Origin of the sequence: Streptomyces sp. NPDC001868, from assembly GCF_040297125.1 — a bacterium.
Classification (GTDB): domain Bacteria; phylum Actinomycetota; class Actinomycetes; order Streptomycetales; family Streptomycetaceae; genus Streptomyces.
Genome location: NZ_JBEOYO010000062.1, coordinates 1 through 51979 on the forward strand (window position 1 = coordinate 1; position 51979 = coordinate 51979).

A 51979-nucleotide genomic window follows, 5' to 3' on the forward strand; every position below is an offset into this window, starting at 1 on the left:
ACGGCCCCTGCGGGCCGTTGAAAAAGCACGGGGCGCAGCCCCTGCTTTTTCAGGGGCGCGGGGAACTGCGCGACCAGCCCCCACCGGACCCGCACCCGAACTCCGACCTCAGGGGGTCGAAGGGGCGCAGCCCCTGGGGATGGGACGGGTAGGGGCGGCGGGGGCGAAGGAGAACCCCCGTCACCCCCACCGGGGTCACAGCCCGTACCGCTCCCGGGCCTCCTTCACGGCCGTCGCCTTGACCTCACCCCGCCGCGCGAGCTGGGCGAGCGCCGCCACGACGACGGACTGCGCGTCGACCCCGAAGTGCCGACGGGCCGCCTCACGCGTGTCGGAGAGACCGAAGCCGTCCGCACCCAGCGAGGAGTAGTCCTGCTCGACCCACTGCGCGATCTGGTCCGGGACCTGGCGCATGTAGTCGGAGACCGCCAGGACCGGCCCCTCGGCACCCTGCAGCACCTGACGGACGTACGGCATCCGCTCCTCGCCGCGCAGCAGCGCCGCGTCCGCCTCCAGGGCGTCCCGCCGCAGCTCCGTCCAGGACGTCGCCGACCAGACGTCGGCCGCCACACCCCACTCCTCCGCGAGCAGCTTCTGCGCCTCGAGCGTCCAGTGGATCGCCGTACCGGAGCCGAGCAGCTGGATGCGCGGAGCGTTCGCCGCCGGGGACAGCCCCGCCGACTCGGCCGTGTTGAAGCGGTACAGGCCCTTGACGATGCCCTCGTCCACCCCGGCCACGCCGGGCTTCGCGGGCTGCGGCATCGGCTCGTTGTAGACGGTCAGGTAGTAGAAGACGTTCGGGTCCTCACCCGGGGCCGCCTCGCCGTACATCCGCCGCAGACCGTCCTTGACGATCGCCGCGACCTCGTACGCGAACGCCGGGTCGTACGTCAGCGCCGCCGGGTTCGTCGCCGCGATCACCGGCGAGTGGCCGTCGGCGTGCTGGAGGCCCTCGCCCGTCAGCGTCGTACGGCCGGCCGTCGCGCCGACGAGGAAGCCGCGGCCGAGCTGGTCGCCGAGCTGCCACATCTGGTCGGCCGTACGCTGCCAGCCGAACATCGAGTAGAAGATGTAGAACGGGATCATCGCCTCGCCGTGCGTCGAGTACGACGTCGAGGCGGCGATGAAGTCCGCCATGGAACCGGCCTCGGTGATCCCCTCGTTGAGGATCTGGCCGTCCTTGGCCTCCTTGTAGTACATCAGCTGGTCACGGTCGACCGGCTCGTACGTCTGGCCCTTGGGGGAGTAGATCCCGAGGGAGGGGAAGAGGCTCTCCATGCCGAAGGTGCGCGCCTCGTCGGGGACGATCGGCACCCAGCGCCTGCCCGTCTGCTTGTCGCGGACCAGGTCCTTGACCAGGCGGACGAAGGCCATGGTCGTCGCCACGTTCTGCGAGCCGGAGCCCTTGTCGAAGGCGGCGAAGGTCTTGTCGGCGGCGGCCGGGAGGGGGGCGAGGGCGTGCGTACGGCGGGCGGGGGCGGGACCGCCGAGGGCCGCGCGGCGCTCCTGGAGGTAGCGGACCTCGGCGGAGTCGGCGCCCGGGTGACCGTAGGGCACGACCCCGTCGACGAAGTCGCTGTCCTTGATGGGGAGTTCGAGCAGGTCACGCATCTGCTTGAACTCGTCCACCGACAGCTTCTTCATCTGGTGGTTGGCGTTCTTCGACGCGAAGCCCTCGCCGAGGGTGAAGCCCTTGACGGTCTGGGCCAAGACGACGGTCGGCGCGCCCTTGAACTCGACGGCGGCCTTGTAGGCGGCGTACACCTTGCGCGCCTCGTGACCACCGCGCGAGAGGTGGAAACACTCCAGGATCTTGTCGTCGCTCAGCAGCTTCGCCATCTCGACGAGCGCCGGGTCGGAGCCGAAGAAGTCCTGGCGGATGTAGGCGGCGTCGCGGGTCTGGTACGTCTGCACCTGCGCGTCGGGCACCTCACGGAGGCGGCGTACGAGCGCCCCGGTCGTGTCCAGCTGGAACAGCTCGTCCCAGGCCGAACCCCACAGCGACTTGACGACGTTCCAGCCGGCGCCCCGGAACTGGGCCTCCAGCTCCTGCACGATCTTGAAGTTCGCGCGGACCGGGCCGTCGAGGCGCTGCAGGTTGCAGTTGATGACGAAGGTGAGGTTGTCCAGACCCTCACGGGAGGCAAGGGCGAGTGCCGCCGTGGACTCCGGCTCGTCCATCTCGCCGTCGCCGAGGAACGCCCAGACGTGGGAGTTCGAGACGTCCTTGATGCCACGGCTGGTGAGATAGCGGTTGAACCGCGCCTGGTAGATGGCGGAGAGGGGGCCGAGGCCCATGCTCACCGTCGGGAACTCCCACAGCCAGGGCAGGCGGCGGGGGTGCGGGTACGACGGGAGGCCGTCGCCGGCCGCCTCGCGGCGGAAGTTGTCCAGGTGGGACTCGTTCAGGCGGCCGTCGAGGAAGGCGCGGGCGTAGATGCCGGGGGAGGCGTGGCCCTGGATGTAGAGCTGGTCGCCCGAGCCGTCGGCCTCCTTGCCCTTGAAGAAGTGGTTGAAGCCCGTCTCGTAGAGCCAGGCCGCGGAGGCGAAGGTGGCGATGTGGCCGCCGACGCCGTATTTGGAGCCGCGGGTGACCATCGCGGCCGCGTTCCAGCGGTTCCACGCGGTGATACGGCGTTCCAGCGCCTCGTCACCGGGGACGCCCGGCTCGGCGGCGGTGGGGATGGTGTTGACGTAGTCCGTCTCGAGCAGCTTGGGCAGCGCGACGCCGTTGCCCTCCGCACGCTCCAGGGTGCGGCGCATCAAGTACGCCGCGCGGTGCGGCCCGGCCGCCTTGGTGACGGCGTCCAGCGAGGCCTGCCATTCGGCGGTCTCCTCCGGATCCCGGTCGGGGAGCTGGTCGAGCGCGCTCGGCTGGATGGCGTTGGAGTCGGTCATTGCGCCGCCTTCCTCAGTCGAAGGGGGTTCCCTCATCGGTAAGGGTTCGGGGGTTGCCCTTGGTCTTTGGCAGGACAGGGCGGTGGGCTTCGGTGGAAGCCCGTCGGCGACTGTAACCCGCTGATCGATGATCGATCAAAGGGTCGCGGGCAAAATCTCTTGATCCCGAGAAAGTCGGCACGGGGTGCCCTTGGCGGAGACACCGGGTGCCGTTGTGGGGCGGGGTTTGTGCAGGTGGGGCGGCGTTTGAGCGGGGGTGCGCTCAGGGGGTGGGCCGGTTGGGGTGCGTTCTCGGCTGCGGATGCGTGGGGCTTCTCGCGCAGTTCCCCGCGCCCCTGAAAAGCACGGGCTGCGCCCTGCGCTTTTCAGGCCCGCAGCCCCGTCACCTTTCAGGCCCCGAAGCCGTGGTCCCTACAGGCCCCCCAAACCGTGGTCCTTCAGGCCCCCAAACCGTGGTCTCTTCAGGCCCCCCGGGGCCCGAAGCTTCTAGGGGCGCGGGGAACTGCGCGGCTGGCCCCCACCGGACCCGCACCCGCCAACGCACCCCAACCGGCCCCCTGAGTGCACCCCACGCGGCTAGGCCGGCTCGTCGTCCGTGTGCGGGGCGCAGCCCAACACGTGGGCCTTGACCAGGTCGGCGATCCGCGGGTCGCGGCGCCGGAAGGCCGCGACCAGCTCCTCGTGCTCCTCGGCGTAGGACTGCTGGACCGTGCCCAGCCAGCGGATCGAGAGCGCGGTGAAGACCTCGATCCCCAGCCCCTCCCACGTGTGCAGCAGCACCGAGTTGCCGGCCGCCCGCACCAGCTCCCGGTGGAACGCCACCGTGTGCCGTACCTGGGACGTGCCATCGGCGTTCCGGTCCGCCTCGTACAGCGCGGCCACATGCGGCTCCAGCGCCGAGCAGTCCTCGGCCAGCCGCTCCGCCGCCAGCTCCGCCGCGATCGCCTCCAGACCGGCCCGTACGGGGTAGCTCTCCTCCAGGTCGGCGGCGGTCAGATTCCGTACCCGTACGCCCTTGTTCGGCGCGGATTCGATCAACCGCAGCGACTCCAGCTCACGCAACGCCTCCCGCACGGGAGTCTGGCTGACCTCCAGCTCCGTCGCGATCCGCCGCTCCACGATCCGCTCACCCGGCTTCCACCGCCCGCTCACGATCCCCTCCACGATGTGCTCGCGGATCTGTTCGCGCAGCGAGTGGACGACGGGCGGCGCGGTGGTCATGCGGGCTCCTTCGGCGGGGGACCGGCGGGGGACGAGCCCCAAGGCGTTGACCTCTAGACAATAGAGCCGCGGCCCTCCGGGGGAGAGGTGCACGGGGGCGCTTTCGCGCAGGTGAGACGAGACTTACACGCTCCCACGGAGAGCCGGTTTGTAAAGACCCGTACCGGCCGGGCCGCCGAGCGGCCGACGGTCGTCGGCGAACGCACCGGTGCCCCGCCCGGAAGTCTCCGGACGGGGCACCGTCGTGCTGTGGCCGGCCCGAGGGCGGACCTGGGCGTACTACAGGCCGAGTTCGACCTCGAACTCGCCCGCCTCCAGGATCGCCTTGACGGCCGTCAGGTAACGGGCCGCGTCGGCGCCGTCCACCAGACGGTGGTCGTAGGAGAGGGTCAGGTAGGTCATGTCGCGGACGGCGATGACCGTGCCCTCCTCCGTCTCCAGGACGGCCGGGCGCTTGACCGTGGCGCCGATGCCGAGGATCGCGACCTGGTTCGGCGGCACGATGATCGTGTCGAAGAGCGCGCCGCGCGAACCGGTGTTGGAGATGGTGAAGGTCGCGCCGGACAGCTCGTCCGGGGTGATCTTGTTGGCCCGGACCTTGCCCGCCAGATCGGCGGTGGCCTTGGCGATACCGGCGATGTTGAGGTCGCCCGCGCCCTTGATGACCGGGGTCATCAGGCCCTTCTCGGAGTCCACCGCGATACCGATGTTCTCGGCGTCGAAGTAGGTGATCGTGCCCTCGCCCTCGTTGATCCGGGCGTTGATGGGCGCGTGCGCCTTCAGCGCCTGGGCCGCGGCCTTGACGAAGAACGGCATCGGGGAGAGCTTGACGCCCTCACGGGCCGCGAACGAGTCCTTGGCCCGGGCGCGCAGCCGCATCAGACGCGTGACGTCGACCTCGACGACCGACGACAGCTGCGCCTGCTCGTGCAGCGCCTTGACCATGTTGTCGCCGATGACCTTGCGGATGCGCGGCATCTTGACGGTCTGGCCACGCAGGGGCGAGGCCTCCAGGGCCGGCGCCTTCTTCGCGGCGGGAGCCGGAGCGGCGGCGGCCGGAGCCGGGGCAGCGGCGGCGGCCTTCGCGGCCTCGGCGGCGGCGATGACGTCCTGCTTGCGGATACGACCGCCGACGCCGGTGCCCTTGACGGCGCCCAGGTCGACACCGTTCTCGGCGGCGAGCTTGCGCACCAGCGGGGTGACGTACGCGCCCTCGTCGGTCGCCTTGGTGGCGGCGGACGCGACCGGGGCGGCGGCCGGAGCCGGGGTGACCGGGGCGGGCGCGGGAGCCGGCGCGGCGGCGACGGGCGCCGGAGCCGGGGCGGCGGGGGCCGCCGGCGCGGGGGCCGGAGCCGGAGCCGCGGGGGCGGCCGGAGCGGGCGCGGGGGCCGGCGGGGCCGGGGCAGCGGCGGCGGGCGCCGGAGCCGGGGCGGCCGGGGCGGCCGCCGGAGCGGCACCCGGGGCGCCGATGACGGCCAGCTTGGCGCCGACCTCGGCGGTCTCGTCCTCGGCGACCGTGATCTCCAGGAGCACACCGGAGGTGGGCGCCGGGATCTCGGTGTCGACCTTGTCCGTGGAGACCTCCAGCAGCGGCTCGTCGGCCTCGACGGAGTCGCCGACCTCCTTGAGCCAGCGGGTGACGGTGCCCTCGGTGACGGACTCGCCGAGCGCCGGGAGGACCACGTCGGTGCCCTCGGCGGAGCCACCGCCGGTGGCCGCCTCGGCGGTCGGGGCGGGCGCGGGGGCGGCCTGCTCGGTGGAGGGCGCGGCCGCGGCGGGCTCGGGGGCCGGAGCCGGAGCCTCCTCGGCGGCGGCGGCGGCGGGGGCCGGGGCGGCGGCGGGCGCGCCCGAGCCGTCGTCGATCAGCGCCAGCTCGGCGCCGACCTCGACGGTCTCGTCCTCGGCGACCTTGATGGAGGCCAGGATGCCGGCTGCGGGGGAGGGGATCTCGGTGTCGACCTTGTCGGTCGACACCTCGAGCAGCGGCTCGTCGGCCTCTACGCGCTCACCCTCGGCCTTCAGCCAGCGGGTGACAGTGCCCTCGGTGACGCTCTCGCCGAGCGCCGGAAGGGTTACGGAAACCGCCATGGTTTCTGTTGCTCCTTAACGATTGCGGAAGTCTGGATCGTCGCTTCGTCGACCGAGGGGTCAGTCGTGCGAGTGCAGCGGCTTGCCCGCGAGGGCCAGGTGGGCCTCGCCGAGCGCCTCGTTCTGCGTCGGGTGGGCGTGGATGAGCTGGGCGACCTCGGCGGGGAGCGCTTCCCAGTTGTAGATCAGCTGGGCCTCGCCCACCTGCTCGCCCATGCGGTCGCCGACCATGTGGACGCCGACCACGGCACCGTCCTTGACCTGGACGAGCTTGATCTCGCCCGAGGTGTTGAGGATCTTGCTCTTGCCGTTGCCCGCGAGGTTGTACTTCAGAGCGACGACCTTGTCCGCGCCGTAGATCTCCTTGGCCTTGGCCTCGGTGATGCCCACGGAGGCGACCTCGGGGTGGCAGTACGTCACCCGCGGGACACCGTCGTAGTCGATCGGGACGGCCTTGAGACCGGCCAGACGCTCCGCCACCAGGATGCCCTCGGCGAAGCCGACGTGCGCGAGCTGGAGCGTCGGGACCAGGTCACCGACGGCGGAGATGGTCGGGACGTTCGTCCGCATGTACTCGTCGACCAGGACGTAGCCGCGGTCCATCGCGACGCCCTGCTCCTCGTAGCCGAGACCGGCGGAGACCGGCCCGCGGCCGACGGCCACCAGCAGCAGCTCGGCCTCGAACTCCTTGCCGTCGGCGAGGGTGACCTTGACACCGTCCTGGGTGTACTCGGCCTTCGAGAAGAAGGTGCCCAGGTTGAACTTGATGCCGCGCTTGCGGAAGGCGCGCTCAAGAAGCTTGGAGGAGTTCTCGTCCTCGAGGGGGGCCAGGTGCTTCAGGCCCTCGATGATCGTGATGTCGGTGCCGAAGGACTTCCAGGCGGAGGCGAACTCGACGCCGATGACACCGCCGCCGAGGACGATCGCGGACTTCGGGACACGGTCCAGGACGAGGGCGTGGTCCGAGGAGATGATGCGGTTGCCGTCGATCTCCAGGCCCGGCAGCGACTTCGGCACGGAGCCGGTCGCCAGCAGGACGTGACGGCCCTGGACGCGCTGGCCGTTGACGTCGACGGAGGTGGGGGAGGACAGTCGGCCCTCACCCTCGATGTAGGTGACCTTGCGGGAGGCGATGAGCCCCTGCAGACCCTTGTACAGGCCGGAGATCACGCCGTCCTTGTACTTGTGCACGGCGGGCACGTCGATGCCCTCGAAGGTGGCCTTCACACCGAACTGCTCGCTCTCGCGGGCCTGGTCGGCGATCTCGCCCGCGTGCAGCAGGGCCTTCGTGGGAATGCATCCCCGGTGCAGGCAGGTGCCGCCGACCTTGTCCTTCTCGATCAGGGCGACGTCCAGGCCCAGCTGAGCCCCGCGCAGGGCCGCGGCGTAACCACCGCTACCACCGCCGAGGATCACTAGGTCGAAAACGGTGCTGGCGTCGTTCGCCACGTCACGTCCTCCATGCATGTGCGCCGTACGCCGGTCGTCCTCGACCGCGCGGCGGCTGGTGTCCGGCCGCTCTTCTTCGGCCCTGTGGTGGGGGCCCTGTCCTGCCGAGCCCCATCTTCGCACTTGTCGAGAGGGAACGAGACGCCGGGCCGGGGTGTGAGACACCACACGCTCACTTGTGACGGGGCAGGGCGGCAGCGCGCCCTTCAGGGGCGCGGGGAACCGCGCGACCGGCCACAGCCGGCCCGCAGTCGCCCGCGTCCCTCAGGTGTCGAGCCAGGGGGCGGACATCACCCCAGGTCGCCGGAGGCAGCCCGCTCGGCCAGCCGCACCAGAGTCCGCACCGCGGTCCCGGTCCCACCCTTGGGCGTGTACCCGAAGGGCCCGCCCTCGTTGAACGCCGGCCCCGCGATGTCCAGGTGCGCCCAGGTGATCCCCTCGCCCACGAACTCCTTCAGGAACAGCCCGGCGACGAGCCCGCCGCCGTACCGCTCCCCCATGTTCGCGATGTCGGCGGTCGGGGAGTCCATCCCCTTGCGCAGGTGGTCCGGCAGCGGCATCGGCCACGCAGGCTCCCCGGCCTCCTCCGCCGCCTCGTGCACCGCGGAGCGGAACGCGTCGTCGTTGGCCATGATCCCGAACGTCCGGTTGCCCAGCGCCAGCATCATCGCGCCGGTCAGCGTCGCCACGTCGACGATCGCGTCCGGCTTGTCCTCGGAGGCCTTGGCGAGCGCGTCGGCCAGGACGAGCCGGCCCTCGGCGTCGGTGTTCAGCACCTCGACCGTCTTGCCGCTGTACATGCGCAGCACATCACCCGGGCGGGTGGCGGAGCCGGACGGCATGTTCTCGGCGAGGGCGAGCCAGCCGGTGACGTTGACTTCGAGACCGAGGCGCGCGGCGGCGACGACGGCGGCGAACACGGCGGCGGCACCGCTCATGTCGCACTTCATCGTCTCGTTGTGCCCGGCGGGCTTGAGCGAGATGCCGCCCGAGTCGTAGGTGATGCCCTTGCCGACGAACGCCAGGTGCTTCTTCGCCTTGGAGTGGGTGTACGACAGCTGCACCAGCCGGGGCGTTGCCGCGGAGCCCGCGCCGACGCCGAGGATGCCGCCGTAGCCGCCCTTGGCGAGCGCCTTCTCGTCGAGCACGGTCACCTTGATGCCGTGTTCCTTGGCCGCGGTCTGCGCGACGGCGGCGAAGGCCTCCGGGTCGAGGTCGTTCGGCGGCGTGTTGATCAGGTCGCGGGCGCGGTTCAGCTCCTCGGTCACCGCGATCGCGCGCTCGGCGGCCGCCTTGTGGGCCTTGTCGCGGGGCTTCGCGCCGAGCAGGGCGATCTCGGCGAGCGGCGCCTTGCCGTTCTTCGCCTTCGCGTCCTTGTTCTGCTCCTTGTAGGCGTCGAAGGAGTACGCGCCGAGCAGCGCGCCCTCGGAGACGGCGGCCACGGCGTCGGCGTCCTCGACGGGCAGCGCGAAAGCGGCCTTCTTCGTACCGGACAGGGCGCGGGCCGCGGCACCGGCCGCGCGGCGCAGCGCCTCCGCGCCGAACGAGCCGTCCTTCTCGGGCACCGCGCCGAGGCCCACCGCCACCACGAGCGGCGCCTTGAAGCCGGACGGCGCGGGCAGCTTCGTCACCTCGCCCTCGGCGCCCGAGGCGCCGAGGGTCTCCAGGAGGCCCGCCAGCTTGCCGTCGTAAGCCTTGTCCACAGCCTCGGCGCCCGGCGCTACGACCAGGCCCCCAGGCCGAGATGCAGGGCCCTTCGCGACACCGACCACGATGGCGTCGGCACGGAGGCCCGGCGCGGCGGCGGTGCTGAGAGTGAGAGCAGTCACGGTGGTGAAATCTCGCTTCCGATTGAGTTTCGGTGGCCGAACGGATGGGTCGACGTGCCGAGAACGAGCCTAGGCCCTTGTTCGGCCCATCGGACCTGGGGCGTGGGCCGGTTGCGCTCCCGCCGTCCGCAGGGCGTCCGCTGCGACCAGCCTCCCCGACTTTCGGCTCCGGCCGTGCAGGGAGATCCCCATGAATTCGGCATAGGGGGATCCCTTATCGCCGGGCCGGTGCCACGCGTTCCATGGTCCGGGGCGCGGCGCCGACCGTTCTTCGCGCGTAGCGCGGCCCACCGGATTTCGATCACTCCTGCGGGCATTCACCCCTATGTGGCTTCATGGTCATTTTCGTGCCTGATGTGCCCTGACCTGGGCCACACTCGTCCCGCCGGTGAGTGATCACCTCATCGGTCCGCATCATTTCCACAGATTCCCCTCGGCATGCGCTTCGGTTCGGTCGCAGGGAATCTTTTTCGGGGAGGGGCGAACATGACGCACAGCGTGCCCGGATGGAGAAACGCCGCCGCGGTCGTGGCGAGCGCGAGCCTGCTGGCGGCGGGCCTGGGCATACCGGAAGCGTCGGCCGCCGCCGCACCGCGCGTCGATCTGCGGGTCCTGGTGCTGGACAACGGCGACAGCCCCGTCCAGGCCATCGCCGCGGAGCTGAAGAGCACCGGCATCCCGTACACCCGCGTGGACCTCAACGACGCGAACCGCCCTACCGTGAACGCCGCTTTCCTCAGCGACACGGTCGGCGGCACCCCGCGTGCCAAGTACCAGGGCGTGGTGCTGCCCAACGAGGCCCCGTTCGGCGCGGGTTCGGCCGAGCAGACCGCGCTGGAGACGTACGAGCGGACGTACGGCATCCCGCAGGTCGACGCCTACACCTGGGCGCACCCCGGGGTCGGCCTCGACTACACGAGCGAGGGCGGCTGGGCCGGCTCCCTCGACGGCCGCGAGGCCACGGTGACCGCCGCCGGGAAGGCGAGCCGCTTCGGCTATCTGGACGGACAGTTCGCCTTCGAGGACAACTCCCCGTCCACACAGGAGAGTTACGGCTTCGTGGCCCGGCCCCGCGCGGGCTACACCAGCTATGTCGACCTCCCCGTGCCCGGCGGCAGCGGCCGGGGCAGCCTGGTCGGCGAGTACGCCCACGACGGGCGCCGCGAACTGGTCGTCACCTTCGCCTACAACCAGTACCAGCGGCAGTTCCGGGTGCTGGCCCGGGGCATCGTCGAATGGCTGACGGACGGGGTGCACCTCGGCCGGAACCGGAACTACTTCGCCGTCCACGTCGACGACGTCTTCGCACCCGACAGCCGCTGGGACACCGAGCACAACTGCACCCCCGGCAGCTTCAACTGCGGCGGCGGGGAGGGCGCGGGCACCGAGCCGATCCGGATGACCGCCGCCGACGCCGAGTACACCAAGCAGTGGCAGCAGTCCAGCGGCTTCACCCTCGACATGGTCTACAACGGGGGCAGCGGCGAGGAGTGGAAGGCGGCGAACGGCAACGCCGACGCCCTCGCCGACCGGCTGCTCGCCGACCGGAGCGCGTACCGCTGGATCAACCACACCTACACCCACCAGTACCTCGGCTGCGTCCAGGACACCTCGACCGTCCCGTGGAGCTGCGCGAAGGACGCGAACGGCACCACCCGCTATCTGAGCCGCGCCGAGATCGCCCAGCAGATCCGCGACAACCACGACTGGGCCGTCGCGCGCGGCCTTCCGGTGCGGCACGACGAACTGGTGACGGGCGAGCACTCGGGTCTGCGGACGCTGCCGCAGCAGCCGGACGACAACCCGAACCTCGCGGGCGCGCTCGCCGACAACGGTGTCAAATGGATCGCCTCCGACAATTCCCGTGAACCGGCCCAGCGTCCGGTGGGCGCCGCGCTGACCGTGCCCCGCCACCCGATGAACGTCTTCTACAACGTGGGCACGGCCGCCGAGATGGTCGACGAGTACAACTGGGTCTACACCTCGGCGGCCGACGGCGGCAGCGGCGTCTGCGAGAACAACGCGACCTCCACCTGCCTGGCCGCCCCGCTGGACCCGGCCACGGGGTACGCGTCGCACATCGTCCCGCAGGAGGCCCGTACCGCCCTGCTGCACGTCATCGGCAACGACCCGCGACCGCACTACGCCCACCAGTCCAACCTGGCCGAGGAGCGCCTCCTCTACCCGGTCCTGGACCGGGTGCTCGCCGACTACCGGGCCCTCTTCGCCGCCGACACCCCGCTGGAGAGCCCCCGGCAGAACGCGGTCGGCACCGAGCTGAAGCGCCGGGCCGCCTGGCAGACCGCCGTCGCCAACGGCACGGTCACCGCGTACCGGATCGGTACGTCGGTGACGGTGACGGCACCCAAGGGGCTGGAGATCCCGATGACGGCACCGAAGGGGACCGTCCAGCAACTCCCGCTCGGGACAACCACGTTCGGCACCCCGTACGCGGGAGCCCGCTCGGCCTGGACGACGCCCGCACCACTCCAGTCCGCCGTAAAGCTCAAGTTGCCGTAGAGCGCCCCCAAAGGGGCGCGGGGCTGTATTGGATATGCGGCTCCGCCGCGGGGCGCGACCAGCCCCCACCGACCCGCACCCGGGGTCCGGACCCGCAGTTCCCCGCACATCATCCGCGTAACAGCAACAGGGGGGAGCGGCGCAGCCATGCGCACCGGCAGTCATGTCACCATGCTCACCGAAGGCACCTACCCGCATGTCCACGGAGGGGTCAGCACCTGGTGCGACCAGCTCGTCCAGGGCATGCCCGACGTCGAGTTCCACCTCGTGTCGCTCACCGGAACCGGCCGCGAACCCGTGACCTGGGAACTGCCGCCGAACGTGTACCGGCACACCTCCGTACCGACCTGGGGCCCGCGCCCCGGCCGCGCCCGCGCCCCGTACGGCGCGGCCCGCCGCCGCTTCACCGACTCCTACGAGCGGCTCCTGCTCTCCGTCCTCGACCCCGACGCGCCCCGCGACTTCGGCACGGCCCTGTACGAGCTGGCCGAACTCGCCCGCGCCGGACAGCTGTCGGCGGCCCTGCGCACCGAGTCGGCGCTGCGCTCGCTGATGTGGATCTGGACGATGCCACACCTGCCGACGGCCGCCGCGCACCCCACGGTCCACGACGCGCTCACCGCGACCGACCTGCTGGAACACGCCCTGCGGCCGCTCGGCGCCCGGCTCCCCGAGGACTGTGTGGCCCACGCGGTCAGCGGCGGCCTGGCCACCCTGCCCGCGCTCGCCGCCCGTGAGCTGGACGGCGTACCGTTCCTGCTCACCGAGCACGGCATCTACCTCCGTGAGCGCTACCTCGGTCACCGGGGCGGCGACCAGCGCTGGCCCGTGAAGGCCTTCATGCTCGGCTTCCACCGCGAGCTGACCGGGCTCGGCTACCGCGCCGCCGACCTCATCACCCCCTGCAACCAGTACAACCGCCGCTGGGAGGAGCGCGGCGGCGCCGACACCGACCGGATCCGCACGGTCTACAACGGCGTCGACCCGGCCGCCTTCCCGCACGCCGGCCCCGAACCCGAGGTGCCCACCCTCACCTGGTGCGGACGCGTCGACCCCATCAAGGACCTGGAGACCCTGCTGCACGCGTACGCCATGGTCCGCGCCGAGATCCCGGAGACCAGACTCCGGCTGTTCGGGCCCGTGCCGCCCGGCGGCGAGGCGTACCGCACCGAGCTGGAGAAACTCGCCGCCGAGCTGGGTGTCACGGACGGGCTCACCTTCGAGGGCCGTATCACCGAGGTGTGGCGGGCCTACGCCGCCGGGCACGTCGTGATGCTGTCCTCCATCTCCGAGGGCTTCCCCTTCTCCCTCATCGAGGCCATGTCCTGCGGCCGTACGACCGTGTCCACCGATGTCGGCGGGGTCCGCGAGGCGGTCGGCGACACCGGCATCGTCGTGCCCCCGCGCGAGCCGGAGATGATGGCCGCCGCCGCGCTCACCCTCCTCCGCGACGACGAACGCCGCCTCGGCTTGGGTGAGTTGGCGCGGCAGCGGGTGATCGACCGGTTCACCCTGCGCCGGTCGGTGGACGCCTTTCGCACGATCTACCGGGAGCTCGCGGGCCGGGACGAGGTCGTGTACGAGCCCGCGCCGGAGACGGTCGACGACTGGACCGTCGAACTGCGCGACCCCTGGTACCGGACCGTGGCGACGGACGGAACCGACTGGTGAGCGGCGACCCCTCCACGCCCCCGGGAGCCTCCCCGGGAGCACGGCCGGGCACCCTCCCCGCCGTCCCGCGCCAGCGCAGGCCGCGCTGGGCCGAGCCCGACCCCATCGACCAACTGGCCGAGCGGCACCGGGAGTTCATAGCGGCGGCCGTCCACCCGGACGAGATAGCCGCCCTGCTGGAGTCCGACGGCATGTCCGACGACCGGACCCGTGAACGCTACGGCTGCCGCAACTCCTTCGCCCTGGCCGAGGAGTTGTACGAACGCGTCGAGCGGGCCTACCCCGAACCGGCCGGCCCCGCGCACGATCCCTGGCGGATCGGCCTGCTGGGCTGCCTCCTGCGCGGCGTGGTCTTCGCCCTCCCCGGCCTCGCCTACGTCCTGGGCGCGCCCCTCCTCGCCGGCCCCGGGGACGGCTCCGGCCTCCCCGCCGGTACGGTCCCGTTGCTGGCCGGCGCCCTGTGCGGCTGGATGTGGAACCAGGGGCTCGCCCACCGGGCGTACTCCTGGCTCGGGTTGGGCGACCGTGACGCGTGCCGCCGTTCCCTGGCCGTCGGCGCCCCCGTGGGCGTGCTCCTCTGTACGACGGTGGCCTGCCTGGCGGCGGGCCGCGGGGATCTGGGTGCGGTGGCCTTCGCCGCCGGGGAGTCCTGCTATCTGGGCGCCGCGACCGTCCTGCTCGTCCTGGGCCGCGAACGGGCCCTGCTGCACAGCCTGTTGCCCATGGCGGGGGGCGCGCTGTTCGCCCTGGTGCAGCAGGTGCCCGACTGGGCGCGGCTGACCCTGCTGGCCGGCTCCCTGTCGGCGGTCGTGGTCCTCGCCGCACACGAAGTGGCGCCCGTCGTAAGGGAGTTGGGCACGAGAGGCCGGTCGGCCGGACGCGCCGCCGTCCTCGGCACCGGTGGCGGCACGACGGGGAAGGGCCCGGCCTCGCCCCGGCTGGCCGCCTCCCTCCCGTACGCCCTCTTCGGCCTCGGCATCGGGGTGCTCGTGCTGTACGCGGCCGTCGGGGACGTGATCGCCCACGAGGGGCGCGGTTCGGTCGCGACCCCCGCCGCCGTGGCGCTCACGCTCAGCATGGGCCCCGCCGAATGGCTGCTGTACCGCTTCCGCAGCGGAGGCCTCGCCGGACTGCGCTCCACCAGCACCTCGGGCGCCTTCTGGCGGGCCACCACGGTGACCCTGGTCCAGTGCCTGGCCGGCTACCTCGCCTCCCTGCTGATCCTGGCCCACGCCACGGCCGCGCTGTGGCCCGGGGCCCCGCGCCTCGACGCCGTCCACTTCGCGGGCCTGCTCCTGCTGGGCGCGGTGCTCTGGACCGGCCTGCTGCTCCAGTCCTTCGGCGCGGTCCTGGGCGCCGCCGCCGTCTGCTGCGCCACCGCCCTCGCCCAGACCCTCGCCCTGGTGGCGTACCCGGGCGACCCGCACGGGAGTGGTCTGCTCGTGTACGGCGTCGCGGCCGTGATCCAGGCGGGCCTGGTCTGCGGACTGCTGGGGAGGGCGACGGCGCACCGATGAACACACGACCCCCTTCCCGTCCCTCTCTCCTGGTTCCCTACTACGAGCACCCCTCCGCCCGCCCCGCCGAATGGGACGCCCTCGTCGCGGCGGCGCCCCGCCTCTACGGTGTCGTCCTCAACCCGGCCAGCGGGCCGGGCGACGCCCCCGACCCGGCGTTCATCCGGGTCGCGGGCCGGCTGCGGGCGGCGGGCGTACGGCTCCTCGGCTACGCCGACACCGCCTACGGCCGCCGCCCCGTCACCGATGTCGTACGGGACCTGACCCGGTACCACGCCTGGTACGGCACCGACGGCACGTTCCTCGACCAAGTGGCCGCGGAACCGGGCGGGTTCGACTACTACCGGCGGCTCGCGGCGGCCGTCTGGGGCGCGGGCCCCGCCACCCTCGCCCTCAACCACGGCACCCCGCCGCACCCCGCGTACGCCCGGATCGCCGATCTCGTCGTCACCTTCGAGGGCAGTTGGGAGACGTACCGCCAGCTGCCGCCCGAGCCCTGGCCCGGCGGCAGCGGCGGCCTCGGCGCGCGGGTGTGCCATCTGGTGCACGGGGTGCCGCCGGGCACCGACGTGGCCGCTCTCGCCCGCAGCCGGGGCGCCTCCGTGCACTGTGCGGTGCCCGGCGTGGGGGATCATCCCTGGGGTACGTTGCCGCACGCCCTGGAGCCCACCCGATGAGCCGCCTCACCGCCCGCAGCGCCCTGCTGTCCCTGCTCCTGCTGATCGCGGGGTGCACGGCCGCCCCCGACGACAAGCCGGGCACCGGAGGCGAGACGGATGAGGGTGCCCGCTGGCGGCCCGAGCCCGGCACGCAGTGGCAGTGGCAGCTCAGCGGGCGCCTGGACACCTCCGTCGACGTCCCCGTGTACGACATCGACGGCTTCGACCACTCCGCCGACACGGTCGCCGGTCTGCACGACGACGGCCGCAAGGTCATCTGCTATCTGTCGACCGGCGCCTGGGAGGACTGGCGTCCGGACGCCGACGAGTTCCCGAAGTCGGTCATAGGGAAGGGCAACGGCTGGGAGGGCGAACGCTGGCTCGACATCCGCGCGACCGACGTCCTCGAACCCCTGATGGCCGCCCGGATCGACATGTGCGCGGAGAAGGGCTTCGACGCGGTCGAGCCCGACAACATGGACGGCTACCGCAACAGGACCGGCTTCCCCCTCAAGGCCGCCGACCAGCTCCGCTACAACCGCCTCATCGCCCGCCTCGCCCACGAACGCGGCCTCGCGGTCGGCCTGAAGAACGACCTCGACCAGATCCCCGAACTCGTCGACGACTTCGACTTCGCGGTCAACGAACAGTGCGCGGAGTTCGAGGAGTGCGACGACCTGACGCCGTTCATCGAGGCCGGCAAAGCCGTCTTCCACGTCGAGTACGAGATACCGACGGGCGACTTCTGCCCCGAGGCCCGGCGCCTGGAACTCAGCTCGCTGCTGAAGAAGTGGGAGCTGGGGGTGTGGCGGAAGGCCTGCTGATCACGGCCGGGACCACACCGGGGATCACCCCAGGGCGAACACCAGGAGCGCCGCCGTCGCCGCGGTCTCCGCGAGGCCGCCGAACACATCACCGGTGACGCCGCCGAACCGCCGTACGCAGTGGCGGAGGAGGAGTTCGGCGGCGGCGCAGGCGAGGACGACCGCGAGGACCGTACGGGCGAGGTCGTACGGCCCGAAGAGCGCGCCCGCGCCCGCCGCCGCGCAGCCGACCAGGGCCGCGACGAGCAGGGCGCCCCGTACCGGCACCACGCCCGCCACCGCCGCCCCGAGCCCCTCGGGCCGGGCGGCGGGTACGCCGGCGCGCGCCGCCAGGGTCAGGGCCAGCCTGGCGGCGGTCGCCGAGACGGCCGCCGCGAGCGCGCCCAGTGCCCAGGACTCCCCGTACGCCTCGGTGAGCGCGGCGACCTGGGCCAGCAGCACCAGGACGAGGGTGATGACCCCGAACGGCCCGATGTCCGACTGTTTCATGACGCGCAGGGCGTCCTCGGCCGGCCTGGCGCTGCCGAGCCCGTCGGCGGTGTCGGCGAGCCCGTCCAGGTGCAGGCCCCGGGTGAGCGCGGCCGGTACGGCGACGGAGGCCACGGCGGCGAGCAGGGGACCGGAACCCAGGAGCAGCAGAAGACCGCCGAGCGCGGCCGAGGCCAGGCCGACGACCAGCCCGGCGACGGGCGCGCACAGCATCCCGGCGCGCGCGGCCTCACGGTCCCAGCGGCGCACGGTCACCGGCAGCACGGTCAGGGTGCCGAAGGCGAAACGCGGGCCGTCGGCGAGCGTGGGACCGGGTGCGGGGGCCGGGGGTTCGCCGGCCGGGGGCTCGGGCTCGGGGGTCGTGGACACCGGCGCAGGCTACCCGGCGGCGCCGGCGGGCTCGGCGGCGCCCAGGGGCGGTGATGGATAAAGTTCGCATATGGGTCACTGGTGGGAGCGGAACATCATCGAGCCGGGCAAACTCCCGCTGCTGCTCGCGCTTCTCGCGTTCGTACTGACGTTCTTGATCACCCGGGTCATCACCCGTCTGATCCGCGCGGGCAAGGGCCCCTTCCGCAACATCAGCGGCAGCGGCGGCGTACACATCCACCATGTCGTCCCCGGCGTCGTCCTCACCGTCGTCGGCGGCTTCGGCTCGGTGGCGGGCGACGGGCACGGCTTCGGCGCGCTGATCTCCGCCGTGCTGTTCGGCATGGGCGTGGGCCTGGTGCTGGACGAGTTCGCGCTGATCCTGCACCTCGACGACGTGTACTGGAGCGAGGCGGGCCGCCAGAGCGTCGAGGTGGTCGTGGTGACGGCCGCCCTGGTGGGCCTGATGCTGGTCGGCTTCCTCCCCTTCGGCGTCAACGACCTCGACGACGAGGAACTCCAGGACCGGGGCGCCGTCATGGCCACCATGGGGACGAACTTCCTCATCGCCCTGATCGCCCTCGCCAAGGGCAAGGCCCGCACGGCGATCTTCGGCGTGGTCATCCCGTTCATCGCCGTCGTCGGCGCCGTCCGCCTGGCCCGCCCCACCTCCGCCTGGGCCCGCCGCTTCTACCGCCGCCGCCCGCGCGCCCGCGCCCGGTCCTGGAAGCGCGCCTACCGCCACGACCGCCGCTGGACGGGCCCCAGCCGCCGCCTTCAGAACTGGATCGGCGGCACCCCGGACGCGCCACCCGCACTGGAGCCGGCGGCCCGCCCCTCGCTTCCCCCCGGCCCGTCACGCCCGTCCGACCCGCCGGAGCGCCGCTGACGTACGGCGTCGATCCCGCACACCACCAGCACCGCCGCGATGGCCGCCAGATGCTCCTTGCCCGCGAGGTTCTCCTTCACCAGCACCTCGACGACCATCGCCACGACGACCGCACCCGCGGTGAAGTACGCCCGGTAGCGCCACCCCACGAACACGGCGAGCCCGACCACGGCCGCCGACGGCCCGGTGTCCACGACCCGCGCGTCCGACGCGGGCAGCCCCACGAAGTGGACGTCCGGACCGAGCGCGATGCCCACGCGCGCGTACAGCGTGCCGGCCAGCGTGGCGACGTACGCGATCGCCAGGGTCCGCCACCGGCCCAGACAGATCTCCGCGATCCCGAACACGATCAGGATCTGCGCCAGCGCGCCCCACACGGGCAGATCCAGCGCCGGTACGAACAGCGAGAGGGGCGTCCGCAGCAGCGCGAGCCAGAGCGGCTCCTCGGCCCGCACCGCACCGGCGTTCTCGATGAACCGGTAGCCCCAGGACTGGTGGTGCACGAGGTGGACGACGGCCGCGAGGCAGACGGCGGCGAGCGTCATGGGGATCGCCCGCAGGCGCCGGCGCGCGAGGGCCGGGCGCACGGTGTCGTACAGAAGCCCCCATTCGGCGCGGGCCGGGCGGACGACCCTGTTCATCCTTCTCATGCCCTCATCTGTGCGAGTCCAGGTGTCTGCGGTGGGTACTTGGCGACCTCCACAGCCGCAGCACCGGCCTGGCGCCGAGGCGCCCGCCACGTTCGAAGACCGAACGGAACATCGCGAAGTTGAGCGAGACCTGCGTGATCCCGATCTCTCCGGCCCGCTGGAGGAGTTCGATCACCATGAACTCCATCAGCCCGTCCTCGGCCTCACGGTCCCGCCAGTCGTCGGCCCGCCTGAGGTGAAGAAGTCGTCCGTGTTGTGCCGCCGCAGGTCCTGTCCCAGCGACACCCACCCGGCCCCACAGGGAGGGGTTCGTTTTCGGCTGCGGGTGAGTGGGAACTGCGCGAGAAGCCCCACCGGGCCCGCACCCGAAGAACGCACCCCGGGGCCGGAGGCCTACGTCGCGTCGTACTCCTCGGCGAGATTCTTCTCCTCGGCCTTGCCCACCTCCGGCCCCGCCGACGAGGGCTCCCGCTCAGGCAACTCCGCAGCCAACGCCGCCGCGGCCCGCACCAGCGGCAACGCCAACAGCGCCCCCGCCCCTTCCCCGACCTTCACCCCATGGTCGAGCAACGGCTCGACGGCCATCCGGTCCAGCGCCTTGGCCTGGGCCGGCTCCCCGCTGCTCTGCCCCGCGAGCCACCAGTCCGGCGCCCGGAACGCGACCCGCTGGGCGACCAGCGCACACGCCGCGGACACCACACCGTCCAGGATCACCGGCATCTTCCGCACGGCGCTCTGCAGCAGGAACCCGGTCATGGCCGCGAGGTCCGCCCCACCCACGGTCGCCAGCAGCTGCAACTGGTCCCCGAGCACCGGCCGGGCCCGCCGCAGCGCGTCCCGTACGGCCGCGCACTTGCGCATCCACGCCAGATCGTCGATCGCCCGGCCGCCCCGCCCGGTGACGACGGACGCGTCCGTGCCGCACAGCCCGGCGATGAGGACGGCCGCCGCCGTGGTCCCGCCGACGCTCACATCGCCGAGGACGACGAGATCCGTCCCGGAGTCCGCCTCCTCGTCCGCGAGGGCGACGCCCACCTTGAACGCGGCCTCGGCCTCCTCCGCCGTCAGCGCGTCCTCGACGTCGATCCGCCCGGACCCGCGCCGCACCCGGTGCCGTACGACATCGGCGGGCAGCGCGTCCGGGTCGCAGTCGAGCGCGAGATCCACCACGCGTACGGGTACGTCGAGCTGCCGGGCCAGCACCGCCACCGGGCTGCTGCCGTCCAGGACGGCCCGCACCAGCTGGTCCGCGGTGCCCGCGGCCCGCGCGGAGACGCCGAGTTCGGCGATCCCGTGGTCGCCGGCGAACAGCACCACCCGGGCCCGGCCGATCGGTCGCACCGGCACGGCCGACTGCGCCGCCGCCAGCCACTCACCCAGTTCGTCGAGGCGGCCCAGCGCCCCGGGCGGCACGATCTGCCGCTCCCGCCGCGCCTCGGCGTCGCGGCGCACCCCGCCGTCGGGGCGCTCGATCAGATCGGTGAAGTCGTCGAGATTAAGCGAGCTCATTCGCCGAACAGTACCGGCAGCGATCGAACACGACCGCGCCAACCGTGACCCCGCGACGTACGAACGCCTCACCGAGCCACCGGCACGTCATTGCACCCGGGACCCCGCTCACGTACGTACCTTTTTGGGGCGAATGTCCGTGCGTCGTCGCCCTGTCGCGTACGCGTTCCCCTCGTCCCCAGGAGCCGCCATGCCCCCCACCCCGCGGCCGGACCCAGGCCGACTCGCCCAGGGTGCCGATCCCTTCCACGAACCGCGCCGGGACGACTGCCCGTGGTGTGGCTCGCGGCAGTTGCGTACGCGGGTGCGCGCGCCGGAGGGGATGCGGCGCACGCCGGGCACATTCGTGGTGGACGAGTGCCGGGAGTGCGCGCACGCCTTCCAGAACCCCCGGCCCACGACGGACGGGATGCTGCTGCGGCACCACCAGCATCCCGTCGAGGACGACATCTGTTCGAACCGTGCCGACCGTCGGCGCCGCCGGCACCACCGGGGCGCCGCCCGCGCGCTGCTGCCGTACCCCGAACCGGAGAGCTGGCTCGACGTCGGCACCGGCCACGGACACTTCCCGGAGACCGCGCGCGAGATCCACCCGTACACCTCCTTCGACGGCCTCGACCCGACCCCGCGCATCCAACGGGCCTGGGAGGCCGGGCGCGTGGAGGAGGCCCACCAGGGCCTGCTCACCGACCCGGAGATCACCGCCCGACTGCGCGCCCGCTACGACGTGGTCAGCATGTTCCACCACCTCGAACACACCGCCGACCCCCGCGAGGAACTCCGCGCCGCCCGTACCGTCCTGCGCCCCGGCGGCCATCTCCTCCTCGAAGTCCCGGACCCGGTCCGCCCGTTCGGCACGCCCCTCGGCAACCGGCGCTTCTGGAAGCCCCCGCACGACCGCCCACGCCCCCTCCACCTCATGCCTCTGCGCAATCTGCTCACCGAACTGCGGTCCCTGGGCTACGAGGTCCTCACCACCCGCCCCTGCACCCCGCTCCCGGCCCGCGCGCACCGCATCCTCGCGCGGCGCCACACGACACCACCGGCAGCCCCGCCGCAGTCCTCGCCCTCAACCCCGTAGGGACAGGGCCTGCCCCGCCACCACCAGCAGCACGTGCTCGCACTGAGCCGCGAAGGCCGCGTTGAGCCGCCCGAGTTCGTCGCGGTAGCGGCGGCCGGAGGCGGTGGCGGGCACGATCCCGGAGCCCACCTCATTGGACACGGCGACCACCGTGCGGCGCGTGCGCCGTACGGCCTCGGTCAGCTCGGTGACACGCGCCCGGAGCGCGCGCTCCCCGCCCCCGGCCCACTCCGCGTCGTCCCACGCCCCCACGGAGTCCATCGCGTCCGTCAGCCACAGCGAGAGACAGTCGACGAGCAGCGGCGGCCCCTCGTCGTCCTTCAGCAGCGGGACGAGGTCACAGGTCTCGACCGTGCGCCACGAGCCGGGCCGCCGCTCACGGTGGACGGCGACCCGCTCGGCCCACTCCCCGTCACCGCCGCGCATCCCGCCGGTCGCCACGTACAGCACGTCCGGGAACGCCTCCAGCCGCCGCTCGGCCTCCACCGACTTCCCGGACCGCGCCCCGCCGAGCACCAGCGTGCGACGCGGCACATCGGGCACGTTCTCGTAGGCGCCCACCGTCAGCGTCGTCCCGTCCGGCACGGCGCGCGCGCCCGCCGCCGCGAGCCGGCGCGGCAACTCGCCGTCCGGCGGCACATCGTGGTCGAGGTGCACGGCGACGACATCCGTCGTCGGCCCCACGGCCCCCGCCCCCCGCAGCCGCGCCAGCGCGTCGGGCCGCCCCAGCACATCCAGGAGCACCGTGTCGTACGGCGCCCCCGCCCCCTCCTCCAGGCCCGCGAGCGCGCCCCCAGGAGGCAGATACAGCAGCCGCTGCCCGTCAGGCCCGGTCACGGCGTACCCCGTCCCCGGCGCGTCCAGCGCCAGCGCCCGCACCCGGTGCCCCGTCAGCAGCGCCAGCTCCCGCCCGTCCGGCACCCGCCCCGGCTGCGGCAGCCCCGCCGGCACCTCCACGGCGGGCCCGTCGTGCGGATGCGACAGCAGCACCTGCCGTACGCCGGTCAGCGACCGCCCGGCGCGCGCGGCCGCCAGGGCGGCGCCCGGCGTGAGATCGAGCAGAAGCGCGCCGTCCACAAGCAGCGCGGTCGCCCCGCGCACGGCCTCACCGAGCGCGGTCGCACACACCGCGCACGGACAGTCGGGGCGGGGAAGCCCCGCGGGGGCGCCGGTGCCGAGAAGTGTCAGTTCCACGCCCCGATCTTCCCGTGTCCGGATGAACACCCGCAGGTCTTGTGCGTCCGACTAGGCTCAGAGGGAACCGGATCTTGCCCGGTGCCGCGTGTGCGGTGCCGGGCTGGTACTTACGGAGGCTCACATGGCGGCATGGACGTGGCGGTTCGAGAAGGCCGACGGGGCGGAGGTCCAGCCCGCGGTCCAGCCCGAGGAGTTCACGACCCAGGGGGATGCCGAGTCGTGGATCGGCGAACAGTGGAAAGCGCTCCTGGAGGGCGGCGCCGACCAGGTCCGCCTCTTCGAGGACACGACGGAGATCTACGGGCCGATGAGCCTGCACGCGTAGCGCTCCGCGACGGGGCGGGGCTCCTGAACGGGGCTCCGCCCCGATCCCGCCTGACAGCTCGGGGGGTGCGGGTGCGTCGGCGGGTGCGGGTCCGGTGGGGCTTCTCGCGCAGTTCCCCGCGCCCCTAAAAGACCAGGCCCCTGCGGGCCTGAAAGACCACGGCCCTGCGGGCCTGAAGGGCGACGAGGCTGCGGGCCTGCAAGGCGACGGGGCCGCGGGCTTGAAAGGCGACGGGGCCGCGGGCTGAAAAGCACGGGGCGCAGCCCCGGCTTTTCAGGGGCGCGGGGAACTGCGCGACCAGCCCCCACCGGACCCGCACCCGCCGAAGAACCCGCACCCGCCGAAGAACCCGCACCCGCCGAAGAACCCGCACCCCCGACCCACTGGGCGCCCTCAGCGACGCCCTCAGCCGCGCACGCCGCACAGGTGCAGCAGCGCCGCCACCTGCCGATAGGGATCCGTCCGCCCCGCCCGCTCCTCCGCCGCGAGCAACACCTCCAGATCCCCCGGCCCGTCGGGCACCCCCGCATCGTCCGCCGCCAGATCCGTGAACACCCGCACCCCGTACCAGGTGTGCAGCGGCGCCCCGATCCCCCCGAGCGCATCCGTCAGCACCCCCAGCCGATCCGCCCGCACATCCAGCCCGAGCCGATTCCGGTACGCGGTGGTGTCGAACGCGGCCAACGCCCCCGCCCAGTCCCCGGCCAGCCCCGCCCGCATCGCGAGCGCGTCGCCGTTCCGCACGAGCAGCGACAGCAGCCCCCCGGGCGCCAGCATCCGCGCCAGCCCGGCCAGCAGCGCGTCCGGCTCCTCGATGTACATCAGGACCCCATGACAGAGCACCACGTCGAAACTGCCCGGCAGGAAGTGCACACCGGTGTCCCGCCCGTCGCCCTCGACGATCCGCATCCGCCCCCGGATGCCCTCGGGCTCGGCGGCGACCGCCTCCCGGGCCACGGCGATCAGCTTGGCGTCCCGCTCGATCCCGGTCACCGCGTGCCCGGCCCGGGCCAGCCGCAGCGCCTGCGTGCCCTGCCCCATGCCGACGTCGAGCACCCGCAGCCGCTGCCCGACCGGGAAGCGTCCCGCTATCTGCTCGTCGAGCTGGCGGGAGACCAGCTCCTGTCGTACGACCTCACGCAGCGTGCCCAGCCGGTTCAGCCAGGCTTCCGCCGCACCTCCGGAGAAAGCGGTCGTGCTCAGGGCCGCTCTCCGCGCTTGACCTGCGGCTTCGGCAGCCGGAGGCGACGCATCTGGAGCGTGCGCATCAGGGCGTAGGCCACGGCGCCCTTCTTGTTCGCGTCGGGGAAGCGCGCGGCCAGCTGCTTCTTCAGACGGAACCCGAGGCTGATCGAGTCGACCACGATCAGGACGATCACGAAGAGCCACAGCAGCAGCGCGATGTTCTGCAGCGACGCCACCTGCACCATGCTCAGCACGAGGATGATCACGGCCAGCGGCAGGAAGAACTCCGCGATGTGGAACCGCGAGTCCACGTAGTCACGGGCGAACCTGCGCACCGGACCCTTGTCCCGGGCGGGCAGATACCGCTCGTCGCCGGTAGCCAGCGCCTGGCGCTGCTTCTCCATCGCGGAGCGGCGCTCGTCGCGGGAGCGCTTGGCGGCCTCCTTGCGCGTCGTGGGCGTGTTGGCCACGCTGCGGCGCTGGGTCTGGGCCTCACTCCGCTTGGGAGTGGGCCGCCCCTTGGGGGCCTGCGGGTCACGGGTCTGCTTGGAGTCGGTCACCGGCGCCTTGTCGGCCACCGGCCCCTTCTCGCTCTTGTCGCGGCTTCGGAACACAAAACCCAAGGGTACGGGGTGCCGGGGCATGGACCCCAGCCCAGTGGGGAACGATCCGGCAACACCCGGCGTCCGTACTGATGACAGAGACGGGGCGACGAGACCGGGGAAACCCGAAAGGCCGGAAAAGGGGGAGTGTGGTGACGGTCCACCCGTAGGGGGCCTGAGGTTTTCCGGGGAGCGGCCCGTACGTAACCCCGGGAGACACCTACTCCCTACGCCGGAGCGGTGCCGTCCACAGTCGTCCTTGGGGATGAGCGCATCGGTCCCCGAACAGTGCGGTAATAGAAGCAGGGCCCGTACTGTGGGTTCTGTCGCAGACCTGTGAGCTGGAGTCCGTCAGAAGGGGGCGCGCGAAGCCCATGAGCGGTGTCATGAAGCGTATGGGGATGATCTTCCGCGCGAAGGCGAACAAGGCCCTTGACCGGGCCGAGGACCCGCGCGAGACCCTCGATTACTCGTACCAGAAGCAGCTGGAGCTGCTCCAGAAGGTGCGCCGGGGCGTGGCCGACGTCGCCACCTCCCGTAAGCGCCTGGAGCTCCAGCTCAACCAGCTCCAGTCCCAGTCCTCGAAGCTGGAGGACCAGGGCCGCAAGGCGCTCGCGCTCGGCCGCGAGGACCTGGCCCGCGAGGCGCTCTCGCGCCGCGCCGCGCTCCAGCAGCAGGTGACGGACCTGGAGACCCAGCACTCCACCCTCCAGGGCGAGGAGGAGAAGCTCACCCTCGCCGCGCAGCGCCTGCAGGCCAAGGTCGACGCCTTCCGTACGAAGAAGGAGACGATCAAGGCCACGTACACCGCCGCCCAGGCCCAGACCCGGATCGGCGAGGCGTTCTCCGGCATCTCCGAGGAGATGGGCGACGTCGGCCTCGCCATACAGCGTGCCGAGGACAAGACGGCCCAGCTCCAGGCCCGCGCCGGCGCCATCGACGAGCTGCTCGCCTCCGGTGCCCTCGACGACCCGTCCGGGATGCACAAGGACGACATCCAGGCCGAGCTGGACCGCCTCTCCGGCGGTACGGACGTCGAGCTGGAGCTCCAGCGCATGAAGGCCGAGCTGGCGGGCGGCCCGTCCGCCCAGCAGCAGGCCCTGGAGGGCGGCACGGGCCAGTCGGCCCCGCAGCAGCAGTCCCAGCAGCAGGACACCCCGCGCTTCGACAAGTAGGTGTCTCTCGTCCCGAGGAGGGCGACATGATCGTACGGATCATGGGGGAGGGGCAGGTGAGGCTGGACGACGTCCACTTCACCGAGCTGAACAAGCTGGACGACGTACTCCTGGCGGAAATGGAGGTCGGCGACGGTCCGGGCTTCCGCCACACCCTCCACGCCCTCCTGGCCAAAGTCCGAGAACTGGGCATCCCCCTCCCCGACGACTCCCTGGAACCCTCGGAACTGATCCTCCCGTCCCCGGACGCGACCCTGGAGGAAGTCAGAGAAATGCTGAGCGACGACGGCCTGATCCCGGGTTGACCGCCGGCGCTCGCCTTCGCTTCTCAGGGGCGCGGGGAACTGCGCGGCCAGCCCCCACCGGACCCGCACTCACCCACCCACCCCGCGCGGAGCGCGAAGGGGGGCCGAAGGGGGTCGAAGGGGCGCAGCCCCTGGTGATGGGACGGGTAGGGGCGGTGGGGGCGAAAACTCCTGCCCAGCCCCCACACATACCGCCACCACCAGTTCCGCCCTCGCCCACCGCCCCGTACCGTAAACCCCCGTGAGCACCCTCCACCGAGCCAGGACCTGGCTGACGGCGCACCCCCTCGCGCTGGACGCGGCCCTCGCCCTCGGCGTCCTCATCGCCATGGTGGCCGGCTCCTTCATCGACCCGCACGCCGAGCACGGCGACAAATGGGGCGCCCGCACCCCCAGCGCGCTCAGCATCGCGCTCATGGTCCCGGCCGCCGCCGTCCTGATCGCCCGCCGCCGCGCCCCCATGGCCGTGCTGGCCGCCACCTCCGCCCTCACCCTCGCCGAGCTGCTGACCGGCGACCCCCGTGCCCCCGTCGCGATGTCCGCCGTCGTCGCCCTGTACACGGTCGCCTCCACCACCGACCGTCCCACCACCTGGCGCGTCGGCCTGCTCACGATGACCGCGCTGACCGCCACGGCGATGCTCGCGGGTCCCCTGCCCTGGTACGACCAGGAGAACATCGGCGTCTTCGCCTGGACCGGCATGGCCGCCTGCGCCGGGGACGCGGTGCGCAGCCGCCGCGCCTTCGTGCACGCCATCAGGGAGCGCGCCGAACGCGCGGAGCGCACCCGCGAGGAGGAGGCGCGCCGCCGGGTCGCCGAGGAGCGCCTGCGGATCGCCCGTGATCTGCACGATGTCGTCGCCCACCACATCGCCCTGGTCAACGTCCAGGCCGGAGTCGCCGCGCACGTCATGGACAAACGGCCCGACCAGGCCAAGGAGGCCCTCGCCCACGTCCGTGAGGCCAGCCGCTCCGCGCTCAACGAACTCCGCGCCACGGTCGGTCTGCTGCGCCAGTCCGGCGACCCCGAGGCCCCCACCGAACCCGCCCCCGGTCTGGTGCGGCTCGACGAACTCGTCGGCACCTTCCACAGCGCGGGTCTCGCCGTCGAGGTGGCCCGCGCCGACGAGGGCGTGACCCTCCCCGCCGCCGTCGACCTCGCCGCGTACCGGGTCATCCAGGAAGCCCTCACCAATGTGCACAAGCACGCGGGCGAGGCGGCGAAAGCCGAGGTCAGCGTCGTACGCGTCGGCCCGAACGTGGAGGTCACCGTCCTCGACAACGGCACCGGGCACACGGGAACCGGCGGCGAGGAGGCCGACGGCGGCGGGCACGGACTCCTCGGCATGCGCGAACGCGTCGCCGCGCTCGGCGGCGCCCTCACCACCGGCCCCCGCTACGGCGGCGGCTTCCGCGTCCATGCGATCCTGCCGCTCAAGACCCGAACGGCCGCCACAGAGGAAGCCGTACGACCGTGACCAGCGCCAGCGCCCCGGGGGACCCCGTATGACGATCCGTGTCCTGCTCGCCGACGACCAGGCCCTGCTGCGCAGCGCCTTCCGGGTGCTCGTCGACTCGGAGCCGGACATGGAGGTCGTGGGGGAGGCGTCGGACGGGGCGGAGGCGGTGCGGCTCGCGAAGGAGGAGCGGGCGGACGTCGTGCTGATGGACATCCGGATGCCGGGCACGGACGGCCTGGCCGCCACCCGTCTGATCAGCGCCGACCCGACGCTCGCCCAGGTCCGCGTCGTCATCCTCACCACCTTCGAGGTCGACGACTACGTCGTGCAGTCGCTGCGCGCCGGCGCCTCCGGCTTCCTCGGCAAGGGCTCCGAGCCGGACGAACTGCTGAACGCGATCCGGGTGGCCGCCGGCGGCGAGGCACTGCTGTCGCCCGCCGCGACCAAGGGCCTGATCGCCCGTTTCCTCGCCCAGCCGGACGACTCGGCCGACGGCGACGGCGCCGCCGCCCGCTCGGAGCGGCTCGCCACCCTGACCAGCCGGGAGCGCGAGGTGCTCGTCCAGGTCGCGGGCGGGCTCTCCAACGACGAGATCGCCGAGCGGCTGGAGGTCAGTCCGCTGACCGTGAAGACCCACGTCAACCGGGCCATGGCGAAGCTCGGCGCCCGCGACCGGGCCCAGCTGGTCGTCTTCGCGTACGAATCGGGGCTGGTACGCCCAAGGGTGGACTGAGAGGCACCGGGGACTACTCCACTCGGAGTATGCGCGGCATAAGGAAATGGCCCTGGGGAGCGAGGGAACAGGGGTCTCCCATGGCTCAGGGTATGAGGTGAGCGCTCACATCTGTGGCACACCGGCTTCACATGAGACATACAAGCCGTAGGTGGCACATGGGCGTTCGTCCTCCGCTCACGCCACAGAAGAGAGACCCTGACCCATGTCCTGGCTGTCTCGGTTCAGCCTCGCACAGCGGGCCCTCGTCGGTCTGATGTCGATCATCGCGCTCGTCTTCGGGGCGATCGCGATACCCCAGCTCAAGCAGCAGTTGCTGCCCACCATCGAACTGCCCATGGTGTCCGTGCTCGCGCCCTACCAGGGCGCGTCCCCGGACGTGGTCGAGAAGCAGGTCGTCGAGCCCATCGAGGACAGCCTCGAAGCCGTCGACGGCATCACCGGCGTCACCTCCACCGCCAGCGAGGGCAACGCCCTGATCATGGCGTCCTTCGACTACGGGCCCGGCACCGACCAGCTCGTCGCCGACGTCCAGCAGGCCGTGAACCGGGTCCGGGCGCAGCTCCCGGACGACGTGGACCCGCAGGTCATCGCGGGCTCGACGGACGACATGCCGACCGTCGTCCTCGCCGTCTCCTCCGACCAGGACCAGCAGGCCCTCGCGGACCAGCTCGACCGGACCGTGGTGCCGACCATCGAGGGCATCGACGGCGTCGGCCAGGTCACCGTCGACGGCGTGCGCGACGTCCAGGTCACCGTCACCCCCGACGACGCGAAGCTGGCGAAGGCGGGCCTGACCACGATGGCCCTCTCCCAGGCCCTCCAGGCGGGCGGCGTCACCGTCCCCGCGGGCTCCTTCGACGAGGACGGCGCCAACCGCACCGTCCAGGTCGGCGGCGGTTACACCTCGCTGGAGCAGATCGAGAACCTGAGGGTGCGCGGCGAGGGCGCGAAGAAGCCCGTACGCCTCGCCGATGTCGCCGCCGTGAAGGAGGAGCAGGCCAAGGCCGACTCCCTGACCCGGACGAACGGTGAGCCGAGCCTCGCGGTCATGGTCACCATGGACCGCAACGGCAGCGCGGTCGCCATCTCCGAGGCCGTCGAGGACAAGCTGTCGGACATGCGCCGCGACCTGGGCTCCGGCGCCACCGTCACCGTGGTCAGCGACCAGGGCCCGGCGGTCTCCAAGTCCATCGACGGTCTGACCACCGAGGGCGCCCTCGGCCTGCTCTTCGCGGTCCTGGTCATCCTGGTCTTCCTGGCGTCGATCCGCTCGACCCTCGTCACCGCGGTCTCCATCCCGCTGTCGGTGGTCCTGGCGCTGATCGTGCTGTGGACCCGCGACCTCTCCCTGAACATGCTCACCCTCGGCGCGCTGACCATCGCGATCGGCCGGGTCGTCGACGACTCGATCGTCGTCCTGGAGAACATCAAGCGGCACCTCGGCTACGGCGAGGAGCGCGAGGAGGCCATCCTCAAGGCGGTCCGCGAGGTCGCCGGCGCGGTCACCTCCTCCACCCTGACGACCGTCGCGGTCTTCCTCCCGATCGGCCTCACCGGAGGCATGGTCGGCGAGCTGTTCGGCAGCTTCTCGCTCACCGTCACGGCGGCCCTGCTCGCCTCCCTCGTGGTCTCGCTGACCGTGGTCCCGGTGCTGTCGTACTGGTTCCTGCGCGCCCCGAAGGGCACGCCCGAGGACGCCGAGGAGGCGCGCCGCAAGGCCGAGGAGAAGGAGGCGAAGAGCCGCCTCCAGCGCTTCTACGTGCCTGTCCTGCGCTTCGCCACCCGCCGCCAGCTGACCAGTCTGGTCATCGCGGCCGTCGTCCTGGTCGGTACGTTCGGCATGGCCCCGCTGCTGAAGACGAACTTCTTCGACCCGGGCGACCAGGAAGTCCTCAGCCTCAAGCAGGAGTTGAAGCCCGGCACCAGCCTCACGGCGACCGACGAGCAGACCAAGAAGGTCGAGAAGCTGCTCGCCGGCACCGAGGGCGTCAAGGACTACCAGGTCACCATCGGCTCCTCCGGCTTCATGGCCGCGTTCGGCGGGGGCACCGACTCCAACCAGGCCTCGTACAGCGTCATGCTGGACGACTCGGCCGACGCCGCCGGTGTCCAGGACACCATCGAGAAGGGCCTCGCCGGGCTCTCCGGCATCGGTACGACGACCGTCGCGGTCGGCGACGCCTTCGGCAGCCAGGACCTCAGCGTGGTCGTGAAGGCCGCCGACGCCGATGTCCTGCGCAAGGCCGCCGAGCAGGTCCGTGACGCGGTCTCGACCATGGACAACGTCACCGACGTCACCAGCGACCTCGCCCAGAGCGTGCCCCGTATCTCGGTGAAGGCCACCGACAAGGCGGCCGCGGCCGGCTTCGACGAGCAGACCCTCGGCGCGGCCGTCTCCCAGGCCGTGCGGGGTACGACCAGCGGCCGGGCGATCCTCGACGACACCGAGCGGGACGTCGTCATCAAGTCGGCGAAGCCCGCCGAGACGCTCCAGGAGCTGCGGGACCTGCGGCTGGGCGCGGTGAAGCTGAGCGACATCGCGGACGTCCGGCTGGTGGACGGCCCGGTCTCCATGACCCGGATCGACGGCCAGCGGGCCGCGACGATCACGGCGAAGCCCAAGGGCGACAACACCGGCGCGGTGAGCACCGACCTCACCGCCAAGCTGGACGCCCTCGAGCTCCCCGAGGGCGCCACCGCCGCCATCGGCGGTGTCTCCGAGGACCAGGACGAGGCCTTCGCCTCCCTCGGTCTCGCGATGCTCGCGGCGATCGCGATCGTCTTCATGCTGCTGGTCGCGACCTTCCGGTCCCTGGTCCAGCCGCTGATCCTGCTGGTCTCGATCCCGTTCGCGGCCACCGGCGCGATCGGCCTGCTGATCATCACCGGCACCCCGATGGGCGTCCCCGCGATGATCGGCATGCTGATGCTCATCGGCATCGTCGTCACCAACGCGATCGTGCTGATCGACCTGATCAACCAGTACCGCCGCCAGGGCTACGGCACGGTCGAGGCGGTCATCGAGGGCGGCCGCCACCGGCTCCGTCCCATCCTGATGACGGCACTGGCGACGATCTTCGCGCTGCTGCCCATGGCCCTCGGCATCACGGGCGAGGGCGGCTTCATCGCCCAGCCCCTGGCCGTGGTCGTCATCGGCGGCCTGATCACCTCGACCCTGCTGACCCTCCTGCTGGTCCCGACCCTCTACACGATGGTCGAGATCCGCAAGGAGCGCCGGGCGAAGAAGAAGGCCCTGAAGCGGGCGGGCGGGCCAGCCGCCCCCACCGAGCAGTCGGAGAAGCCGGAGCCCGCCGGGGTGTGACGACCCTGAGCCCCGAGGCGGCCGGGTCCCGAACCACGAGAGTTCGGGACCCGGCCGTCTGTGCGCCCGCGTTACGTATCCTGTGCTCGAACCGCTTCACGGGGGAGGGACCCGGGCTTGGCCCTGCACAGCGACGACCCGAGATCTGTCGGCGGGTACAAAGTGGTCGACCGCCTCGGAAACGGCGGTATGGGCGTCGTCTACCGGGCACGGGCCCGCTCCGGCCGCGAGGTCGCCGTGAAGGTGGTCCACTCCCAGTACGCCCAGGACCCCGTCTTCCGCACCCGGTTCCGGCAGGAGATCGAGGCCGTCCGCAAGGTCAGCGGCGCCTTCACCGCCCCTGTCGTGGACGCCGACCCGGAGGCCGTACGCCCCTGGATGGCGACCCAGTACGTGCCCGGCCGCTCGCTCGCCCAGCGCATCCACGACCGCGGCCCCCTCCGCGTCACCGAACTGCGCTCCCTGGCCCTCGGTCTGGTCGAGGCGCTGCGGGAGATCCACCGGGCCGGTGTGGTGCACCGGGACCTGAAGCCGGCCAACGTCCTGATGGCGGACGACGGCCCCCGCGTCATCGACTTCGGCATCTCCCGCGCGGCGGAGAACCTGGCCCTGACCGAGACCGGCCAGATGATCGGCACCCCGCCGTTCATGTCCCCGGAACAGCTCACCGACGCCCGTACGGCGGGCCCGGCCTCGGACGTCTTCTCACTGGGCACCCTCCTGGTGTACGCCCTCACCGGGCGGGGCCCCTTCGACGCGGACAGCCCCTATCTGACGGCCTACCGGGTCATCCACGACGAGCCCTTGCTGGACGGGGTGGACGGGCCGTTGCGCGCCGTACTGGAACGCTGTCTGGCCAAGGAGGCCGCCGACCGCCCCGGACTCGACGAACTGGCCCAGGAGTTCGCGGCCGTCCTGCCGGAACCGGAGCCGGGCGAGCTGCTGCCGCCGACGCCGCGCACGGACACCCAGGACATCGCGACGGAGCCCCGCCCGGGCCCCGCGGCGGACCCCGGACCGGCCCCGTGGCCCGCCCGACGGCGCAGGGTCCGGCCACTGCTCGCCGCGACCGGCACCGTGGGCGCGCTGGTCCTCGGGCTGACCGCCTATCTGCTGGGGCCGGGCGGCGTGGACACGACCGACGCGGCGGCACCGAAGCCGTCCCCGACCTCCCGCTGGGCGGCGCCGCCCAGCGGCTGGAAGCCCTGGCAGACGACGGTGTTCGCGAAGGCGTCGGCCGGTACCCGCGAGCCGCTGCCCGCGAAGAACGGCCCCGACGGCGGCGCCCCCTCCTGCCAGGCGCACGGAGACGCGGTCTACTGCGGGGGCGAGGGAGTCCTCCCCATTCGTGTCGACAGCAGGACCGGGAAGACCGTCTGGCGGGCCGACCTCGCACCGGCCGACCACCAGCGGGACGGGTACTACGCCTCGGTCGTCGGTGTCCGGGACGGCATCGTCCTCGTACGGCAGACCGTCTTCAGCGGCGAACCCGTGGTGGACCCGATCGATCTCGTCGCCCTCGACGCGGACACCGGGAAGCGGCTGTGGACCCACCGGGTGGACACCACCGCGATGGACCCGGCCCTGACCGGCGACCTCGTCCTCACCCCCGAACCCGACGGCGTGACGGTCACGGCCCGTTCACCGCGCACGGGAGCCGAGCGCTGGTCCCTGCCGATGCCCGCCGGCCACCACTGCACGTTCACCACGGCCGGAGCGGGCACCTACGCGCACTGCAGGCCGGTGACCCGGGACGCCAAGGCGGCGAACTCCGAATCCCGGGTCCTGATCGTGGACCGCGCCGACGGCTCCGCCAGGACCGTGAAAGTGCCGCTGTACAGCGACCTCCTCGGCGTGAAGCAGGGAGACCTGGTCCTGGTCGGGGAGGACACCGAGGACACCGACGCGTCCCTCGGCAGCGACCCGACGTACGACACGATCCTGCTCCTGGACCTGGAGACCGGGAACCGGGTGACGACCAAGCCGGGCGAGAACGGGCGGGGCCGGGCGGCCCTGACGGGCGGCGTGCTGGTGTTCACCCGGTCCGGCGGCCAGGTGACCGCCGTGTCCCCGCACACGGGCGAGTTGCTGTGGCGGACCAGGACCAGTCTGGAACGGCCGGGCCCGCCCGGGTACGACGCCGCGGCGGACACCGTCTACCTGGCCAGCGCCACCGGCCGGGTCGCGGCGCTCGACAGGCTCAAGGGCACCCTGCTGTGGGAGACGCTGCCCCGTGCCACGCCGACCTGGTCCGTCCAGGGCGCTCCCTGGGCGCTGCCCCACGAGGGAGCGCTGTTCGTGGCCGTCTCCGACGGCACCCTCTTCTCCCTCGACCCCGCTCACCCCGACCGGGAGCCCGTGTCGGGGTGAGCGCGCGCGGTACGAGGGCCCCGGGCTACGGCAGGGCCAGCATCCGCTCAAGGGCCAGCTTCGCGAACGCCTCCGTCTCCTTGTCGACCTCGATGCGGTTGACGAGGGTGCCCTCGGCCAGGGACTCCAGGGTCCAGACGAGGTGGGGGAGGTCGATGCGGTTCATGGTCGAGCAGAAGCAGACCGTGCGGTCGAGGAACACGACCTCCTTGCCCTCGGGCGCGAAACGGTTCGCCAGCCGCCGGACGAGGTTCAGCTCGGTGCCGATGGCCCACTTGGAACCGGCGGGGGCCGCCTCCAGGGCCTTGATGATGTACTCGGTCGACCCGACGTAGTCCGCCGCCGCCACGACCTCGTTCTTGCACTCGGGGTGCACGAGGACGTTCACGCCCGGGATCCGCTCCCGTACGTCGTTCACGGACTGCACGCTGAAACGGCCGTGCACCGAGCAGTGGCCGCGCCACAGGATCATCTTCGCGGCCCGCAGCTGCTCGACCGTGAGGCCGCCGCCCGGCTTGTGCGGGTTGTAGACGACACAGTCGTCGAGCGACATGCCCATGTCCCGCACGGCCGTGTTGCGCCCCAGGTGCTGGTCGGGGAGGAACAGGACCTTCTCGCCCTGCTCGAAGGCCCAGTCCAGGGCCCGCTTCGCGTTCGACGAGGTGCAGATCGTGCCGCCGTGCTTGCCGGTGAAGGCCTTGATGTCGGCGGAGGAGTTCATGTACGAGACGGGCACGACCTGCTCGGTTATCCCGGCCTCGGTCAGCACGTCCCAGCACTCGGCGACCTGCTCGGCGGTGGCCATGTCGGCCATGGAGCACCCGGCGGCCAGGTCCGGCAGCACGACCTTCTGGTCGTCGCCGGTGAGGATGTCCGCCGACTCGGCCATGAAGTGCACACCGCAGAACACGATGTACTCGGCCTCGGGCCGCGCCGCCGCGTCCCGGGCCAGCTTGAACGAGTCGCCCGTGACGTCCGCGAACTGGATGACCTCGTCGCGCTGGTAGTGGTGGCCCAGCACGAAGACCTTGTCCCCGAGCTTCTCCTTGGCCGCGCGGGCACGCTCCACCAGGTCGGGGTCGGACGGGGAGGGGAGGTCGCCCGGGCACTCGACACCCCGCTCGCTCCTCGGGTCGGCCTCGCGGCCGAGCAGCAGCAGGGCGAGGGGCGTCGGCTGTACGTCGAGCTCCTGGGTTTGGGCGGTGGTCACGGCACGCACCCTTTCTGTTCTGCGGCTCGCCGCCCGGGGGAGGGTCGGCGGGACATTCGGGCGATCCTTTTCGTCGAAATGACGCTATCTATCATAACCGCTTCACGTCACGTTGACGATGCCCATAGCGTCGATGTGACATGAATCCCGGCGGCGACTTGGGCCGGGTTCCACCGGCCATGTGCGAGCATGAAGAGAGACGCGCACGAATTCCGCGCGGCCCGGAATGAATCCGGGACTCCGGCGGTTGCAATCGTCGGCAAGCAGTCTCCGTACAACCCGGGAGAGATGTAGATGTCCGTATCGGACGAGACCGGCACCGTCACCGACGGCATCATCGTGACCGACGCCGCCGCGGCCAAGGTCAAGGCCCTGCTCGACCAGGAAGGCCGTGACGACCTGGCGCTGCGCGTCGCCGTTCAGCCCGGCGGCTGCTCCGGCCTGCGCTACCAGCTCTTCTTCGACGAGCGCTCGCTCGACGGCGATGTCGTGAAGGACTTCGACGGCGTGAAGGTCATCACCGACCGCATGAGCGCCCCGTACCTGGGCGGCGCGACCATCGACTTCGTCGACACCATCGAGAAGCAGGGCTTCACCATCGACAACCCCAACGCGACGGGCTCCTGCGCCTGCGGCGACTCCTTCAGCTGAGTCCCCACGCCCAGGTCGTCCGCGTACGGGCGACACAGAGGTACGACGAAGGCGGCGTCCCCCTCCGACGGGGACGCCGCCTTCGTCTGTTCGCTCGCCGTGCCGCCGGCTACCGGGGCTTCAGCTCCGCGCTCCCGCCCTTCGGGATCGCCTCGCCGTCCGACCCGACCACCTCCCGGTCACCGAGCGGCCCGTCCAGCTGCACCGTCCGCTCCACCGCCTTGGCGATCAGGACGCAGAACTTGCCCTCCCACGGGGTGTCGGTCACGGTGACCGTCACCTTCTTCGACCCCTCGACCACCGAGGCCGAGTAGTCGCTGCACACCCCGCCCCAGAAGGTCACGGTCAATTTGTCGCCGTCGACCTCGTAGCCCTGGATCCGCACATCCCGCGAGGACGGACCGGTGGACGGTGTGTCACCCGGCTCGCTGGGCGTCCCGGTCGGCTCCGAGCGGGGCCCGGGAGCGGCCAGGAACTCCGGGTCGATCGCCGGATGCGTCACCGTGTAGGTGTCCTCGGCCCCCGCCGGCCGCACCTCGAACATCCAGGACGGCACCAGCGCCGGCCGTCCGTCCACCGAGTGCGAGGCGAGCCCGAACACCGCGTCCACGACGGCGACCGCCTCCGGCTTCAGCGACGCGTCCGCCCGCTCGCACGGCGTCTCGTCCGCCGAGACCGTCCCACTCTCACCGACCGCCCCGGTCTCGCCCTCCAGCGGTACGGGACCCGTGCAGCCGCCGATGCCGCCGCGCTCGGCGCCGACACCCTGACCGGACTTGTTCAGCAGCTCCAGCGCCCGTTCGGCGTCCACCACGGGATACGTATCGCTCTTCACCGGCTGCTTCAGATTGCCGCTGCCGCCGACCACCTGGCCGTCGGCGCCGATCTGGACACCGGTCGACCAGCCGTACGTGGGCAGCCCGCCGACCTCGGGGTCGGCGTTCACCACCCGTACGGCGCCCATGAGCTGGGTGGCGTCGAGCTTGGCGTCGTCCTGGCCGACGGCCTTGAGGACGGGCGCCGCCGCCTTCTTCGCCGCCGCCTCGCTCACCGGGTCGCCGCCCTCGGCCGTGCCGGACGCGCAGACGTTCACCTTCTGGCAGTTGTCGGTGCCCGGCGTGTACCGGTTGAACGTCCAGGTCCCGGGCGCCTGCCGGTTCACCCGGAGCACCGGGCCCGAACCGTCCCCGGCCGCCCCCACCTGCCAGGCCTCGCTCTCGGCCACCGGCTTGCCCGCCACCCCGAGGGCCTTCGCGAGCCGCGCCACGTCTGCGGCCGTCACTACGCCCTCGACCGGGTGGACGGGGGCGGAGGCGGGGCCGTCGGGCAGCTCGCCGTCCGCGCGATAGGTCACCCCGCCGGGGGCGGGTTCACCGGGCGCGATGCCGTTCGAACCGCCGCCGTCGGTGTAGCCGTCGAGCGCGAGCGGCGGGGGAGTGCCGTCACCGCCGGGCGCGGCGGAACCGCCACCGTCGCCCCCGCGGGAGGCGTTGGAGGCGAGGAAGGCCCCACCGCCCCCGACCAGCAGCACCGCGGCGGCGACGGAGGCCACGGCCACCCGGGAACGCCGCCGACGCGGGCGCCCGGCCTCGCCGACCTCACCGTCCGTGCCCACGACCGGATCGTGCGCGTCACGCTCCGCCGACGCGGGTTCGGCGACCTCACCGGCCGAATCGACCTTGCCGGCCGATGCGGCCTCGCCCGACTCTTCGGCGTGAGCCGACTCCACCGCGCCGGCCCGCTTGACCTCGTCGGCCTGCTCGACCGCGCCCGTCGTCTCGACCTCGTCGGTCGTATCGGCCGCGCCCGTGGTACCGGCCGAGTCGGGGCTGTCGGCCGTGTCCGTGGTACCGGCCGAGTCGGGGCTGTCGGCCGTGTCCGTGGTACCGGCCGAGTCGGCCTCGGTGACGTCATCCCCGGCAGCCCTGATCTCCTCGGTGGCGTCGGGCTCGGGGCCCTCGTCCGGGTTCTCGGGGTTGTCGGGTCGCTCGGGGTTCACCGCATCGCTCCTTCGGCAGGTCGTACACCGCATCCCCTATACGGGGGACAGCGATGGGACGCGGCGGAGGAGCCGACGGTTCCCTCAGTCGCCGTACTCCGGCATCGCGTCCACCAGCCGCGCGGACGTCGCGGGCACCGTCACCCCGTGAATGAGCGAAGGGGACACCGGAGCCGTACTGACCTTCGCGGGGGCCGCCCAGTGCGGAGCCATCCGGCCGGCCTCGCCGCGCAACGCCGCCAGGCCGCCGTCCGGGTCGAACGGAACGGTGCCGTGGATCTTGGGGTTCGTCATAACCGCACCGTACGCACCACGAAGCCCGCGAAGAAAGACCTACTATCGGGTAGTTTTGCCTGCTTCAGAGCACGTGGGCGACCAGATAGCGTGAACTGTCATTCCCCTCTTCCCTTCGCAGGAGCGTGTCCTCGCCGTGCGTATCGCAGTCTCCGGCTCCATCGCCACCGACCATCTGATGACCTTCCCGGGCCGCTTCGCCGACCAACTCGTCGCGGACCAACTGCACACGGTCTCCCTCTCCTTCCTCGTCGACCAGCTCGACGTACGCCGGGGCGGTGTCGGCGCGAACATCGCGTTCGGCATGGGACAGCTCGGCACCCGCCCGATCCTGGTCGGCGCGGCGGGCTCCGACTTCCACGAGTACCGCGACTGGCTCGACCGGCACGGGGTGGACACCACCCACGTGCGTATCTCCGAGACGCTGCACACGGCCCGCTTCGTGTGCACCACGGACGCCGACCACAACCAGATCGGCTCCTTCTACACCGGCGCGATGAGCGAGGCACGCCTCATCGAGCTGAAGACCGTCGCCGACCGCGTCGGCGGCCTCGACCTCGTCCTCATCGGCGCGGACGACCCGGAGGGGATGCTCCGCCACACGGAGGAGTGCCGCTCGCGGGGCATCCCGTTCGGCGCGGACTTCTCCCAGCAGATCGCCCGTATGGACGGGGACGAGATCCGGATACTGCTGGACGGCGCGACCTACCTCTTCTCCAACGAGTACGAGAAGGGCCTCATCGAGTCCAAGACCGGCTGGTCCGACGAGGAGATCCTCGGGCGGGTCGGCCACCGGGTCACCACCCTCGGCGCGCAGGGCGTACGCATCGAGCGCGCCGGTCACGACCCGATCGAGGTCGGCTGTCCGGAGGAGGAGCGGAAAGTCGAGCCCACGGGCGTCGGCGACGCGTTCCGCGCGGGGTTCCTCTCGGGGCTGGTCTGGGGTGTCTCGCTGGAGCGGGCGGCGCAGGTCGGCTGCATGCTCGCGACGCTGGTCATCGAGACGGTGGGCACGCAGGAGTACCGGCTGCGGCGGGCGAACTTCATGGACCGGTTCGAGAAGGCGTACGGGGACGAGGCGGCGGCAGAGGTGAAGAAGCACCTGAGCTGAGGCGGGCCGCGCGACCAATGGGTTGCCGGGAGCGGTGCGTTGTCGGTCGCGGGTCGGATGTGGCTGGTCGCGCGGTTCCCCGCGCCCCTGAGGAGAGGCCTTCGGCCTCGGCTTCAGGGGCGCGGGTCGCCCGCTAGCTCACCCTGCGCACCACGTACGCCGAACCCCGCTCCGCCGGCTCCTCGCCCACGTACTCCTGGCCCCGCATCTCGCACCACGCCGGGATGTCCAGGCGGGCGGCCTCGTCGTCGGAGAGGACGCGGACCGTGCCGCCGAGCGGGACGTCGCCGATGACCTTGGCCAGCTCGATGACGGGGATCGGGCAGCGCTTGCCGAGGGCGTCGACGACGAGGACGTCCTCGCGCACGACGGTGGCGGGGATCGGCGCCCCCAGCTTCTCCCGGACCGCCGCGACCGCCCCCGGCAGCACCGACAGGAACCGCTCGACGTCCTCCTCCGCCGCCCCCATCGGCAGGGACACCCGCACGTTCCCCTCGCTGAGCACCCCCATGGCCCTCAGGACATGGCTCGGCGTCAGGGTGCTGCTCGTGCACGACGATCCCGAGGAGACGGAGAAGCCCTCGCGGTCCAGCTCGTGCAGCAATGTCTCCCCGTCGACATAGAGACAGGAGAAGGTGACCACCCCGGGCAGCCGGCGCTCCGGGTCGCCCACCACCTCCACATCGGGCACCAGCGACGGCACCCGCGCCCGGATCCGCTCCGTCAACTCCCGCAGCCGTACCGCCTCGGCGTCGGCCTCAGCCCGTACGGCCCGCAGCGAGGCGGCGGCCGCCACGATCGCCGGGATGTTCTCGAACCCGGCGGCCCGCCCCGACTCCCGCTCGTCGGCGGGCCCTTGCGCCGCGAACCGCACCCCCTTGCGCACGGCGAGCAGTCCGACCCCGGACGGACCACCCCATTTATGGGCACTGGCGGTCAACACCGACCAGTCCCCGTCCACCCGCCCCCACCCGAGCGACTGCGCCGCGTCCACCAGCAACGGCACCCCGGCCGCCCGGCACACCTCCGCCACCTCGGCCACCGGCTGTTCGGTGCCCACCTCGTGGTTGGCCGACTGCAGACACGCGAGCGCGGTGTCCTCCCGCAGGGCCTCGGCGTACGAGGAGGCCGCCACCGATCCCGTACGGGCCACCGCCACCCGGGTCACCGTCCCCCCGTCGGCCTCGTACGCGTCCGCAGCATGCAGCACCGAAGAGTGTTCGACCGCCGACACGATCAGGTGACGCCCCACCCGCCGCCGCCCGGCCAGCACCCCCGCGACCCCGGAGTGCACGGCCCGCGTCCCCGACGAGGTGAAGACCAGCTCGTCCGGACGGCACCCCACGGCCTCGGCGGCGGCCTCCCGCGCCGCGTCCAGCAACAACCGGGCCCGCCGCCCCTCCCGATACAACCGCGCTGGATCGGCCCACCCTTCGTCCAGCGAAGCCACCAGCGCCTGCCGGGCAACGGGATGAAGGGGAGCGGAGGATGCAGAGTCGAAGTACGCCACACCTCCACGCTATAAGCAGGGGTGCCCCGAAGGGGCGCGGGGAACTGCGCGAGAAACCACAAACAGCGCGCACCCGCCAAACCACCCGAACTCCCGAGCTATTAGGCGCACCCGGCACCCCGAACAGCCACCAGAAGTGACCCCCGGCGAGTTGGGCCCCCCTCCCCGCGCGACCCCAAATCGCGTCCAGTAGGGTTTGGTCCGCATAAACATCCAAACCCCTGCCCGACGCAGGGCGGCGACCGACCAGCGAGAAGGCCGCAGCCATACCGCGCGGGCGAGACTCTCGGGAAGGCGCTACGTGAGTCCCAACGGCTCCGACCGCTCGCCGCGGCGCCCGATGCGGCGGAAGCTGCTGCAGGCAATGACCGCAGGCCTGGTCCTGGCGACGGCCACCGGTTGCACATGGGAGGACTTCCCCCGCCTGGGTATGCCCACCCCGACCACGGAAGAGGCTCCGCGGATCCTCTCCCTGTGGCAGGGGTCGTGGGCGGCCGCGCTCGCCACGGGCGTGCTGGTGTGGGGCCTGATCCTGTGGAGTGCTTTCTTCCACCGGCGCAGCCGCACCAAGGTCGAAGTTCCCCCACAGACCCGGTACAACATGCCCATCGAGGCGCTGTACACGGTCGTCCCGCTGATCATCGTCTCGGTGCTCTTCTACTTCACCGCCCGCGACGAGTCGAAGCTGCTCGACACGTCGAAGAAGCCCGACCTCACGGTCAACGTGGTCGGCTTCCAGTGGAGCTGGTGCTTCAACTACATCGAGAACGTCGACGGCTCGACCGGTGACGCGAAGACCGACGAGAACCTGGACGCGATTCCGACCAAGTGGAAGAAGCAGTTCCCGGACAACGCGGGCGGCGTGTACACCTGCGGCACCCCCGGTGACAAGAACCCGCAGACCGGCAACCCCGGCCCGACCCTCTGGCTGCCGGAAGGCAAGACGGTCCGCTTCGTCCTCACCTCGCGTGACGTCATCCACTCCTTCTGGGTGGTGCCGTTCCTGATGAAGCAGGACGTCATCCCGGGCCACACCAACGTGTTCCAGGTGACGCCCAACCAGGAGGGCACCTTCCTCGGCAAGTGCGCCGAGCTGTGCGGCGTCGACCACTCCCGGATGCTCTTCAACGTGAAGGTCGTCTCCCAGGAGCGGTACGAGCAGCACCTCAAGGAGCTGGCCGAGAAGGGTCAGACGGGTTACGTCCCGGCGGGCATCGAGCAGACGCAGCACGAGAAGGACCGGGAGGTGAACCAGCTGTGAGCATCATCAACGAACCTCAGGGTGCTGCCGCCGCCGAAGGCTCGTACGAAGACGAGCTGCCGGTACGGCGCAAGCAGCCCGGTAGCGTCGTGGTGAAGTGGCTGACCACCACCGACCACAAGACGATCGGCACGCTGTACCTGGTCACGTCGTTCGCGTTCTTCTGCATCGGCGGCGTCATGGCGCTCTTCATGCGCGCCGAGCTCGCCCGCCCGGGTACGCAGATCATGTCGAACGAGCAGTTCAACCAGGCGTTCACGATGCACGGCACGATCATGCTGCTGATGTTCGCGACGCCGCTGTTCGCCGGATTCGCCAACTGGATCATGCCGCTGCAGATCGGCGCGCCCGACGTGGCGTTCCCGCGGCTGAACATGTTCGCGTACTGGCTGTACCTCTTCGGTTCGCTCATCGCGGTCGGTGGCTTCCTCACCCCGCAGGGCGCGGCCGACTTCGGCTGGTTCGCCTACAGCCCGCTGTCGGACGCGGTCCGCAGCCCGGGCATCGGCGCCGACATGTGGATCATGGGTCTGGCCTTCTCCGGCTTCGGCACGATCCTCGGCTCGGTCAACTTCATCACCACGATCATCTGCATGCGCGCACCCGGCATGACCATGTTCCGCATGCCGATCTTCGTGTGGAACGTGCTGCTGACCGGTGTCCTGGTCCTGCTGGCCTTCCCGGTCCTCGCGGCCGCGCTGTTCGCCCTGGAGGCGGACCGCAAGTTCGGCGCCCATGTCTTCGACGCGTCCAACGGCGGCGCGCTGCTCTGGCAACACCTCTTCTGGTTCTTCGGCCATCCAGAGGTGTACATCATCGCCCTGCCGTTCTTCGGCATCATCTCCGAGGTCATCCCGGTCTTCTCCCGCAAGCCGATGTTCGGCTACATGGGCCTGATCGGCGCGACCATCGCGATCGCCGGTCTCTCCGTGACGGTGTGGGCGCACCACATGTACGTCACCGGAGGCGTGCTCCTACCGTTCTTCTCCTTCATGACGTTCCTCATCGCCGTACCGACCGGCGTGAAGTTCTTCAACTGGATCGGAACGATGTGGAAGGGCTCGCTGTCCTTCGAGACACCGATGCTCTGGGCCACGGGCTTCCTGATCACCTTCACCTTCGGTGGTCTGACCGGTGTCATCCTGGCCTCGCCCCCGATGGACTTCCACGTCTCTGACTCGTACTTCGTGGTGGCGCACTTCCACTACGTGGTGTTCGGCACCGTCGTCTTCGCGATGTTCTCCGGCTTCCACTTCTGGTGGCCGAAGATGACGGGCAAGATGCTCGACGAGCGCCTCGGCAAGATCACCTTCTGGACGCTGTTCATCGGCTTCCACGGCACGTTCCTCGTCCAGCACTGGCTGGGCGCGGAGGGCATGCCGCGCCGGTACGCGGACTATCTCGCGGCCGACGGCTTCACCGCCCTGAACACGATCTCCACGATCGCCTCGTTCGTGCTCGGCCTGTCGATCCTCCCGTTCCTCTACAACGTGTGGAAGACGGCGAAGTACGGCAAGAAGGTCGAGGTCGACGACCCGTGGGGCTACGGCCGTTCGCTGGAGTGGGCGACCTCCTGCCCGCCGCCGCGGCACAACTTCCTCACCCTGCCGCGGATCCGCAGTGAATCCCCGGCGTTCGACCTGCACCACCCGGAGATCGCCGCGCTCGAACAGCTCGCGCACGGCGGCCCGGCGGCCAACGAGCTCGCGACCAGCGGCAAGGAGGCCGGCAAGTGAAGGTCCAAGGCAAGATGTTCATCTGGCTGAGCGTCTTCGTCCTCGCCATGGCGATCGTCTACGGCGTCTGGTCGAAGGAGCCGGCCGGTACCACCGCGCTCTTCCTGGCCTTCGGCCTGTGCATCATGGTCGGCTACTACCTGGCCTTCACGGCCCGGCGGGTCGACGTGGGCGCACAGGACGACAAGGAGGCCGACGTCGCGGACGACGCCGGTGAGCTGGGCTTCTTCAGCCCGCACAGCTGGCAGCCCCTCGCCCTGGGCGTGGGCGGCGCGCTCGCCTTCATGGGCGTCGTCTTCGGCTGGTGGCTGCTGTACTTCTCCGCCCCGATCCTGCTGATCGGTCTGTGGGGCTGGGTCTTCGAGTACTACCGCGGCGAGAACCAGAACCAGTAGCACGCGCCGATAGCACGCACAGCGCGCACGGAAGCCCGGACACTCCGACAGGAGGTCCGGGCTTCCCCCTTTCGCCACACCGTACGTAGCCCGGTCGGCTCACCCGGCGCGCCGCGCCCCACGCGCGTTCCTAGGTTGAACCCATGAGCAACTCACCCCGTAACCGCACGGTCGTCGGCAGCACCCTGCTGGTGGTCTCCCTGGGAGCGGGCGTCGCCGCCTGCGGTTCCGGTGGCCACCCGCTCTCGGGAACGCCCTACGACGCGGCCGACCACGTCTCCTTCAACACCCCGAGCGGGGACGGCGAGAAGGCCGACCCCGACAAGCCGCTGGAAGTCACCGCCGAGGACGACGGACGCATCACCGACGTCACCGCCGTGGACGCCGCAGGACGGTTCGTGGCGGGCGAACTCTCCGCCGACGGCACCAGCTGGCACTCCACCTCACCGCTCGCCGCCAACGCCCGCTACACGGTCCGGGTGAGCACCGAGGACGAGGACGGCGCCCCCGGCCGCGAGACCCTCGCCTTCGACACCGGCCGCCCCCTCACCAAGAAGCGCCTCGACGTCACCTTCGGCCCCGAGGAGGGCAGATACGGCGTCGGGCAGCCCGTCACCGCCGAACTGAGCCGGCCGGTCAAGGACAAGGCCTCCCGCGCCGTCGTCGAGCGGGCCCTCAAGGTGGACTCCACCCCCGCCGCGGAAGGCGCCTGGCACTGGGTGGACGACAAGAAGCTCCACTACCGCCCCAAGGACTACTGGCCCGCCGACGCCACCATCCGCGTGCACAGCAACCTGGAGGGCCTGAAGATAGGCGACCGGCTCTGGGGCGGGAAGGCCGAGCCCATCGAGCTGACGACCGGCGCCAAGATAGTCGCCGTCACGGACGCCGCCTCGCACCAGATGACCGTCTACAAGAACGACGAGGTCGTCAAGCAGATACCGGTCACCACCGGCAGGCCCGGCTACGACACCCGCAACGGGGTCAAGGTGGTGCTGGCCAAGGAAGGCACCGTTCGTATGACCAGCGCCAGCATAGGCGCGTCCGACTTCTACGACCTGACCGTCCACCACTCCGTCAGGGTCACCAACAGCGGCGAGTACGTCCACGCCGCCCCCTGGTCCACCGGCTCCCAGGGATACGCCAACGTCAGCCACGGCTGCACCGGCATGAGCACCGGCAACGCCCAGTGGTTCTACGACACCATCAACGAGGGCGACATCGTCCAGGTCGTCAACTCGGGCGGCGACACCATGGCCCCCTTCGGCAACGGCTACGGCGACTGGAACCTCGACTGGAAGAACTGGCGCGAGGGCAGCGCCCTGGTCGGCGGCACCGAGGAAGTACCGGGGCCCCAGGTACAGGCTCGCCTGAGGCCGGAGTCGGTCTAGGCGCTCAGCGCCCGCTTGCTACGGAGCAGGGAAGCCAGGGCCGCCGCGAACTCCACCGGCTCCACCGGCAGGGTCACCGCCGCGTCCGCCCGGCTCCATGTCGCAAGCCACGCGTCCTGCGGCCGCCCGATCAGCACCAGCACCGGCGGGCACTCGAAGATCTCGTCCTTGATCTGGCGGCACACCCCCATGCCCCCCATGGGCACGGCCTCGCCGTCGAGGACACAGACATCGATCCCGCCCTTGTCCAACTCCTTGATGACGGCGGCCGGAGTGGCGCACTCCAGGAACTCCACCTGAGGAACATCCGGTGCCGGACGGCGCCCCGTCGCCAACCGAACTTGTTCGCGGGTGTTGGAGTCGTCGCTGTAGACCAGCACCGTGGCGGTCGGCTGCATTGTTCCTCCGTGACGTCAGCGTCTTAAGGACAGGCCCGATGCGCGGATGCTACTCCTCCGAACCCCACGTCAGCACCGGTACGGAAGGGAGCAACACTCCGAACGGCACCCCCCGGAGTGAGGGCGGGATAAGCGACCGACATAATGTCGGTCGTGGCGACAGCAACGACAGTAGAAACCGGGCACGCGCACCCGTCGGTCAACCGGCCGAACCTCACCAGCGTCGGAACCATCATCTGGTTGAGTTCCGAGCTGATGTTCTTCGCGGCCCTCTTCGCGATGTACTTCACCCTGCGATCGGTGACCGGCCCCGAGTTCTGGTCGGAGAAGGCCGACACCCTGAACTTCCCGTTCTCGGCGACCAACACCACCATCCTGGTGCTCTCCTCCCTCACCTGCCAGCTCGGCGTGTTCGCCGCCGAGCGCGGGGACGTGAAGAAGCTCCGGATGTGGTTCATCGTCACGTTCGTGATGGGTGCGATCTTCATCGGCGGCCAGGTCTTCGAGTACACCGAGCTGGTCAAGCACGAGGGCCTCTCGCTCTCGTCGGACCCGTACGGCTCGGTGTTCTATCTGACCACCGGCTTCCACGGCCTGCACGTGACAGGCGGTCTCATCGCCTTCCTGCTGGTCCTCGGACGCACCTACGCGGCCAAGAGGTTCACCCACGAGCAGGCGACCGCGGCCATCGTCGTGTCCTACTACTGGCACTTCGTCGATGTCGTCTGGATCGGCCTCTTCGCCACGATCTACATGATCAAGTAGATCGGGCGGCCGAGCAGGGCGGACGTACGCCTGCCTCGCACCGAGAACCACCCTTCCAGAAGCACCGACGCAGAAGATCCTGACACCGGGGTAATCCGTGAAAAAGCTCTCCGCACGACGACGCCATCCGCTGGCGGCGCTCGTCGTCCTACTCATCGCGCTGGCGGCCACCGGGGGGCTGTACACCGCTTTCGCGCCCGCGGAAAAGGCGCAGGCCGATGAAACCGCCCAGACCCTCACCATCGAGGAGGGCAAGAAGCTCTACGCCGTAGGCTGCGCCAGCTGCCACGGCACCGGCGGTCAGGGCACCACCGACGGTCCGCCTCTGACGGGTGTGGGCGCGGCAGCCGTCGACTTCCAGGTCGGCACCGGCCGTATGCCGGCCCAGCAGCCGGGCGCGCAGGTCCCGAAGAAGAAGGTCATCTACTCGCAGGCCGAGATCGACCAGCTCGCGGCGTACATCGCCTCGCTGGGCGCCGGCCCGGAGATCCCGACCGAGAACGAGTACAACCCCGAGGGCGCGGACATCGCCGAGGGCGGCGAGCTGTTCCGGACGAACTGCGCTCAGTGCCACAACTTCACCGGCAAGGGCGGTGCGCTGTCCGAGGGCAAGTACGCGCCGAGCCTTGAGGGTGTCGACCCGAAGCACATCTACGAGGCCATGCAGACCGGCCCGCAGAACATGCCGTCCTTCCCCGACACCACGCTGTCGGAGGAGAACAAGAAGGACATCATCGCGTACCTCGACGCGGTCAACAGCGACGACACCGTGGAGCCCGGTGGCCTCAGCCTCGGCGGACTCGGCCCGGTCAGCGAAGGCCTCTTCGGCTGGGTGTTCGGGCTCGGCACGCTGATCGCCGTCGCCGTGTGGGTCGCCGCTCGGACCGCAAAGGCCAAGAAGTCATGAGTAGCCAAGAGATTCCAGAAGAGAACCTGCCCACCGAGCAGGAAGACGCCCACGGTGCGGTGAAGGTCGCGGACGAGAAGAACCCCTTCGCGGACCCCGGCCTCCCGCCCCACGAGCACCGTGTCCAGGACATCGACGAGCGGGCCGCGAAGCGGTCCGAGCGCACGGTCGCCCTGCTGTTCACGGTGTCGATGCTGGCCACCGTCGCCTTCATCGCCTCGTACCTGGTGATCGACGTCGACAAGGCGGTCTACATCTGGCCGATCGGTCACATCAGCGCGCTGAACTTCGCGCTGGGTATGACGCTGGGCCTGTCGCTGTTCTGCATCGGCGCCGGCGCGGTCCACTGGGCCCGCACGCTGATGTCGGACGTCGAGGTCGCCGACGAGCGTCACCCGATCGAGGCCGCGCCCGAGGTCAAGGCCAAGGTCCTGGCCGACTTCAAGGCCGGCGCCGAGGAGTCGGTGATCGGCCGTCGCAAGCTGATCCGCACCACGATGTTCGGCGCGCTGGCCCTGTTCCCGCTCTCCGGTGTCTTCCTGCTCGGCGGCCTCGGCCCCGCGCCCGGCACCAAGCTGCGCCACACCACCTGGGCCAAGGGCAAGAAGCTCGTCAACATGAACACCAACGAGCCGCTGCGTCCCTCGGACGTCGCGGTCGGGTCGCTGACCTTCGCCATGCCGGACGGCCTGAGCGAGCACGACCACGACTTCCAGAAGAACATCGCCAAGGACGCCCTGATGATCGTCCGGATCCAGCCGGACGACATCAAGGACAAGCGCGAGCTGGAGTGGTCCCACGAGGGCATCGTGGCGTTCTCGAAGATCTGCACCCACGTGGGCTGCCCGATCTCCCTGTACGAGCAGCAGACGCACCACGTGCTCTGCCCCTGCCACCAGTCCACCTTCGACCTCGCCGACGGCGGCCGGGTCATCTTCGGCCCCGCGGGTCACGCTCTTCCGCAGCTGAGGATCACCGTCGGTGAAGACGGCTACCTCCAAGCGGTCGGCGACTTCGAAGAGCCCGTCGGTCCTGCCTTCTGGGAGCGCGGATGAGTACTACGCCCACCACCACCGGCGCGCGCGACAAGCGCGACAAGGCACCGGCCGGCGAGCGCGTCGCCGACTGGGCCGACGGCCGGCTCGGGATCTACTCCCTGGCCAAGGCCAACATGCGCAAGATCTTCCCCGACCACTGGTCGTTCATGCTGGGTGAGATCTGCCTGTACAGCTTCATCATCATCATCCTCACGGGTGTGTACCTGACGCTGTTCTTCCACCCGTCGATGAACGAGGTGGAGTACCACGGCAGCTACGTCCCGCTGCAGGGACAGCTGATGTCCGAGGCGTTCAACTCGACCATGCACATCTCCTTCGAGGTGCGCGGTGGTCTGCTGATCCGGCAGATCCACCACTGGGCGGCGCTGGTCTTCCTCGCCGGCATGTTCGTGCACATGATGCGGGTGTTCTTCACGGGCGCGTTCCGCAAGCCCCGTGAGGTCAACTGGCTGTTCGGCTTCCTGCTGTTCGTCCTCGGCATGTTCACCGGCTTCACCGGTTACTCGCTCCCGGACGACCTGCTCTCCGGCACCGGTGTCCGCTTCATGGAGGGCGCGGTCCTGTCCGTGCCGATCGTCGGCACGTACCTGTCGTTCTTCCTCTTCGGCGGGGAGTTCCCGGGCGGCGACTTCGTGGCCCGCTTCTACTCGGTCCACATCCTGCTGCTGCCGGGCATCATGCTCGGCCTGCTGGTGGCGCACCTGATCCTGGTCTTCTACCACAAGCACACGCAGTTCGCGGGCCCCGGCAAGACGAACAACAACGTCGTCGGAATGCCACTGCTCCCGGTGTACATGGCGAAGGCGGGCGGCTTCTTCTTCCTGGTCTTCGGTGTCATCGCGGTCATCTCGGCGATCGCCACGATCAACCCGATCTGGACCATGGGCCCCTACCGGCCCGACCAGGTCTCCACCGGCGCCCAGCCCGACTGGTACATGGGCTTCTCCGAGGGTCTGATCCGTGTCATGCCGGGCTGGGAGGTCAACTTCTGGGGCCACACGCTCGTCCTGGGCGTGTTCATCCCGCTGGTGATCTTCCCGCTGGTCCTGGTCGCGATCGCGGTCTACCCGTTCATCGAGTCCTGGGTCACCGGCGACAAGCGCGAGCACCACATCCTGGACCGCCCGCGCAACGCCCCGACCCGTACGGCCTTCGGCGTCGCGTGGATCACCTGGTACATGGTGCTGCTGATCGGTGGTGGAAACGACCTCTGGGCGACCCACTTCCACCTGTCGATCAACTCGATCACCTGGTTCGTCCGGATCGCGTTCTTCGTGGCCCCGGTCCTCGCGTTCATCGTCACCAAGCGCATCTGCCTCGGCCTGCAGCGCCGGGACAGGGACAAGATCCTGCACGGTCGCGAGACCGGCATCATCAAGCGTCTGCCGCACGGTGAGTTCATCGAGGTCCACGAGCCGCTCAGCCAGGAGCAGCTGCACACCCTCACGGCGCACGAGCAGTACGCGCCGGCCGAGATCGGTGCCGCGGTCGACGAGAACGGTGTCGCCCGCAAGGTCACGCGCCTCACGAAGCTCCGCGCCAAGCTGAGCAAGGGCTACTACGGCGAGGACAGCCAGATCGCCAAGCCCACCGTCGAGGAGTACAAGGAGATCACCAGCGGCCACGGCCACCACTGATCGCTTCGCTTCGCCACACCACGGTCGAAGGGCCCCCGTCCGATCTTCGGACGGGGGCCCTTCGCCGTGCTCCGACCTGGATAGGGTGGGAACGCATGATTCGGTTTCCGGTCCGCGCGGCATTCCCTGCTCGCGGCTACGACACCCAGGAGCGGCTATGAGCGCTGTGACCCCCGCTGGAGGCGACACCGCGGCGGGCCGTTCCTGGCCCGCCGTGCTGAACGCGCTGCTGTCCGGGCACGACCAGGACGCCGGCGCCACGTTCTGGGCGATGGACCAGATCATGCGCGGTGAGGCGACGGACGCGCAGATCGCCGGGTTCGTGGTGGCGCTGCGGGCCAAGGGCGAGACCGTCGACGAGATCACCGGTCTCGTCGAGGCGCTCTACGAGCACGCCAATGTGATCGAGGTGGCCGGGAAGACCGTCGACATCGTCGGTACGGGCGGGGACGGCGCCAAGACGGTCAACATCTCCACGATGTCGTCGATCGTCGTCGCCGGTACGGGCGCGAAGGTCGTCAAGCACGGCAACCGGGCCGCGTCGTCGGCGTCCGGGGCGTCCGACGTACTGGAGAAGCTGGGCGTCAATCTGGAGCTGACGCCCAGGCGGGTGGCCGAGGTCGCCGAGGAGGCCGGGATCACCTTCTGCTTCGCGGTGAAGTTCCATCCGGCGCTGCGTCATGTGGCCGCCGCGCGGGGGCAGTTGGGCATCCGGACCGTCTTCAACGCGCTCGGGCCGCTGGCCAACCCGGCGAAGGTGCGCGCCCAGGCGGTCGGGGTCGCCGACCCCCGGATGGCGCCCATCATGGCCGGTGTCTTCGCCGAGCGCGGCAACTCGTCGCTGGTGTTCCGGGGCGACGACGGCCTCGACGAGCTGACGACGACGGCGACGTCCCGGGTGTGGGTCGTGCGGGACGGCAAGGTGACCGAGGAAGCCTTCGATCCGCGCGATGTGGGCCTGGAGCTGGTGCCGGTGGAGGCGCTGCGGGGGGCCGACGCCTCCTACAACGCGGATGTCGCGCGGCGGTTGCTCGGCGGGGAGACGGGGCCGGTGCGGGATGCGGTGCTGCTGAACTCGGCTGCGGCGCTGGTGGCCTTGGAGCCGACGTCCGCCTCGCTGGCGGAGCAGCTGCGGGACGGGATGGCGAAGGCGGCGGACTCGATCGACTCGGGGGCGGCGCGGCGGGCCCTTGAGCGGTGGGTCGCGGCGACGAACCGGTAGTTCTTCGAGTGCGGGTGCGTGGGGGCTGGCCGCGCAGTTCCCCGCGCCCCTAAAAGCTTCAGGCCCCTGCTTTTCAGGGGCGCGGGGAACTGCGC

41 protein-coding genes and 1 pseudogene are annotated in these 51979 nt (G+C 71.1%); 25 read left to right on the forward strand and 17 right to left on the reverse strand.

Annotated features, from left to right (window positions below):
- Nucleotides 1–195 precede the first annotated feature (195 nt).
- The 5 genes from aceE to ABT147_RS40305 all read right to left on the reverse strand — a co-directional run bounded on the left by aceE (nt 196) and on the right by ABT147_RS40305 (nt 9485).
- Entirely contained in the window at nt 196–2898 is a 2703-nt protein-coding gene (aceE, locus tag ABT147_RS40285; protein ID WP_351415965.1) for a pyruvate dehydrogenase (acetyl-transferring), homodimeric type, read from the reverse strand.
- A 576-nt stretch (nt 2899–3474) separates the two neighbouring features.
- Nucleotides 3475–4119, reverse strand: a complete 645-nt coding sequence (locus tag ABT147_RS40290) for a GntR family transcriptional regulator (protein ID WP_351415968.1) — start codon at nt 4117–4119, stop codon at nt 3475–3477.
- Between the two features lie 279 nt (nt 4120–4398).
- The gene (gene sucB, locus ABT147_RS40295; RefSeq protein ID WP_351415970.1) at nt 4399–6207 is read right to left on the reverse strand and encodes a 2-oxoglutarate dehydrogenase, E2 component, dihydrolipoamide succinyltransferase; all 1809 of its coding nucleotides are present in this window, start codon (nt 6205–6207) and stop codon (nt 4399–4401) included.
- A gap of 60 nt (nt 6208–6267) precedes the next feature.
- Nucleotides 6268–7656 (reverse strand): dihydrolipoyl dehydrogenase, encoded by a 1389-nt coding sequence (gene lpdA, locus ABT147_RS40300; RefSeq protein WP_351415973.1) that lies wholly within the window; start codon nt 7654–7656, stop codon nt 6268–6270.
- A gap of 290 nt (nt 7657–7946) precedes the next feature.
- The gene (locus ABT147_RS40305; protein WP_351415975.1) at nt 7947–9485 is read right to left on the reverse strand and encodes a leucyl aminopeptidase; all 1539 of its coding nucleotides are present in this window, start codon (nt 9483–9485) and stop codon (nt 7947–7949) included.
- 486 nt (nt 9486–9971) lie between these two features.
- On the opposite strand from ABT147_RS40305, the gene ABT147_RS40310 reads away from it, so the two are divergent.
- The 5 genes from ABT147_RS40310 to ABT147_RS40330 all read left to right on the forward strand — a co-directional run bounded on the left by ABT147_RS40310 (nt 9972) and on the right by ABT147_RS40330 (nt 16676).
- On the forward strand, nt 9972–12005 hold the full coding sequence (locus tag ABT147_RS40310) for a hypothetical protein (protein ID WP_351415978.1): 2034 nt from the start codon (nt 9972–9974) through the stop codon (nt 12003–12005).
- 147 nt (nt 12006–12152) lie between these two features.
- Complete coding sequence (gene pelF / locus ABT147_RS40315) at nt 12153–13676, forward strand: GT4 family glycosyltransferase PelF (protein ID WP_351415980.1); 1524 nt, start codon at nt 12153–12155, stop codon at nt 13674–13676.
- Nucleotides 13673–15193 (forward strand): hypothetical protein, encoded by a 1521-nt coding sequence (locus ABT147_RS40320; protein ID WP_351415983.1) that lies wholly within the window; start codon nt 13673–13675, stop codon nt 15191–15193. The genes pelF and ABT147_RS40320 overlap by 4 nt, the downstream gene beginning before the upstream one ends.
- On the forward strand, nt 15190–15870 hold the full coding sequence (locus ABT147_RS40325; RefSeq protein ID WP_351415984.1) for a spherulation-specific family 4 protein: 681 nt from the start codon (nt 15190–15192) through the stop codon (nt 15868–15870). Before ABT147_RS40320 ends, ABT147_RS40325 begins: the two co-directional genes overlap by 4 nt.
- Nucleotides 15867–16676 carry an endo alpha-1,4 polygalactosaminidase gene (locus ABT147_RS40330; protein ID WP_351415986.1) on the forward strand — a complete coding sequence of 270 codons (810 nt, stop codon included), beginning with the start codon at nt 15867–15869 and terminating at the stop codon, nt 16674–16676. The genes ABT147_RS40325 and ABT147_RS40330 overlap by 4 nt, the downstream gene beginning before the upstream one ends.
- A 24-nt stretch (nt 16677–16700) precedes the next feature.
- Here ABT147_RS40330 and ABT147_RS40335 read toward each other — a convergent pair whose 3' ends face one another.
- Complete coding sequence (locus ABT147_RS40335) at nt 16701–17534, reverse strand: adenosylcobinamide-GDP ribazoletransferase (RefSeq protein WP_502983244.1); 834 nt, start codon at nt 17532–17534, stop codon at nt 16701–16703.
- A 70-nt stretch (nt 17535–17604) separates the two neighbouring features.
- Between ABT147_RS40335 and ABT147_RS40340 the strand changes: the two genes are divergently transcribed.
- Nucleotides 17605–18423, forward strand: a complete 819-nt coding sequence (locus ABT147_RS40340) for a hypothetical protein (protein WP_351415988.1) — start codon at nt 17605–17607, stop codon at nt 18421–18423.
- Here ABT147_RS40340 and ABT147_RS40345 read toward each other — a convergent pair.
- From ABT147_RS40345 to cobT, 3 genes and pseudogenes are all read right to left on the reverse strand, one after another.
- Nucleotides 18312–19073 (reverse strand): hypothetical protein, encoded by a 762-nt coding sequence (locus ABT147_RS40345; protein WP_502983245.1) that lies wholly within the window; start codon nt 19071–19073, stop codon nt 18312–18314. The two genes, ABT147_RS40340 and ABT147_RS40345, sit on opposite strands and share 112 nt — an antisense overlap.
- Before the next feature lie 43 nt (nt 19074–19116).
- A pseudogene (locus ABT147_RS40350) lies at nt 19117–19326 on the reverse strand (phosphatidylglycerol lysyltransferase domain-containing protein); the annotation flags it as partial.
- Between the two features lie 140 nt (nt 19327–19466).
- On the reverse strand, nt 19467–20582 hold the full coding sequence (gene cobT, locus ABT147_RS40355; RefSeq protein WP_351415991.1) for a nicotinate-nucleotide--dimethylbenzimidazole phosphoribosyltransferase: 1116 nt from the start codon (nt 20580–20582) through the stop codon (nt 19467–19469).
- A 190-nt stretch (nt 20583–20772) separates the two neighbouring features.
- Between cobT and ABT147_RS40360 the strand changes: the two genes are divergently transcribed.
- Entirely contained in the window at nt 20773–21663 is an 891-nt protein-coding gene (locus ABT147_RS40360) for a class I SAM-dependent methyltransferase (RefSeq protein WP_351415993.1), read from the forward strand.
- On the opposite strand, the gene ABT147_RS40365 is transcribed toward ABT147_RS40360, so the two are convergent.
- Entirely contained in the window at nt 21652–22857 is a 1206-nt protein-coding gene (locus ABT147_RS40365) for a bifunctional adenosylcobinamide kinase/adenosylcobinamide-phosphate guanylyltransferase (RefSeq protein ID WP_351415995.1), read from the reverse strand. The two genes, ABT147_RS40360 and ABT147_RS40365, sit on opposite strands and share 12 nt — an antisense overlap.
- A 124-nt stretch (nt 22858–22981) precedes the next feature.
- Here ABT147_RS40365 and ABT147_RS40370 point away from each other — a divergent pair, with 124 nt between their 5' ends.
- Entirely contained in the window at nt 22982–23185 is a 204-nt protein-coding gene (locus ABT147_RS40370; protein ID WP_326583365.1) for a hypothetical protein, read from the forward strand.
- A 405-nt stretch (nt 23186–23590) separates the two neighbouring features.
- Here the strand turns inward: ABT147_RS40370 and ABT147_RS40375 are convergent, their stop codons facing one another.
- Together ABT147_RS40375 and ABT147_RS40380 are read right to left on the reverse strand one after the other, a co-directional pair.
- On the reverse strand, nt 23591–24226 hold the full coding sequence (locus ABT147_RS40375; protein ID WP_502983246.1) for a class I SAM-dependent methyltransferase: 636 nt from the start codon (nt 24224–24226) through the stop codon (nt 23591–23593).
- Between the two features lie 158 nt (nt 24227–24384).
- A complete protein-coding gene (locus tag ABT147_RS40380) occupies nt 24385–25014 on the reverse strand; it encodes a DUF3043 domain-containing protein (RefSeq protein ID WP_351415997.1) in 630 nt (209 codons plus the stop codon).
- 332 nt (nt 25015–25346) lie between these two features.
- On the opposite strand from ABT147_RS40380, the gene ABT147_RS40385 reads away from it, so the two are divergent.
- From ABT147_RS40385 to ABT147_RS40410, 6 genes are all read left to right on the forward strand, one after another.
- Complete coding sequence (locus ABT147_RS40385; RefSeq protein ID WP_351416000.1) at nt 25347–26147, forward strand: PspA/IM30 family protein; 801 nt, start codon at nt 25347–25349, stop codon at nt 26145–26147.
- 26 nt (nt 26148–26173) lie between these two features.
- Nucleotides 26174–26452, forward strand: coding sequence for a PspA-associated protein PspAA (pspAA, locus tag ABT147_RS40390; RefSeq protein WP_351416002.1), 279 nt, complete (start codon nt 26174–26176; stop codon nt 26450–26452).
- 241 nt (nt 26453–26693) lie between these two features.
- Nucleotides 26694–27929: a sensor histidine kinase gene (locus ABT147_RS40395; RefSeq protein WP_351416005.1), complete on the forward strand. Its 1236-nt coding sequence runs from the start codon at nt 26694–26696 to the stop codon at nt 27927–27929.
- A gap of 28 nt (nt 27930–27957) precedes the next feature.
- Nucleotides 27958–28644: a response regulator gene (locus ABT147_RS40400; RefSeq protein WP_351416007.1), complete on the forward strand. Its 687-nt coding sequence runs from the start codon at nt 27958–27960 to the stop codon at nt 28642–28644.
- 205 nt (nt 28645–28849) lie between these two features.
- Complete coding sequence (locus ABT147_RS40405; RefSeq protein ID WP_351416010.1) at nt 28850–31969, forward strand: efflux RND transporter permease subunit; 3120 nt, start codon at nt 28850–28852, stop codon at nt 31967–31969.
- Between the two features lie 117 nt (nt 31970–32086).
- Nucleotides 32087–34339: a serine/threonine-protein kinase gene (locus ABT147_RS40410; protein WP_351416013.1), complete on the forward strand. Its 2253-nt coding sequence runs from the start codon at nt 32087–32089 to the stop codon at nt 34337–34339.
- Nucleotides 34340–34364: 25 nt separating this feature from the next.
- Here ABT147_RS40410 and nadA read toward each other — a convergent pair whose 3' ends face one another.
- Nucleotides 34365–35549: a quinolinate synthase NadA gene (gene nadA / locus ABT147_RS40415; RefSeq protein ID WP_351416016.1), complete on the reverse strand. Its 1185-nt coding sequence runs from the start codon at nt 35547–35549 to the stop codon at nt 34365–34367.
- Between the two features lie 294 nt (nt 35550–35843).
- Here nadA and ABT147_RS40420 point away from each other — a divergent pair, with 294 nt between their 5' ends.
- Entirely contained in the window at nt 35844–36200 is a 357-nt protein-coding gene (locus tag ABT147_RS40420; RefSeq protein ID WP_005478347.1) for a HesB/IscA family protein, read from the forward strand.
- A gap of 109 nt (nt 36201–36309) precedes the next feature.
- On the opposite strand, the gene ABT147_RS40425 is transcribed toward ABT147_RS40420, so the two are convergent.
- Together ABT147_RS40425 and ABT147_RS40430 are read right to left on the reverse strand one after the other, a co-directional pair.
- The gene (locus ABT147_RS40425) at nt 36310–38199 is read right to left on the reverse strand and encodes a prolipoprotein diacylglyceryl transferase (RefSeq protein ID WP_351416018.1); all 1890 of its coding nucleotides are present in this window, start codon (nt 38197–38199) and stop codon (nt 36310–36312) included.
- A gap of 84 nt (nt 38200–38283) precedes the next feature.
- Entirely contained in the window at nt 38284–38493 is a 210-nt protein-coding gene (locus tag ABT147_RS40430) for a hypothetical protein (RefSeq protein WP_351416020.1), read from the reverse strand.
- Nucleotides 38494–38629: 136 nt separating this feature from the next.
- Between ABT147_RS40430 and ABT147_RS40435 the strand changes: the two genes are divergently transcribed.
- Nucleotides 38630–39604 (forward strand): carbohydrate kinase family protein, encoded by a 975-nt coding sequence (locus ABT147_RS40435; protein WP_351416022.1) that lies wholly within the window; start codon nt 38630–38632, stop codon nt 39602–39604.
- A gap of 133 nt (nt 39605–39737) precedes the next feature.
- On the opposite strand, the gene ABT147_RS40440 is transcribed toward ABT147_RS40435, so the two are convergent.
- The gene (locus tag ABT147_RS40440) at nt 39738–41114 is read right to left on the reverse strand and encodes a cysteine desulfurase/sulfurtransferase TusA family protein (protein ID WP_351416024.1); all 1377 of its coding nucleotides are present in this window, start codon (nt 41112–41114) and stop codon (nt 39738–39740) included.
- A gap of 301 nt (nt 41115–41415) precedes the next feature.
- On the opposite strand from ABT147_RS40440, the gene ctaC reads away from it, so the two are divergent.
- The 4 genes from ctaC (at nt 41416) to ABT147_RS40460 (ending at nt 45897) form a co-directional block, all read left to right on the forward strand.
- Nucleotides 41416–42375, forward strand: a complete 960-nt coding sequence (ctaC, locus tag ABT147_RS40445; protein WP_351416026.1) for an aa3-type cytochrome oxidase subunit II — start codon at nt 41416–41418, stop codon at nt 42373–42375.
- The gene (ctaD, locus tag ABT147_RS40450; protein ID WP_351416028.1) at nt 42372–44111 is read left to right on the forward strand and encodes an aa3-type cytochrome oxidase subunit I; all 1740 of its coding nucleotides are present in this window, start codon (nt 42372–42374) and stop codon (nt 44109–44111) included. Before ctaC ends, ctaD begins: the two co-directional genes overlap by 4 nt.
- Entirely contained in the window at nt 44108–44506 is a 399-nt protein-coding gene (locus tag ABT147_RS40455; protein WP_326583380.1) for a cytochrome c oxidase subunit 4, read from the forward strand. Before ctaD ends, ABT147_RS40455 begins: the two co-directional genes overlap by 4 nt.
- A 143-nt stretch (nt 44507–44649) precedes the next feature.
- Entirely contained in the window at nt 44650–45897 is a 1248-nt protein-coding gene (locus ABT147_RS40460) for a L,D-transpeptidase (protein WP_351416030.1), read from the forward strand.
- On the opposite strand, the gene ABT147_RS40465 is transcribed toward ABT147_RS40460, so the two are convergent.
- Nucleotides 45894–46295 (reverse strand): response regulator, encoded by a 402-nt coding sequence (locus ABT147_RS40465; protein ID WP_351416032.1) that lies wholly within the window; start codon nt 46293–46295, stop codon nt 45894–45896. The genes ABT147_RS40460 and ABT147_RS40465 overlap by 4 nt on opposite strands.
- A gap of 144 nt (nt 46296–46439) precedes the next feature.
- On the opposite strand from ABT147_RS40465, the gene ctaE reads away from it, so the two are divergent.
- From ctaE to trpD, 5 genes are all read left to right on the forward strand, one after another.
- Entirely contained in the window at nt 46440–47060 is a 621-nt protein-coding gene (gene ctaE, locus ABT147_RS40470; RefSeq protein WP_033528179.1) for an aa3-type cytochrome oxidase subunit III, read from the forward strand.
- Between the two features lie 97 nt (nt 47061–47157).
- Nucleotides 47158–47967 carry a cytochrome bc1 complex diheme cytochrome c subunit gene (gene qcrC, locus ABT147_RS40475; protein WP_351416034.1) on the forward strand — a complete coding sequence of 270 codons (810 nt, stop codon included), beginning with the start codon at nt 47158–47160 and terminating at the stop codon, nt 47965–47967.
- On the forward strand, nt 47964–49022 hold the full coding sequence (qcrA, locus tag ABT147_RS40480) for a cytochrome bc1 complex Rieske iron-sulfur subunit (protein ID WP_351416036.1): 1059 nt from the start codon (nt 47964–47966) through the stop codon (nt 49020–49022). The genes qcrC and qcrA overlap by 4 nt, the downstream gene beginning before the upstream one ends.
- Nucleotides 49019–50662 (forward strand): cytochrome bc1 complex cytochrome b subunit, encoded by a 1644-nt coding sequence (gene qcrB / locus ABT147_RS40485; protein WP_351416038.1) that lies wholly within the window; start codon nt 49019–49021, stop codon nt 50660–50662. The genes qcrA and qcrB overlap by 4 nt, the downstream gene beginning before the upstream one ends.
- Before the next feature lie 157 nt (nt 50663–50819).
- Nucleotides 50820–51884 carry an anthranilate phosphoribosyltransferase gene (trpD, locus tag ABT147_RS40490; protein WP_351416040.1) on the forward strand — a complete coding sequence of 355 codons (1065 nt, stop codon included), beginning with the start codon at nt 50820–50822 and terminating at the stop codon, nt 51882–51884.
- The last annotated feature ends 95 nt before the right edge of the window (nt 51885–51979 follow it).

Coding starts and splice junctions, on each gene's coding strand:
- aceE (WP_351415965.1), bottom strand. CDS start 2,898: ATGACCGACTCCAACGCCATCCAGCCGAGCGCGCTCGACCAGCTCCCC.
- ABT147_RS40290 (WP_351415968.1), bottom strand. CDS start 4,119: ATGACCACCGCGCCGCCCGTCGTCCACTCGCTGCGCGAACAGATCCGC.
- sucB (WP_351415970.1), bottom strand. CDS start 6,207: ATGGCGGTTTCCGTAACCCTTCCGGCGCTCGGCGAGAGCGTCACCGAG.
- ABT147_RS40310 (WP_351415978.1), top strand. CDS start 9,972: ATGACGCACAGCGTGCCCGGATGGAGAAACGCCGCCGCGGTCGTGGCG.
- pelF (WP_351415980.1), top strand. CDS start 12,153: ATGCGCACCGGCAGTCATGTCACCATGCTCACCGAAGGCACCTACCCG.
- ABT147_RS40325 (WP_351415984.1), top strand. CDS start 15,190: ATGAACACACGACCCCCTTCCCGTCCCTCTCTCCTGGTTCCCTACTAC.
- ABT147_RS40330 (WP_351415986.1), top strand. CDS start 15,867: ATGAGCCGCCTCACCGCCCGCAGCGCCCTGCTGTCCCTGCTCCTGCTG.
- ABT147_RS40340 (WP_351415988.1), top strand. CDS start 17,605: ATGGGTCACTGGTGGGAGCGGAACATCATCGAGCCGGGCAAACTCCCG.
- ABT147_RS40345 (WP_502983245.1), bottom strand. CDS start 19,073: ATGAGAAGGATGAACAGGGTCGTCCGCCCGGCCCGCGCCGAATGGGGG.
- cobT (WP_351415991.1), bottom strand. CDS start 20,582: ATGAGCTCGCTTAATCTCGACGACTTCACCGATCTGATCGAGCGCCCC.
- ABT147_RS40360 (WP_351415993.1), top strand. CDS start 20,773: ATGCCCCCCACCCCGCGGCCGGACCCAGGCCGACTCGCCCAGGGTGCC.
- ABT147_RS40370 (WP_326583365.1), top strand. CDS start 22,982: ATGGCGGCATGGACGTGGCGGTTCGAGAAGGCCGACGGGGCGGAGGTC.
- ABT147_RS40375 (WP_502983246.1), bottom strand. CDS start 24,226: ATGGGGCAGGGCACGCAGGCGCTGCGGCTGGCCCGGGCCGGGCACGCG.
- ABT147_RS40380 (WP_351415997.1), bottom strand. CDS start 25,014: ATGCCCCGGCACCCCGTACCCTTGGGTTTTGTGTTCCGAAGCCGCGAC.
- ABT147_RS40385 (WP_351416000.1), top strand. CDS start 25,347: ATGAGCGGTGTCATGAAGCGTATGGGGATGATCTTCCGCGCGAAGGCG.
- pspAA (WP_351416002.1), top strand. CDS start 26,174: ATGATCGTACGGATCATGGGGGAGGGGCAGGTGAGGCTGGACGACGTC.
- ABT147_RS40400 (WP_351416007.1), top strand. CDS start 27,958: ATGACGATCCGTGTCCTGCTCGCCGACGACCAGGCCCTGCTGCGCAGC.
- ABT147_RS40405 (WP_351416010.1), top strand. CDS start 28,850: ATGTCCTGGCTGTCTCGGTTCAGCCTCGCACAGCGGGCCCTCGTCGGT.
- ABT147_RS40420 (WP_005478347.1), top strand. CDS start 35,844: ATGTCCGTATCGGACGAGACCGGCACCGTCACCGACGGCATCATCGTG.
- ABT147_RS40430 (WP_351416020.1), bottom strand. CDS start 38,493: ATGACGAACCCCAAGATCCACGGCACCGTTCCGTTCGACCCGGACGGC.
- ABT147_RS40460 (WP_351416030.1), top strand. CDS start 44,650: ATGAGCAACTCACCCCGTAACCGCACGGTCGTCGGCAGCACCCTGCTG.
- ABT147_RS40465 (WP_351416032.1), bottom strand. CDS start 46,295: ATGCAGCCGACCGCCACGGTGCTGGTCTACAGCGACGACTCCAACACC.
- ctaE (WP_033528179.1), top strand. CDS start 46,440: ATGTCGGTCGTGGCGACAGCAACGACAGTAGAAACCGGGCACGCGCAC.
- qcrA (WP_351416036.1), top strand. CDS start 47,964: ATGAGTAGCCAAGAGATTCCAGAAGAGAACCTGCCCACCGAGCAGGAA.
- qcrB (WP_351416038.1), top strand. CDS start 49,019: ATGAGTACTACGCCCACCACCACCGGCGCGCGCGACAAGCGCGACAAG.
- trpD (WP_351416040.1), top strand. CDS start 50,820: ATGAGCGCTGTGACCCCCGCTGGAGGCGACACCGCGGCGGGCCGTTCC.